This window comes from Mesorhizobium sp. M0243, from assembly GCF_040321775.1.
Taxonomy (GTDB): Bacteria; Pseudomonadota; Alphaproteobacteria; order Rhizobiales; family Rhizobiaceae; genus Mesorhizobium.
Map to the genome: position 1 here is coordinate 53909 of NZ_JAMYSF010000024.1, position 48161 is coordinate 102069.

At 63.5% G+C, this 48161-nt stretch carries 45 protein-coding genes and 2 pseudogenes (1 of these 47 cut by a window edge); 27 read left to right on the forward strand and 20 right to left on the reverse strand.

What is annotated here, in order from left to right:
- Nucleotides 1–1343, forward strand: the 3' portion of a protein-coding gene (locus NKJ11_RS25665; RefSeq protein ID WP_352794581.1) for an ADP-ribosylglycohydrolase family protein. Its footprint begins 325 nt before the window's first position; only the last 1343 of its 1668 coding nucleotides appear in the window; its start codon lies off the left edge, out of view; its stop codon occupies nt 1341–1343.
- Nucleotides 1344–1405: 62 nt separating this feature from the next.
- Nucleotides 1406–1975, forward strand: coding sequence for a hypothetical protein (locus NKJ11_RS25670; RefSeq protein WP_352794582.1), 570 nt, complete (start codon nt 1406–1408; stop codon nt 1973–1975).
- A gap of 294 nt (nt 1976–2269) precedes the next feature.
- On the opposite strand, the gene NKJ11_RS25675 is transcribed toward NKJ11_RS25670, so the two are convergent.
- From NKJ11_RS25675 to NKJ11_RS25715, 9 genes and pseudogenes are all read right to left on the reverse strand, one after another.
- Nucleotides 2270–3910 (reverse strand): ABC transporter substrate-binding protein, encoded by a 1641-nt coding sequence (locus tag NKJ11_RS25675; protein ID WP_352794584.1) that lies wholly within the window; start codon nt 3908–3910, stop codon nt 2270–2272.
- A gap of 481 nt (nt 3911–4391) precedes the next feature.
- A pseudogene (locus tag NKJ11_RS25680) lies at nt 4392–5339 on the reverse strand (alpha/beta hydrolase fold domain-containing protein).
- Nucleotides 5340–5350: 11 nt separating this feature from the next.
- Nucleotides 5351–6031, reverse strand: coding sequence for an isochorismatase family protein (locus NKJ11_RS25685; RefSeq protein WP_352794585.1), 681 nt, complete (start codon nt 6029–6031; stop codon nt 5351–5353).
- A 259-nt stretch (nt 6032–6290) separates the two neighbouring features.
- On the reverse strand, nt 6291–7595 hold the full coding sequence (locus NKJ11_RS25690; RefSeq protein WP_352794586.1) for a M24 family metallopeptidase: 1305 nt from the start codon (nt 7593–7595) through the stop codon (nt 6291–6293).
- A gap of 315 nt (nt 7596–7910) precedes the next feature.
- Entirely contained in the window at nt 7911–8882 is a 972-nt protein-coding gene (locus NKJ11_RS25695) for a GlxA family transcriptional regulator (RefSeq protein ID WP_128305626.1), read from the reverse strand.
- 296 nt (nt 8883–9178) lie between these two features.
- Nucleotides 9179–10375, reverse strand: a complete 1197-nt coding sequence (locus NKJ11_RS25700) for a trans-sulfuration enzyme family protein (RefSeq protein WP_023813443.1) — start codon at nt 10373–10375, stop codon at nt 9179–9181.
- Nucleotides 10372–11793: a pyridoxal-phosphate dependent enzyme gene (locus NKJ11_RS25705; RefSeq protein ID WP_352794587.1), complete on the reverse strand. Its 1422-nt coding sequence runs from the start codon at nt 11791–11793 to the stop codon at nt 10372–10374. The genes NKJ11_RS25700 and NKJ11_RS25705 overlap by 4 nt, the downstream gene beginning before the upstream one ends.
- Nucleotides 11794–12154: 361 nt before the next feature.
- Nucleotides 12155–13489, reverse strand: coding sequence for an FAD/NAD(P)-binding protein (locus NKJ11_RS25710; RefSeq protein ID WP_352442390.1), 1335 nt, complete (start codon nt 13487–13489; stop codon nt 12155–12157).
- A 31-nt stretch (nt 13490–13520) separates the two neighbouring features.
- Entirely contained in the window at nt 13521–14024 is a 504-nt protein-coding gene (locus NKJ11_RS25715) for an RrF2 family transcriptional regulator (RefSeq protein ID WP_352442344.1), read from the reverse strand.
- Between the two features lie 909 nt (nt 14025–14933).
- Here NKJ11_RS25715 and tauA point away from each other — a divergent pair.
- From tauA to NKJ11_RS25760, 9 genes and pseudogenes are all read left to right on the forward strand, one after another.
- The gene (gene tauA / locus NKJ11_RS25720; RefSeq protein ID WP_352442345.1) at nt 14934–15947 is read left to right on the forward strand and encodes a taurine ABC transporter substrate-binding protein; all 1014 of its coding nucleotides are present in this window, start codon (nt 14934–14936) and stop codon (nt 15945–15947) included.
- Between the two features lie 125 nt (nt 15948–16072).
- On the forward strand, nt 16073–16864 hold the full coding sequence (locus NKJ11_RS25725; RefSeq protein WP_352442346.1) for a taurine ABC transporter ATP-binding protein: 792 nt from the start codon (nt 16073–16075) through the stop codon (nt 16862–16864).
- Nucleotides 16861–17721 carry an ABC transporter permease subunit gene (locus tag NKJ11_RS25730; RefSeq protein WP_352442347.1) on the forward strand — a complete coding sequence of 287 codons (861 nt, stop codon included), beginning with the start codon at nt 16861–16863 and terminating at the stop codon, nt 17719–17721. The genes NKJ11_RS25725 and NKJ11_RS25730 overlap by 4 nt, the downstream gene beginning before the upstream one ends.
- A 29-nt stretch (nt 17722–17750) precedes the next feature.
- Nucleotides 17751–17936, forward strand: a complete 186-nt coding sequence (locus NKJ11_RS25735; RefSeq protein ID WP_031213663.1) for a hypothetical protein — start codon at nt 17751–17753, stop codon at nt 17934–17936.
- Nucleotides 17937–18119: 183 nt separating this feature from the next.
- Nucleotides 18120–18404 (forward strand): annotated as a pseudogene (locus NKJ11_RS25740) (GIY-YIG nuclease family protein); the annotation flags it as partial.
- A 260-nt stretch (nt 18405–18664) separates the two neighbouring features.
- A complete protein-coding gene (locus NKJ11_RS25745) occupies nt 18665–19636 on the forward strand; it encodes a sulfonate ABC transporter substrate-binding protein (RefSeq protein WP_352628808.1) in 972 nt (323 codons plus the stop codon).
- A gap of 91 nt (nt 19637–19727) precedes the next feature.
- On the forward strand, nt 19728–20891 hold the full coding sequence (ssuD, locus tag NKJ11_RS25750; protein WP_352794608.1) for an FMNH2-dependent alkanesulfonate monooxygenase: 1164 nt from the start codon (nt 19728–19730) through the stop codon (nt 20889–20891).
- The gene (locus tag NKJ11_RS25755; RefSeq protein WP_352794589.1) at nt 20888–21664 is read left to right on the forward strand and encodes an ABC transporter permease subunit; all 777 of its coding nucleotides are present in this window, start codon (nt 20888–20890) and stop codon (nt 21662–21664) included. Before ssuD ends, NKJ11_RS25755 begins: the two co-directional genes overlap by 4 nt.
- A gap of 10 nt (nt 21665–21674) precedes the next feature.
- Nucleotides 21675–22466 carry an ATP-binding cassette domain-containing protein gene (locus tag NKJ11_RS25760; protein WP_352772405.1) on the forward strand — a complete coding sequence of 264 codons (792 nt, stop codon included), beginning with the start codon at nt 21675–21677 and terminating at the stop codon, nt 22464–22466.
- Between the two features lie 206 nt (nt 22467–22672).
- On the opposite strand, the gene NKJ11_RS25765 is transcribed toward NKJ11_RS25760, so the two are convergent.
- Nucleotides 22673–22849 carry a hypothetical protein gene (locus tag NKJ11_RS25765; RefSeq protein ID WP_352772407.1) on the reverse strand — a complete coding sequence of 59 codons (177 nt, stop codon included), beginning with the start codon at nt 22847–22849 and terminating at the stop codon, nt 22673–22675.
- A gap of 309 nt (nt 22850–23158) precedes the next feature.
- Here NKJ11_RS25765 and NKJ11_RS25770 point away from each other — a divergent pair, with 309 nt between their 5' ends.
- The 4 genes from NKJ11_RS25770 to NKJ11_RS25785 all read left to right on the forward strand — a co-directional run bounded on the left by NKJ11_RS25770 (nt 23159) and on the right by NKJ11_RS25785 (nt 26281).
- A complete protein-coding gene (locus tag NKJ11_RS25770) occupies nt 23159–23518 on the forward strand; it encodes a septal ring lytic transglycosylase RlpA family protein (RefSeq protein WP_127297693.1) in 360 nt (119 codons plus the stop codon).
- Between the two features lie 233 nt (nt 23519–23751).
- Nucleotides 23752–25029 (forward strand): polyhydroxyalkanoate depolymerase, encoded by a 1278-nt coding sequence (locus NKJ11_RS25775; protein ID WP_128305614.1) that lies wholly within the window; start codon nt 23752–23754, stop codon nt 25027–25029.
- A gap of 235 nt (nt 25030–25264) precedes the next feature.
- Nucleotides 25265–25882, forward strand: a complete 618-nt coding sequence (locus NKJ11_RS25780; RefSeq protein WP_128305613.1) for a transglutaminase-like cysteine peptidase — start codon at nt 25265–25267, stop codon at nt 25880–25882.
- A gap of 162 nt (nt 25883–26044) precedes the next feature.
- Entirely contained in the window at nt 26045–26281 is a 237-nt protein-coding gene (locus tag NKJ11_RS25785) for a hypothetical protein (protein ID WP_352794591.1), read from the forward strand.
- A gap of 85 nt (nt 26282–26366) precedes the next feature.
- Here the strand turns inward: NKJ11_RS25785 and NKJ11_RS25790 are convergent, their stop codons facing one another.
- The 4 genes from NKJ11_RS25790 to NKJ11_RS25805 are packed head-to-tail and all read right to left on the reverse strand — an operon-like array spanning nt 26367 to nt 29136.
- The gene (locus tag NKJ11_RS25790) at nt 26367–26735 is read right to left on the reverse strand and encodes a helix-turn-helix domain-containing protein (protein WP_352612580.1); all 369 of its coding nucleotides are present in this window, start codon (nt 26733–26735) and stop codon (nt 26367–26369) included.
- Between the two features lie 25 nt (nt 26736–26760).
- Nucleotides 26761–27288, reverse strand: coding sequence for a Smr/MutS family protein (locus NKJ11_RS25795; RefSeq protein WP_023813424.1), 528 nt, complete (start codon nt 27286–27288; stop codon nt 26761–26763).
- Nucleotides 27285–28403, reverse strand: a complete 1119-nt coding sequence (gene mltA / locus NKJ11_RS25800) for a murein transglycosylase A (protein ID WP_023813423.1) — start codon at nt 28401–28403, stop codon at nt 27285–27287. The genes NKJ11_RS25795 and mltA overlap by 4 nt, the downstream gene beginning before the upstream one ends.
- Before the next feature lie 25 nt (nt 28404–28428).
- Nucleotides 28429–29136, reverse strand: a complete 708-nt coding sequence (locus NKJ11_RS25805; RefSeq protein ID WP_352794593.1) for a Tim44/TimA family putative adaptor protein — start codon at nt 29134–29136, stop codon at nt 28429–28431.
- A gap of 217 nt (nt 29137–29353) precedes the next feature.
- On the opposite strand from NKJ11_RS25805, the gene NKJ11_RS25810 reads away from it, so the two are divergent.
- The 3 genes from NKJ11_RS25810 to NKJ11_RS25820 all read left to right on the forward strand — a co-directional run bounded on the left by NKJ11_RS25810 (nt 29354) and on the right by NKJ11_RS25820 (nt 31015).
- Nucleotides 29354–29854, forward strand: a complete 501-nt coding sequence (locus NKJ11_RS25810) for an FxsA family protein (protein ID WP_352612576.1) — start codon at nt 29354–29356, stop codon at nt 29852–29854.
- A gap of 129 nt (nt 29855–29983) precedes the next feature.
- The gene (secB, locus tag NKJ11_RS25815; protein ID WP_023813420.1) at nt 29984–30481 is read left to right on the forward strand and encodes a protein-export chaperone SecB; all 498 of its coding nucleotides are present in this window, start codon (nt 29984–29986) and stop codon (nt 30479–30481) included.
- A 246-nt stretch (nt 30482–30727) separates the two neighbouring features.
- Nucleotides 30728–31015, forward strand: coding sequence for a GIY-YIG nuclease family protein (locus NKJ11_RS25820; protein ID WP_023813419.1), 288 nt, complete (start codon nt 30728–30730; stop codon nt 31013–31015).
- A 164-nt stretch (nt 31016–31179) separates the two neighbouring features.
- Here the strand turns inward: NKJ11_RS25820 and dnaQ are convergent, their stop codons facing one another.
- From dnaQ to NKJ11_RS25845, 5 genes are all read right to left on the reverse strand, one after another.
- On the reverse strand, nt 31180–31884 hold the full coding sequence (gene dnaQ / locus NKJ11_RS25825) for a DNA polymerase III subunit epsilon (protein ID WP_023813418.1): 705 nt from the start codon (nt 31882–31884) through the stop codon (nt 31180–31182).
- 298 nt (nt 31885–32182) lie between these two features.
- Complete coding sequence (coaE, locus tag NKJ11_RS25830) at nt 32183–32782, reverse strand: dephospho-CoA kinase (RefSeq protein WP_352678005.1); 600 nt, start codon at nt 32780–32782, stop codon at nt 32183–32185.
- Complete coding sequence (locus NKJ11_RS25835; RefSeq protein ID WP_352794594.1) at nt 32779–33621, reverse strand: shikimate dehydrogenase; 843 nt, start codon at nt 33619–33621, stop codon at nt 32779–32781. Before NKJ11_RS25835 ends, coaE begins: the two co-directional genes overlap by 4 nt.
- Nucleotides 33614–34213 (reverse strand): Maf-like protein, encoded by a 600-nt coding sequence (locus NKJ11_RS25840; RefSeq protein WP_352794596.1) that lies wholly within the window; start codon nt 34211–34213, stop codon nt 33614–33616. Before NKJ11_RS25840 ends, NKJ11_RS25835 begins: the two co-directional genes overlap by 8 nt.
- A gap of 168 nt (nt 34214–34381) precedes the next feature.
- Nucleotides 34382–35296, reverse strand: coding sequence for a pyruvate, water dikinase regulatory protein (locus NKJ11_RS25845; protein WP_502905817.1), 915 nt, complete (start codon nt 35294–35296; stop codon nt 34382–34384).
- Nucleotides 35297–35607: 311 nt separating this feature from the next.
- Between NKJ11_RS25845 and hemE the strand changes: the two genes are divergently transcribed.
- The 4 genes from hemE to yddG all read left to right on the forward strand — a co-directional run bounded on the left by hemE (nt 35608) and on the right by yddG (nt 39756).
- Nucleotides 35608–36639 (forward strand): uroporphyrinogen decarboxylase, encoded by a 1032-nt coding sequence (gene hemE / locus NKJ11_RS25850; RefSeq protein WP_352628795.1) that lies wholly within the window; start codon nt 35608–35610, stop codon nt 36637–36639.
- The gene (gene hemJ, locus NKJ11_RS25855; RefSeq protein WP_352794598.1) at nt 36639–37175 is read left to right on the forward strand and encodes a protoporphyrinogen oxidase HemJ; all 537 of its coding nucleotides are present in this window, start codon (nt 36639–36641) and stop codon (nt 37173–37175) included. Before hemE ends, hemJ begins: the two co-directional genes overlap by 1 nt.
- A 228-nt stretch (nt 37176–37403) precedes the next feature.
- Nucleotides 37404–38669 (forward strand): transcription termination factor Rho, encoded by a 1266-nt coding sequence (gene rho / locus NKJ11_RS25860; protein ID WP_013528732.1) that lies wholly within the window; start codon nt 37404–37406, stop codon nt 38667–38669.
- Between the two features lie 172 nt (nt 38670–38841).
- Entirely contained in the window at nt 38842–39756 is a 915-nt protein-coding gene (yddG, locus tag NKJ11_RS25865; protein ID WP_352794600.1) for an aromatic amino acid exporter YddG, read from the forward strand.
- Here the strand turns inward: yddG and NKJ11_RS25870 are convergent, their stop codons facing one another.
- Nucleotides 39757–41775, reverse strand: a complete 2019-nt coding sequence (locus NKJ11_RS25870) for a thioredoxin domain-containing protein (protein WP_352794602.1) — start codon at nt 41773–41775, stop codon at nt 39757–39759.
- 62 nt (nt 41776–41837) lie between these two features.
- On the opposite strand from NKJ11_RS25870, the gene mnmE reads away from it, so the two are divergent.
- The 5 genes from mnmE to NKJ11_RS25895 all read left to right on the forward strand — a co-directional run bounded on the left by mnmE (nt 41838) and on the right by NKJ11_RS25895 (nt 47919).
- A complete protein-coding gene (mnmE, locus tag NKJ11_RS25875) occupies nt 41838–43169 on the forward strand; it encodes a tRNA uridine-5-carboxymethylaminomethyl(34) synthesis GTPase MnmE (RefSeq protein WP_352794603.1) in 1332 nt (443 codons plus the stop codon).
- A 424-nt stretch (nt 43170–43593) separates the two neighbouring features.
- Nucleotides 43594–45474 carry a tRNA uridine-5-carboxymethylaminomethyl(34) synthesis enzyme MnmG gene (gene mnmG / locus NKJ11_RS25880; protein ID WP_352794604.1) on the forward strand — a complete coding sequence of 627 codons (1881 nt, stop codon included), beginning with the start codon at nt 43594–43596 and terminating at the stop codon, nt 45472–45474.
- Nucleotides 45471–46103, forward strand: a complete 633-nt coding sequence (gene rsmG, locus NKJ11_RS25885) for a 16S rRNA (guanine(527)-N(7))-methyltransferase RsmG (protein ID WP_352794606.1) — start codon at nt 45471–45473, stop codon at nt 46101–46103. The genes mnmG and rsmG overlap by 4 nt, the downstream gene beginning before the upstream one ends.
- Nucleotides 46104–46158: 55 nt before the next feature.
- Nucleotides 46159–46959, forward strand: a complete 801-nt coding sequence (locus NKJ11_RS25890; protein ID WP_127415161.1) for a ParA family protein — start codon at nt 46159–46161, stop codon at nt 46957–46959.
- Between the two features lie 69 nt (nt 46960–47028).
- Nucleotides 47029–47919, forward strand: coding sequence for a ParB/RepB/Spo0J family partition protein (locus tag NKJ11_RS25895; protein ID WP_023813405.1), 891 nt, complete (start codon nt 47029–47031; stop codon nt 47917–47919).
- Nucleotides 47920–48161 lie beyond the last annotated feature (242 nt).

A 48161-nucleotide genomic window follows, 5' to 3' on the forward strand; every position in this document is an offset into this window, starting at 1 on the left:
GTAGGGGAACGAAGGCCGCCGCACAAAACCTATCAAAGCGCGGGGTAAATTGGTTCTCAAATTTCTTTGAAAAGGGATCGGAGTACGTAACCGCTGGGGGCAATGGTGCTGCGATGCGGGTGCAACCTCACGTCTGGGTTGCCTCGGCAGAACGGCAGATTGAGATGCATACTGCGGTCCTGTCTGACGCACTGATCACTCATGGTCATCCTCATGGTTTTGCCGGTGCTTACCTGCACGCGCTTTTTTTGGCGGATGCAATCAATGGAAATTTGTCGGCGCCTACAAAATTTTATGACTTTGTAGATGCCTTCGCGGACATACCTGATCGTATAGAGGCAAATCGGGAACTGGCTGCATTTTGGCGTCCTGCTTGGGAGCAGGCAACCGGAATCTCCCTTACCAAAGCACTGTCGTCGGTCGCAGCCGAGATTTCAAAAGACCTCGACTCTATCATGCCACTTCTGGAAAGCGGGGATCCGCTCCAGTATGTGGAAATCTTAGAGCGACTCGGATGTCTTAGCGACCGGTACCGTGGGTCCGGTTTGAAGACCGCTGTGGCTGCTTCCGCGCTCGCGCATTTGTACCAAGATGATGTCGAGGGTGCGTTGGTGGCTGCAGCTAATGTGACAGCAAGCGACACAGACACAATTGCCACAATGGCGGGGGCAATAATGGGCGCGTGCACGCGTGCCGAGTTCAGATGGGCAGTGCAAGATCGGGAATATATCGTATCGGAAGCTTCGCGGCTGGCGAAGATTTCGGCAGGAAGTCAACAAGATAGCTTTGCCTATCCGGACTTAGCACGCTGGCAGCCTCCTCAGAACCAAAGCGATGCGATTGGCATTTTCAATGATCGATTGGCACTTGTCGGACTAGGGGAGGTTGGCCCCGTGGGTGAGGAATATGTAACTGACGACTCAGTCTGGCAGTGGATGAGATTGAATTTCGGCCAGACTATTCTCGTAAAACGGCGGACGAAAATCCGAACCTTAGTTGAAGCAAGCTCGATGCCTGCCGGTCGACAGGCTGCCCGCGTTGCGAAAATAGCACCTAACGATGGTTTAACTTCGAGGCGTAACCAGCTCTCTATTGAGAAGCGCAAATCAGCTGACATTTCGCCTAAGGAAGGCCAGTCATCCCATGAGATGTCTCTGTTTAAGAATGGCTCTTTTATTGACAAAATAACAGAGGAGGTAATCGGATCCAATTTCGACGATAACGTGACGGGCAAGATGTTTAACGCTTGCATAGATCATTTCAAATCCATCGAGGCCGCTACCAGCTTTGCCGCCATAATAGCAAAAGCTAAACTTAATTCGAATAGGCGGCGCGCCAAGTAAGACGCACCCCATTGAAAACGCCTCGCCTAGCGCATCCTTCGGACGGCTCAGGGGAACACAGCGTGCGCATCACCGCAGACACCATCGCCGCTGTCGGCCTCGCCATAGGTGGCGCTTTCGGCCTCGCCGGCACCTTCGTGGCCAGCGCTCCGCTGCGCGAAACGCTGTGGACGATCGATGGCGTGGCCCTGGTGGTGGCGACCGCGCTGCTGACGATGAAATACCAGCGGCTGGGCAATGACTGCATAGCTGCCGGGTTCCTGACCTTCCTCGCCGGCGAGAGCCTGCTGCTGGCCGGCAATGCGGCGGGGCTGGAGGCCAGCGTGCCCTCCTATGTCGGCGGCATCTCGCTGTGGGCGGCCGCACTGGTCATGGTCAGCGCACCGAAGACTTTCGCCCTGTGGATGCGACTCACCGCGCTCGTGGCAGCCGTGCTGTTTGTCGTGTCGGCTTGCATGATTCTCTGGGGCGCGCCCTTGCACCTCGCCGCCGCTGCCCGCCGCCGGCTATCCCTTCCTGGTGCTGACTTTTATCGGCTGGATCTGGACGCTGCTGAGGGCGGCGCGGTGAGCCTTTGTCTGCTTCCGTACCAAACGTCCGGCCTAGTTGATCGAGCATCGCCGGAACGGTAAAAAATCCGGGCGGCGGACCCAGGTTCGCCAGTGGCCGGCGCGGGCTCAGGCAACTGCCTCACCGGCATTCGCGCCGGCCATTTCTCAGTCGCATCCTGGTGGCAAGCGATCCAGCGGCTGGCGCCGGGTGTGAGGGTGGAGCGGAAGACCCATCCGCAAGCGAAGCTTGCGCTTTACGAAGCCCCCTCATCCGGCCGCTTCGCGGCCACCTTCTCCCCGAGGGGAGAAGAGGAGGCGCCAGTGCTGGCGGTCTGCTCCCCCCCTCCGGAGGAGAGGAACCCAAGAGCGGATGGCTCAGCTTTCAATCCAAACCTTCTCGAAATGCTGCTCCAGCGCCTGGTGCTGTTCGCAGCCTTCGACGCCCTTGCGGTAGGTCCGGTAGACCGAGCGCCAGTAGGGTTGGATGATGATGCCGGCGTCGCGCAGGTTCTGCTCGATCTTGCCCATGATCTCCTTGCGCGCCCTGGCGTCCGGGGTCGCCAGCGCCTTGTCGAGCAGGGTGTCGAACTCGGGATTGGCGTAGGCGCTTTCGTTCCAGGCGGCGCCCGATTTATACGCCAGCGCCAGCACCTGGACGCCGAGCGGGCGGCCGAGCCATTCGGTGCAGGAGAAGGGGTATTTGCTCCAGTCGTTCCAGAAGGTGGCGGCCGGCAGCACGGTGCGCTTGATCTTCAGGCCGGCCTCGCGCATCTGCGCGCCGATGGCGTCGCCGGTGCTCTTTTGCCATTCGACATCGACGGAAATGAGCTCGAATTCGTGGTCGGCCTTACCGGCCTCGGCGAGCAGCTTCTTCGACTGCTCGACGTCGCGCCTGGCCGGGCCGATATCGGCATATTCGGGGTGCATGGGGCCGACATGGTGGTTGTCGGCGGGCTTGCCGCGGCCGCCGAGGCCGAGCGCCAGCACGGCGGAATTGTCGACGGCGAGCTGGGCGGCGCGGCGCACCTTGACGTCGTCATAGGGCGCGTTGCCGATATTGAAGCGGGCGACGATGGTGGAGCCGGTGGCGATCTCGGAGTTCATCAGCCCCATCTGCTCGGTCTGCGAGACGGCGTCGGAGGCGGTTTCGTGGTCGGTGTCGATCTCGCCGGATTCGAAGGCCGACAGCATGGCGTTGGGGTCGGAGCCGTAATCGACCCATTTGATGCCGTCGAGGTGGAATTCGCCCTTCCACCAAGGCTTATCCCTGCGCTTCACCTCGGCGCCGGTCTCGGCGTCCCAGCTGACCAGCTCGCAGGGGCCGGTGGTGATGGCCAGCGCCTTCATGGGGTCGCCATCGCCCTCATAGGAGCGGTGCATGATCAGCGCCGGATAGTCGGCCATGCCGGCGATCAGCGAGATGTCTGACTTGGGCAGATTGAGCTTGATGGTGAAGTCGTCGACCTTGGCGATGCCGCCGTCGACGACCTTCTTGGTGTCGGCGTTGACCAGCGCGCCCATGCGCGCGGCGACCGAATTGCCGGGCACCGAGGCGTCGCACCAGCGGGTGAGGTTGTGGATGACATCATCGGCGTTGAAGGCATCGCCGTTCGACCAGGAAATGCCCTTGCGCACATGCAGTGTGAGCGTCCTGGCGTCGTCGCTGGCCTCCCAGCTTTCGAGCAGCCAGGGCTCGAAGGAGAAGTCGGTGTTCCAGCGCACCAGATATTCGTTGCAGTGGCGGGCGACATTCGACATCTCCACGCCGTCGAAGGTGCGCGGGTCCTTGAAGCCCTTGACGTTCATGGCGACGCGCAGGACGCCGCCTTTCTTGGGTTCCGCAGCGCGGGCAGGGGTGGGGGCGAGCCCGCCCAGCGCCATCGCGCCGGCGGCGCTGACGCCGAGGCCGGCCATCAGGGCCAGATATTCGCGGCGGTTGATGCCGCCGGTCCTGAAATCGTCGGCGACGGGCTTGGCTTTCGGGTGCAATTTGCGATCGGTCAGCATGAATTTCATCGTCGTTCCCCTGTTGTTGATGCATGCCGCCCAAAAGTGCCCAGCGGTTTTGGGACAACGGCATGCACAGAAAAATCGCCCCGGCCGATCGACAGACGCGGGGGCGGACGCGACCGCCGGGACGCCATTGCCTGAGGGGAATGATAGAGCGAGGTGACGCCGGGAAGTGTTCGGGAATCCGCAGTGATTGTGCGGGGTTCCGCAGGGGCCAAGCGAGGGCCTCCCCTTCGAAAATTGGCGAAGGGTGACGTGACAGCCAATCTCCCCCTTGCGGGGGAGATGTCCGGCAGGACAGAGGGGGGTGTGAAGGATCGCCAACCTTCGATCCCCAGATCATTTAAAATCGGTCTGAGAGCGCGGCTGGACTTAGCTGATTAGCTGAAAGGTCAGCGGGACAGCACCCCCCTCTGTCCTGCCGGACATCTCCCCCGCAAGGGGGGAGATTGGCGCCTCACCGCCGGCGCCTTCCTTCCTCAGCCACTCAATACGGCCACTCGCCCTTACCCAACGCACCAACCGCCGCAACAATCCGCGCAAACGCCTCCGCCGCTGCCGGTACAGTCGTTCGGGCGCGCAGGAAGCTGTGCACCAGCCTCGGCTCCTCGTGCCACCAGGCCTTGCCGCCGGCGGCCACAATGCGGTCGCGGTAGGTCTCGCCATCCGACGACAGCGGGTCGCACTCGGCGGTGACGATCACCGTCGGCGGCAGGCCGGTGAAATCCGTGTCGCGCAGCGGCGAGAAGGTCGGATCGTCAGGTGATTGCCGCCTGGCCGAACGGACGTCGCGGTAGAAGACGACGTCGGCCACTGACAGCAGCGGCGCCTCGGCGTGCTCGACATAGGAGCCGGCGCTCTCGTCGCCGCCTAGTTCGGGATAGATCAGCACCTGGCCGACCGCAGCTCTGATATGGCGGCGCGTCGTCTGCGCCACACCAGCGGCGAGATTGCCGCCGGCGCTTTCGCCACACAGGACCAGCGGCAGGCCTGATGTCGCTGCCGCCCATTCGAAGGCGGCCACCGCATCATCGAAGGCGGCGGGGTGCATGTGCTCCGGTGCCAGCCGGTAATCGACCGACAGCACGTCGAAGCCGGTGCCGGCGCAGAGCTCGGCGCAGATGTCGTCATGGCTTTACAGTCCGCCGAGGATGAAGCCGCCGCCATGATAGTAGACCACCATCGCCCTCGCAGCCGTGCCGGCGAATTGGTAGCGGCGGACCGGAATGTCCCGGCCGGCGGCGGCGATCAGGCCATCGCTGGCCTTGACGCCGGGCGGGCAGCCCTGGTGGAAGGCGCGGCTCATCCGGTCATAGACTTCGCGCTGCTTGTCGATCGGCAGGCCGATGATTTCGGGCGGATACCAGGCGTTGACCGCGTCGATATAGGCCCGGAGCTCTGGGTCGAGGCGGGTTTCGTAGGGGCCCCTGGTCATGCTTACGACGGTCATAGCTCGGCGTAGAGCGCGGCCGCGTTGTCGAAGGAGAAGCGCAGCGGCACCGAGCCTTCGACCTGCCAGGCGGTGACGGTCTCGCCGGCCAGCAGCCGGCAGGCGCTGACGGTGTCGGTGACGGCGCCGCCATAGAGCCGGTTGGCGAGGTTGAGAATGCCGGTCTGGTGCATGGCCGCGCTGCCGCTGCCGCAGGCATCCTTGACCAGCAGCACGCGAAAGCCCTTTGCCACCGCGTCTTTCACCGAGGCGTCGATACAGGCCTCGGTCCAGACGCCTGATACGACCAACCATTCGATGCCGGCGGATTTGATGTCGCGCGCCGCCGGCCCGGTGCGGAAGGCGCTGGCCTCGGCCTTGACCAGCAGCGCCTCGCCCATGGCCGGCGCCACCTCATGGCAGATCTCGGTCAGCGGATCGCTCTTGTCGGAAAAGGCCGACTTGCCGTCCTCACCGACCGGATGAAACGGCCGGTCCTGCTTGTCGAGATCGACGATGTAGGCCCAGTGGTAGAGCGGCACATTGTGCTGCCGCGCCGCCGCCTGCAGGCGCTGGACGTTGGCGAGGATGCCGGCAAAGCCGTCGACCAGGTAGCGCTTGTCCTGCCGGTGCTCTTCCTGCAGGTCGATGAAGATCGCGGCCACCGTGCCGCGCTTGATGGCGATGGGGGTTTTCATGCGGCTTCATTATCCACGGGCGGAGCAGTCCAAGACTCTTGCCTGTGCCGGTGGGACAGCACCCCCCTCTGCCCTGCCGGGCATCTCCCCCGCAAGGGGGGAGATCGGCCGTCGCGAATGCCCTCGCCAATCGTCAGAGTTGCAGGAAAAAGCGCTCCAGGCGACGCTGCCAATCTCCCCCCTTGCGGGGGAGATGTCCGGCAGGACAGAGGGGGGTGCGACGGAATGAGGCGCTTGTTGTGAGCGTTAGTTGCGCGTATCAAACCTGCGTCTCCAGAAACTCATCCTCATAGGGAAAGCGCGACAGAAGCTCCGTGCCGGTGTCGGTGATCAGGATCTCGTCCTCCAGCTTGACGCCCTCGCGGCCACCTTTCTCGCCGATGTAGCTTTCGACGCTCACCACCATGCCTGGCACGATATGGCCGTCGCGGCCATAGGTCTCGTAGTCCATGGAATGCGCGATGAACGGCGTTTCGCCATGCATGCCGACGCCGTGCATGACCGAGGTGTAGCGCTGGTCGACGAAACGGTCGGGGATTTTCCAGGCCTTCTCGGCGATCTCGCGGAACGCCATGCCGGGCCTGACGATCGAAATGTTGTGCTGAACCTGATCGTGCGCCATGCGGTAGAGCGACTTCTGGTAGGGCGTCGGCTTGCCCGGCCCGCAGCGGAAGGTGCGCGAGAAATCCGAATAATAGCCATAGCAGCCGATCGTGTCGGTATCGAGCGCCAGCAACTCGCCGGGGCGGATCTTCCGGCCGCTGGCCTCGTTGAACCAGGGATTGGTGCGCTGGCCGGAGGTGAGCAGCCGGGTCTCGATGAACTCGCCGCCCTGGCGGATGACCTCGCCATACATGATGGCGAACAGGTCGTTTTCGGAAACGCCGGGCTTGATCGCCTCGCGCACCGCATAGACGGCGGCCTCGGCGCCGGCCATCGACACCTGCAGGCATTTGACTTCCTCGGGCGTCTTCACGGCGCGCACCGCCAGGATCTCGCCCTGGCAATCGCGAACCTCGCAGCCGCGCTTTTCCAGCGCCAGCGCCTGCAGATGGCTGCAGCGGTCGAGGCCGAGCTTCATCGAGCCGCCGCCATGCTGCTTCAGAAGCTCGGCGATCTCGTCGGCGAAGGGACCGGCGGTTTCGTCGTCGCGGCCCGACACCGACGACCAGACGAGCTTGGAAGGACGCGCCTCGTCGATCGTGTCGAGCACCATGGAGACATGATAGCTCTGCGGGTATTCGAACAGCACGATCGGCCCAACGGTCGGGATAAAGAAATAGCGGGTCGAGTTGCGCAGGAAATAGCCGAACATGTTGCGCGAGCCGGTGGCGTAGCGCTGGTTATAGGGGTCGAACAACACGACGCCGCCATAGCCGGCCTCACGCATCCAGCCGCGCAGTTTCGCCAGCCGGCCCTTGCGCAGCGCATCGGCATCGATGAAGGACGGCTCGGTGTCCGACAGCCACATACCGCCGGCCGGATCGGCGGCAGCGGGGTGGCGCATGCGGTCCTTGAAGTCCACGTCCTCGGTGCTGTCGGGGTCGAATACGACGATGCTCATGGGGGTACGGCCTTGGCTGGGTTGCGAGGTCGGAGCATGACGCAGGAGGGGCGGAGGGATTGTGCGGAAAACCGCGTTTGTTGTGCGGGATGCCGCGGGCAGATGCGGAACGCTGGCGGGACAGCACCCCCCTCTGGCCTGCCGGCCATCTCCCCCGCAAGGAGGGAGATTGGCAGCTTCGATCCCGCCGCTTTTCTTGCAACATTCGAGATTGGCGAAAGCGGAGGTGCAGTCAATCTCCCCCCTTGCGGGGGAGATGTCCGGCAGGACAGAGGGGGTGTGACGGAACTCGTCGCGGCGCGATTAGCAAGTCCCCTAATGCCTCCTCGCCAATCTCGGCGGATGCCCGTGCTCCTCGCGAAACGCCCGGGCAAAGCTCGACATCGAGGCGAAGCCGCAGGCCAGCGCCACGTCGCGCACGGCGAGCGTCGAATGCGCCAAAAGGTCGGCGGCGCGTTTCAGCCTCAGGCGCCGGTAATAGCCATTGGGCGAGATGGCGAGTTCGGAGCGGAAGGAGCGTTCGAGCTTGTCGGAGGAGACGCCGAGCTTCGCGGTCAGCTCGGCCATGCCGAGCCGCTCCTCGACCGCGTCCTCCATGATGGCGATGGCCGACAGCACCAGTTCGTTCTGAACGCCGGTGCGCAGCCGCAGCGGCATCATCTTGCGGTCGATGCTGGAGCGCAGCTGGCTGTGCACGAACCATTCGGCGACGCCGGCCGCAAGCTCGGCGCCGTAGTCGCGGGTGATGATCTCCAGCATCATGTCGAGGCTGCCGACGCCGCCGGCCGAGGTGAAGCGCTTGCGGTCGATGACATAGAGGTCGCGCCTAAGCTCGATGTTGGGGAAGGCTTCGGTGAAGGCGGCCTGGCTGGTCCAGTGCAAGGTGCAGGCATGGCCGTCGAGCAGGCCAGCGCGGGCGAGGAAGAACGCGGCATCGGCCACCGCGCCGATATGGGCGCCGTTGCGCAGGCTCTTGCGGATCCAGTGTGCTGCGTCCTCGGCGACGAGATGATCGGCATCGCCGCCCGAGCAGACAACGATGCGATCGACCTTCGGCGCATCCTCGGCGTAAAAACCCGGCTGGATAACGACGCCGTTCGACGCCTCGACCGCGCCTTTCGTGCCGCCGACGATGATCCAGCGATAGCATTCTCTTTTCGCCAGGACATTGGCGGCACGCAGCGGCTCGATGACCGAGCTGAACGCCATCATCGGAAAGCCGGGAAACACCAGCACCGCGAAGGTGAGCGGGGTGTCGGTGGGTTTGGGTGGGGCGTGTGTAGCCATGGGGCGCTACACTTCGGGCAGATGGGGTTCGGGGTCAACGGGGCTTGGCTGAACGATGCGCGAAGCGCGGTTTGCCGTTGACCGTTGTCGCGGCGAAGAGATCGGTCCGACGTCGGCGGGACAGCACCCCCCTCTGGCCTGCCGGCCATCTCCCCCGCAAGGAGGGAGATTGGCAGCTTCGATGGCGCCGCTCGTCTTGCAACGTTCGAGATTAGCGAAAGCGGAAGTGACATCTGATCTCCCCACTAGAGGGGGAGATGTCCGGCAGGACAGAGGGGGGTGTGAAGGATCGCTGCCTATCCCCCCAGCGCCTGATCCAGATCCGCGATCAGATCGTCGCCATCCTCGATCCCCGCCGACAATCTTACCAGCGAATCCGATATGCCGATCTCGGCCCGCTTCTCGGCCGGAATGGACCCATGCGTCATCAGCGCCGGATGCTCGATCAGGCTTTCCACCCCGCCGAGGCTTTCGGCGAGCGTGAACAGTTGCGTGCGTTCGAGGAACTTTTTGGTGCCGGCAAGGTCACGGTCGAGCACGGCTGTGATCATGCCGCCGAAGGCGTGCATCTGCTGGACGGCGACGGCGTGCTGCGGGTGGCTGGCGAGGCCGGGATAGATGACGCGGCGGACGTCGCGGCGCGCTTCCAGCCATTGCGCGATCTTGAGGCCATTGGCGGAATGACGCTCCATCCTGAGCGCCAGCGTCTTCAGCCCGCGCAGCGCCAGAAAGCTGTCGAACGGACCCGAAATGGCGCCGATGGCGTTCTGCAGGAATTTCAGCTGGGTGGCGAGCTCCTTGTTGTCGCCGACCACGGCGACGCCGCCGACCATATCGGAATGGCCGTTGAGATATTTCGTCGTCGAATGCACCACGATATCGATGCCGAGCTCCAGCGGCCGCTGAATATAGGGACTGCAAAACGTGTTGTCGGCGACCGTGAGCAACCCCTTGTGCTTGGCGAGTGCCGCAACGCCTTCGAGGTCGACGATGCGCAGCAGCGGGTTGGTTGGCGTCTCGACCCACAGCATTTTCGTCTCGGGCCGGATCGCCGCCTCGACGGCAGCGAGGTCGGTGAAGTCGACGAACGAGACCTGCAGGTTGGCCGAGCGTTTGCGCACCCGCTCCATCAGCCGGAACGAGCCGCCATAAATGTCGTCGGTGGCGACGATGTGGGCGCCGGAATCGAGCAGTTCCAGCACGGTGGCGATCGCCGCCAGGCCGGACGCGAAGGCAAAGGCGGCCGAGCCGCTTTCGAGATCAGCCACGGCGCGCTCGAAGGCAAAGCGCGTCGGGTTCTGGCTGCGGGCATATTCAAAGCCCTTGTGCACGCCGGGAGACTGCTGGGCAAAGGTCGAGGTGGCGTAGATCGGCACCATCACCGCGCCGGTCAGCGGGTCGTGGCTCTGGCCGCCATGGATGGTGCGCGTCGAGAAAGCCAGACGGTTCTTGCCGGCTGAAGATGGGCCGGCTGGCGGAGTATTGCTGGTCATCGTGCGCGCCTCAAATGGTTGATCAGGTCTATGCGGGTTATCAGGCCGACGAACTCTTCGCCGTCGAAGATGATGGCGACCTCGTTGCGGTCGAAGACCGGCAGCAGCGCATCCAGCGTCTGGCTGGCCTGCAGCGTGTGCAGATTGGAGGTCATGGCCGTGCGCACCGGGCCGTTGAAGCGCTCCCAGCGGCCGTCATAGGGGCCGTCGACCTTGGCCAGGATGTCGCTTTCGTCGACGATGCCGACGAGCTTGCCATTGTCGAGCACCGGCAGCTGCGAGACATCGGAACGGCGCATGCGGCCATAGGCGTTGAGCAGGCTTTCGTCCGGGCCGACATAGACGGTGTCGCCGGTGCGGTGCGAGCGCATCACCAGATCGCGCAGATCGCCATGCTGCTCGTGCTCGGCCAGCCCCTGCTCGGCCAGCCAGAAATCGTCGAACACTTTCGACAGATACTTGTTGCCGCTGTCGCAGACGAAGGTGACGACGCGTTTCGGCACCGTCTGCTCGCGGCAATAGCGCAGCGCGGCGGACAAAAGCGTGCCTGAGGACGAACCGGCGAGGATACCTTCCTTCGACAAGAGGTCGCGGACCGCCAGCATGCTCTGCTTGTCGGGGATGGAATAGGCCTTCTTGACCAGCGACAGATCGGCGTTGGGCGGCACGAAATCCTCGCCGATGCCTTCGACCGTCCAGCTGCCGGCCTCTTCCATCTTGCCGGTCTTGATCAGCGGCGCCAGCACCGAGCCGACCGGGTCGGCCAGCACCATTTCGGTCTCCGGCGATACCTTGGCAAAGTAACGGCCAAGCCCGGTCAGCGTACCGCCCGAGCCGACTCCGACGACCACGGCATCGACGTCACCGTCGAGCTGCGAAAAGATCTCCGGGCCGGTGGTGGTTTCATGCGCCAGCGGATTGGCCGGGTTGGCGAACTGGTTGGCATAAAAGGCGCCGGGCGTTTCCGCTGCGATCTTCTCGGCCATGTCCTGGTAATATTCGGCATGGCCCTTGCCGACGTCGGAGCGCGTCATGCGCACTTCGGCGCCGAGCGCGCGCAGATGCTGGATCTTTTCGCGCGACATCTTGTCGGGCACGACCAGCACGATGCGATAGCCCTTTGGGATGCCGACCTGGGCAAGGCCAAGCCCGGTGTTGCCGGCGGTCGCCTCGACGATGGTGCCGCCGCGCCTGAGCCTGCCCTGCTTTTCAGCCGCGGCGATCATCGACAGCGCGATGCGGTCCTTGATCGAGCCGCCGGGGTTCTGGCTTTCGAGCTTGATGAACAGCCGGCACTTGCCGGTGTCGAATTTGGTCAGCTCGACCACCGGCGTCTGGCCGATCAGGTCGAGAACCGACGCATAGGGCGGACGCAGGCGGGACAATTCGTCGGCTGCGGCGATCTCGTGCTCGTTCATATCGATGCTCCATGACCAAGCGACCGCCTCGAGGCAGAGCGGCAGCGTATCCTCTTTTCCAGCCCTTTGCAGTCGGAAAGAAGATAGATCGTGCCAATCAACCGGCCAGATGCGGAATGAAATTCCGGGGTGTGGCTGTGGTCTCAAACAAAACGCTACCGCAGCACTCCGTCACACCCCCCTCTGGCCTGCCGGCCATCTCCCCCGCAAGGGGGGGAGATCGGATGTCGCCGCCGGTTTCGCCAATCTCCAACGCTGAAGAGAACGTGCCAAAAGTGAAGCTGCCAATCTCCCCCCTTGCGGGGGAGATGTCCGGCAGGACAGAGGGGGGTGCTGTCCCGCCGGCATCAAAGGTTCTGCTTCAACCCAACAACTGCTTGCTCAGCCTCGCACACTGCACGCGGATATCGGGAATGGCGTCGATCTCGAAGAAGGTGCCGCGCGTCAGCGGGCCGACGGCGAGGATCTTGGCCGAGACGGTTCCGTCGCCGGCGATGATCTCGCATTTGGCCGATACATCGAGGCCGATGCGCAGCGGATCCGGCCGTGCTAGGCCGCGGTCGACCAGCGAGCGCACGACGCTGTTCGACGAGGTCGAGATGTCCCTGACGATACCAGAGCAATCATAGATGCGGGCGACCTCGAAGGTCTCGAGGCGCTGCGTGTGGCGCGACTGGACCTGGACGGTGAATTCGCCGTTGCGCGCGATGTCGACGACGCGGCCGGCGACCAGGCGGATGCGGCCGGACCGCACGGCTTCGGTGACGCGGGCGTAGACCTCGGGCGCCATGCGATGGCGGTGGATGTCCCACCAGGCCTTGGTGTGCTCGACGAAGCGGCGCTTGGCGGAAGCCGGCCAGTTCTGCCAGATCTTCTGGTTGAACGGCCGCAGGCCGTCGACGACGTCGCGCCAGTCGATGCCGGCCTTCTGGTTTTCCTTGATCAGGTCGCGGAACCAGCCGACGAAATAGGAGAGCTGCGTGCCGAGCGGAATGTCGGCGACGTCGAGCTTGATCGGATTGCCCTTACGATGCGGCGAGGGCAGCAGGCCGCGCCGCGACACAGCTATGATGTCGCCGCGATGGCCGCGCTGCTCGAGCGCCAGGAAGGCATCGACCATGCTGAGGCCGGTGCCCAGCACCATGACGCCGGCGTCGGGGGGAAGTGCTGTGTCGGCTTCCGACCCCATCCTGACGGCATGGCCTTGCGCCGGCTCCTCGTCGTGGCCGGTGGCCAGCACGGCGAGATGCGCAACGACGCTGGTGCCGTTGGCCAGCGCCACTTCGACACCGGATGCGGTGGGCGTGATCGAGAGGCTTTCCTCGCGGATCAGCCGAAGCCGCCCGGTCTGCTTTTCGCGCGCCTGCAGCTCGTCGAGCAATTCGCCGAGGTAACGGGCATAGATGCTGCGCGGCGCATAGAAGGGCGCCTGCTCGGCCGTTGCCAGGCCGCGCTCCTGCAGCCAGCGCCAGAAATTGCCAGGATCGTCGGCATAGGCGCTCATGCCGGCGGCGCTGACATTCAAGACATGCGCCGACAGCAGCGTCGAATAGGCGATGCCCTGGCCGAAATGCGGGCGCCTTTCGATCAGCGTGACGCGCAGGTCGGGATTGGGAGACTTCAGGAGATGCGCGGCCAGCACGACGCCGCTGGCGCCGCCGCCGACAATGATGATGGAGTTGGCGCGCCCGGTCATAGGCATGCCTTCGCTCTGCGCAGCGCCAGTGTCAGGCCTGGACCTTCACCGCGACCGGCAGATCGCCGATGTCCCTCGCAACCGGCAGGTCGTCGATGCGCTTCGCGACCGATAGGTCGTCGAGGACGATGTCGCGCATTTCCGCGAGGCTGCGCTGATCGAGCACCTCGGCGATCGCCTGCCGGACCTCGAGCATCAGATGTCGGACTTGGCATGTCGCCTCGTTGCAATCTTCACAGCGCTGGTACTGGGTGCGGCTGGCGCAGGGGATCGGCGCCAGCGGACCGTCGAGGACGCGCACGACATGGCCGACCTTGATCTCGTCGGCGGGGCGCGCCAGGCGATAGCCGCCATCCTTGCCCTTGCGGCTCTGGACGAAGCCGGCATTGCGCAACTCGCCCAGGATGGCGTCGAGAAATTTCTTCGGGATGTTGTTGCCGGTGGCGATGTCGTTGACGAAGGCAAGCTGCCCGGCCGGCAATTGCGCGAGATGGACGAGCGCCTTGAGGCCGTACTTGCCCTTTTTCGTGAGCATGAGATCAAAATTTCTCTGTCATGCGACGGCGTGGAACCATCGGTTGCAAAACGCCTGGCGTGCGTTGCCGCCGCGTCCAAGCCCGCATGACACATAAATTCTAGTGACATGATGTACAAGCCGAGAACCGTTGATTTTGCTTCGTTTTCAAGCCGCTGTGGCCATTTTAGCCCGACCTTGTGCCCTCGAAAGCACAAAAATGCCCTTTGAGAGCAGTGGGATGGCAAAATGGTCCTCCAGGGCCGGATGTGGTCGGCATCGACTGACGCGACGGCGAAAGCCGATCCATGCCGCGAGCGATCATGGTGATGTGGTGGCCGCTCATCGCCGACTCCAACTCTCTCATGTCGATAAGAATACTATACTTATGCTGGAGCACTGTGGAAGGTGTTTTCGAATCCATGGCTTTTTTGGGTATGGATTTGCCTGACAGGGGCAAGACTAGGAATTCTCGTTCGCGATCGAGGTCATGCCATTCCTTCGAGCGTTGGTGCGTGCAGAACCTTGCCGGACGCTGGCAGGACAGCACCCCCCTCTGCCCTGCCGGGCATCTCCCCCGCAAGGGGGGAGATTGGCAGATCCACCGTAGGTTCAACACCTGCAACGATGGCGATTGGCGAAAGCCGGGATGACAGCGATCTCCCTCCTTGCGGGGGAGATGGCCGGCAGGCCAGAGGGGGTGCTGTCCCGCCGACATCGGAAGACTTCGGACAGTAGCCGAGCCCCCGACGTCACGGCTTGGATCAAGCCAGGAGATCGCTTGCAGCCGCCACATCCGCTTCGCCACCCAGCACCGACAGCTTTTTTCTAACAAGCTCGCCTTGGTTGGAAGGATTTAACTCTACAAGAGCGATAGAATTAGCTGACTATCATAGGGCATTCCGGTTTTTCTCTTTTCAGGAGCCCTTCATGTCCACCATTTCGCGACGCATTGTTCTTCTCTCGTCCGCCGCACTGGCCGGCGCCGCCTTCCTCGGCCCGGCCCTTGCCGACGACCTCAAGATCACCATCGGCTATCAAACGGTAGTCGAGCCTTCGAAAGTGCCGCAGGCCGACGGCGCCTATGAAGAGGCGACGAAGGCCACCATCGACTGGCGCAAATTCGATTCCGGCGCCGATGTCATCGCCGCGGTCGCTTCCGGTTCGGTCGATATCGGCTATGTCGGCTCGAGCCCGCTGGCGGCGGCGGCGAGCCGCGAGCTGCCGATCCAGACCATCTTTATCGTCGGCCTGATCGGCGAATCCGAGGCGCTGGTGGCGCGCAACGGCGCCGGCATCGCTGGGGTCGCCGACCTCGCCGGCAAGAAGGTCGCCGTGCCCTTCGTCTCGACGACGCATTACAGCCTGCTCGCCGCGCTGAAGCACGAGGGCGTCGATCCGAAGTCGGTCGAGATCCTCAATCTGCGGCCACCGGAAATCGCGGCGGCCTTTTCCCGCGGCGATATCGACGCGGCCTATGTCTGGGATCCGGCGCTCGGCCAGATCAAGACGACCGGCAAGGTGGTGGTGGATTCCTCGCAGGTCGCCGCCTGGGGCGCGCCGACCTTCGACGCCTGGATCGTGCGCACCGACTTCGCCGAAAAGAACCCTGAGGCAGTGCGCGACTTCGTCAAGGTGACGGGCACCGCCTATGCCGAGTTCCTCGCCAAGCCCGACGCCTGGTCGGTGTCGTCGCCACAGGCGGCCGCGATCGCCAAGATCACCGGCGCCAAGCTGGAAGAGGTGCCGCAGCTGCTCAAGGGCTATGTCTTCCCGACGCTCGAAGAGCAGGCTTCGGACAAGTTCCTCGGCGGCGGCACGGTCAAGGCGGTGGAAGCAACATCCGCCTTCCTCAAGGAGCAAGGCAAGATCGACGCCGTGCTTCCCGATTATTCCAAATACGTGTCGTCGAAATACGTCACCGAGGCGCTTGCCTCGAACTGAACGCCTGACGCCAAACGAACGCGCGCGGATCTTCTTCCCTGACGCCGCGTGCTGCCTGCCCCGGAACCGCTGACGAGGAGCGGTTTCGGGGCAGTCGGATTTGCTTCAAAATCGGCGAGGTATCCATGCCGCATCTCGTGCTCGACCCCCATCTCGTACTGGACAAGGTCTCGATCCACTATGACGGCCAGGCGGAGCCTGCCGTCGAACGGGTGTCGATCGATGTCGCCAAGGGCGATTTCGTCGTGCTGGTGGGCCGTTCCGGCTGCGGCAAGACCTCGCTGCTCAACGTCGCCGCCGGCCTTGTCGCGCCGGCGCGAGGTACGGCTTCCATCGACGGCAAGCCGATCACCGCGCCGGGCTCGGACCGGGCGGTGGTGTTCCAGAACGATGCTTTGTTCCCATGGCTGACGGCGCGCGAAAACGTTGCCTTCGCGCTCAGGCTGCGCGGTGTCAGGCCAGCCGAGCGGGCCCAGCGCGCCGATGAGTTGCTGGCGCTGGTGAAGCTCACCGACGCCGGCGACAAGCGCATCTGGGAGCTTTCCGGCGGCATGCGGCAGCGCGTCGGCCTGGCCCGGGCGCTCGCCGCCGAACCCGAATTCCTGCTGCTCGACGAACCGCTCGGCGCGCTCGATGCGCTGACGCGCGAACGCATGCAGACGACGCTGCTCGATCTGTGGACGGCAAGCGAGGTCGGCGTGCTGATGGTGACGCATGGCATCGAGGAGGCGCTGGTGCTGGCCACCCGCATCGTCGTGCTGGCGCCCGGTCCGGGCCGCGTGGTGCGGACTTTTGAACCCGGCTTCTCCAGGCGCTACGGATCGGGTGAACCCATCCGCACCATCAAGGCCGATCCGGCTTTTGCGGCGGCGCGCGGCGGGTTGACCGACGCGATCTTCGAAGGAGAAGCGGCATGACCGTTACTTCCTACACGGAGCGACCGGGACACAAGATCGACGAGGCCGACGGCCTGTCGGTGCCATGGTCGCGCCCCAGCCCTAAGCGCAAAGGCGTTTCGGCCCGCGCGGTCAGCGCTGTCACCATCCTGGTGGTGCTGGCGCTGTGGGCGCTGTCGGCCCGCCTGCAACTGGTGTCGCCAGTGTTTCTGCCATCGCCTGCCGCCGTGTGGAACAAGTTCATCACCGTCGCTCGTGACGGCTTCGTCGATGCGACGCTGCTGCAGCATGCCGTCGCCAGCCTGTGGCGGGTATTCGCCGCGCTGGTCGCCGCCATCCTCATCGGCGTGCCGGTTGGGCTCGCCATCGGCATCAGCACGATCGGGCGCGGCATCTTCGATCCGCTGCTGGAATTCCTGCGGCCGATCCCGCCGCTCGCCTACCTGCCGCTGGTCATCATCTGGTTCGGCATCGGCGAACCGTCCAAGATCCTGGTGATCGCCATTGCCATGCTGGCGCCGGTGGCGCTGTCGACCGCGTCCGGCGTTCGCGGCGTCTCGCAGGAGCGCATCAACGCGGCGCGCTCGCTGGGTGCTACCCAGCGCCAAGTGGTCCGCCACGTCATTCTGCCCAGCGCGCTGCCGTCGATCCTGACCGGACTGCGCATCGCGCTCGGCGCCGGCTGGTCGACGCTGGTCGCCGCCGAACTGGTGGCGGCGACACGCGGGCTTGGCTTCATGATCCAGTCGGCCGCCCAGTTCCTCGTCACCGACGTGGTGGTGATGGGCATATTGGTGATCGCGGCCATCGCCTTCGTGCTCGAATTCACCATCCGCAGGATCGAGCGCGTGCTCGTCCCGTGGGCGGGACGCGAATGATCGAAGCCCAGAGGAGCAGGAGAATGACGATGACCCATTCCACCGCCGTGCTGTTCGCCCAAGCCGGTAACTGGCTTCTCGCCTGGACCAGGGAAAGCCAGCCGCTTGAACAGCAACTGAAATCGCCAACGCCGGTCCGCTGGGACGCCGAGCGCGACCGCCTGCCGCCACGCGACGAGAGTTTTTACTGGGCTTGGCAGTATTGGTCGCAGTGAAGGGGGCGGGGCACGACTTGTCTCACGAAGACGGCTTAACTTAAGCTTCGTCATCCTGGGGCGAAGCAAGGAGCGAAGCGACGCGGCGCAGACCCTAGGATCCATGCCGTGACGGTGGTCGTAGAATGCGGCGGATCAGAAATGTCGCTTTGCACGCCAACTCACGCGGGCTACCCTTCAACCATGACCGGCTATGCCTACATGACCGCGAGTCAGAAGCGCGGTACGATCTACATCGGTGTCACCAACGACCTCGGCCGCCGCGTACCCGAGCACAAGTCCGGCCAAGGCTCAGGCTTTACCAGTCGCTACGGCGTGCAACGCCTTGTCTGGTACGAAGAGTATTTCGACATTACCGACGCCATCCAACGTGAGAAATCACTGAAGCGCTGGCCACGACAATGGAAGATCGAACTGATCGAGAGGGCCAATCCGGAGTGGTTCGAGCTCTTTCGTGGAACCGGCTGGTCGGCGCTCGGTTCCTTGCACCGCCGGAGCATAGCATCACCGTCACGGCATGGATCCTAGGGTCTGCGCCGCGTCGCTTCGCTCCTTGCTTCGCCCTAGAATGACGAAAGCTGGGGCTGCCCGCAGAAAACAAATCCGCTCTTCAAGTCCATCTCGCAAAATTATTCCTCTACTAAATTTATAGAACTACCTAGCCTGATCCATCTTCCAACCGGCGAGGCCATTTCCCGGCGCCGATCCGCAGCGAAGGAGAGGGATCAATGTTCAATCTGACCAAGCCTTTCAATCTGACGAGACGTGTTTTCGGCATCGGCCTGCTGGCGGCTACGGTTGTCCTGTCATCCGGCGCCACAGCGCAGGAGCTGAAGCAGCTCAGCATCGGCTATCAGAAGACCGGCCTGCCGGTGATCGCCAGGCAGCAGCAGGTGATCGAAAAGGCACTTGAAGACAAGGGCGTGACGGTCAAATGGGTCGAGTTCACCGCCGGGCCGCCATTGGTCGAGGCGCTCAATGTCGGCGCCATCGATGTCGGCTGGACCGGCGACGCACCGCCGATCTTCGGCCAGTCGGCCGGCGCCAACATCGTCTATGCGGCGGCGCTGCCGTCGAATGGCGACGGCGAGGCGATCTTCGTCAAGCCGGCGTCGCCGATCCAGTCGGTCGCCGACCTCAAGGGCAAGCGCGTCGGTGTCGGCAAGGGCACCAGCGCGCATAATCTGCTTGTCGCCGCACTGGAAAAGGCCGGTATTCCGTTCGACCAGATCACGCCGGTGTATCTCAGCCCGGCGGATGCGGCCGCAGCCTTCGCCAGCGACCAGATCGATGCCTGGAGCGTTTGGGATCCGTTCTTCGCCATCGCCGAAACCCGCTACCAGCCGCGTGTGCTGGCCCGCTCCAGCGAGGTGCTCAAGGTCAACACCTACTTCCTCGCCAACAAGGATTTCGCCAAGGCGCACCCCGAAACCATCGCCACGACGATATCGGCCCTTGGCGAGGCGGCGAAATGGGCCGACCAGAACCGAGACAAGGTGGCCGCGGCGCTGCATGAGGTGACCGGTGTGCCGCTCGACGCGCAGATCATCGCCGCCAACCGCACCAAGTTCGGCATCTTTCCGATCACCGACGAGATCATCGCCGGCCAGCAGGCCACCGCCGACCGCTTCTATAAGCTCGGGCTGATCCCGAAAGCGGTCCGCATCTCCGACGCGGTGTGGACAGCACCCGGCAACTAACTTGTCCCCTGACGGCGCCGGGTGAGAACGCCCGGCGCCCTTTGCGTTTGCACCCATATCTCCAGGAGATCCGCCCGTGACTGTGCCAGACATGACCGCGCCTGCCAGCACCGCACCGCTCGATTTCTTCTGGTTCATCCCGACGCATGGCGACGGTTCTTATCTCGGCTCCGAGGAGCAGCAGCGGCCGCCCGAATTCGGCTACTTCAAGGAGATCGCGCAGGCGGTCGACCGGCTCGGCTTTCCCGGCGTGCTGCTGCCCACGGGTCAGAACTGCGAGGATTCCTGGATCACCGCGACGGGCCTCGCGACGCTGACCGAAAAGCTGAAGTTTCTCGTTGCGCTGCGGCCGGGCGTCACGCTGCCGACTTTCGCCGCACGCCAGACCGCCGCCCTCGACCGCTTGAGCAATGGCCGCCTGCTGCTCAATGTCGTGGTCGGCGGCAACCCGACCGAGCTCGCCGGCGACGGCGTCTTCCTGCCGCATGACGAGCGCTATGCCCAGGCGCATGAGTTCCTGACCATCTGGCGCGGCCTGGTGTCGGGCCAGCGGGTCAATTTCGACGGCAAATATTACCGCGTCGAGAGTGGCCGCCTCGACCTTCTGCCGCACCAGGAGCGGCCGCCGCTCTATTTCGGCGGGTCGTCGGACGCGGGCCAGGACCTCGCCGCCGACCTCGTCGACATGTATCTGACCTGGGGCGAGCCGCCGGCGCAGGTTGCCGAGAAGCTGGCCGCGGCGCGCGCAAAAGCGGCACTGCGCGGCAGAAAACTGCGTTTCGGCATCAGGCTGCATTTCATCGTCCGCGAGACCGAGGACGAAGCCTGGCGCGCCGCCGACCGGCTGATCAGCCATGTCACCGACGCCCAGATCGAAAATGCGCAGGCGCGCTTCCTCAACCAGATGGATTCGGTCGGCCAGCGCCGTATGGCGCAATTGCATGGCGGACGCCGTGACAGGCTGGTCGTCTCGCCCAATCTGTGGGCCGGTGTCGGGCTGGTGCGCGGCGGCGCCGGCACGGCGCTGGTCGGCACGCCGGAACAGATCACCGAGCGCATCCGGGAATACCAGGCGATCGGCATCGATACCATCATCGGCTCGGGCTATCCGCATCTCGAGGAGGCCTACCGCGTCGCCGAGCTTCTGTTTCCAAAGCTCGGGCTCGGCACCAGGCGGCAGCGGGCGCATGAGAACATCGCCAACGAATTCTCGGTCGGCTTCCATGGCGCCAACCGCCTGCAGGCTTCGTCATGAGCTTTTCCACGCGCCTGCGCAGCAATGGCATCGGCTGGCTGCTCCCGGCGCTGGTTATTGCCGGCTGGGAGATTGCCAGCCGCGCGGGCGTCATGCCCGCCAACGTGCTGCCGGCGCCGAGCGCGGTCGCCGAAGCCTTCTGGCGGCTGACGCTGTCAGGCGAACTGATCCGCAACATCGGGGTCTCGACCGCGCGCGCCCTTGCCGGCTTTGCCGTCGGCGGTTCGATCGGCTTTGCGCTTGGCCTTGCCAACGGGCTGTCTACGCTCAGCCGCGGCCTGACCGACACGACGCTGCAGATGATCCGCAACATCCCGCACCTGGCGCTGATCCCGCTGGTCATCCTGTGGTTCGGCATCGACGAGGAAGCCAAACTGTTCCTGGTGGCGCTTGGCGTGTTCTTTCCGATCTACGTCAACACGCTGCTCGGCATCCAGAGCGTCGACCCGCAGCTAGTCGAGATGGGCCGCGTCTACGGCATGGACCGGCGCGCCGTGTTCTTCCGCGTCATCCTGCCCGGCGCGCTGCCGGCGATCTTCGTCGGCCTGCGCTATGCCCTGGGCATCATGTGGCTGACGCTGATCGTCGCCGAAACCATCTCGGCCAGCTCCGGCCTCGGCTACATGGCCATGCAGGCGCGCGAATTCCTGCTGATCGACGTCGTCGTGCTGTCGATCCTGATCTACGCGCTGCTCGGCAAGCTCGCCGACAGCCTCGCCCGCCTGCTCGAGCGGCTGTCGCTCGGCTGGCATCCGGCCTTCCAGAACGGATGAGAGATTGCCCATGACCGCCGCCAGCCTGACCGCAGCCCGTTCCTTCGTCGCCACGCCGGTGCGGCCGATCGGCTCCGTCGAAGGGCAGCGGGCCTTTGCCTTCAGGCAAGCCGGCAAGCGCTTCGGCGACAAGACCGTGCTCGACGGCATCGACCTGGACGTGCCGGCCGGGCAGTTCCTTGCCGTCATCGGCAAGAGCGGCTGCGGCAAGAGCACGCTTTTGCGGCTTCTGGCCGGGCTCGACCGGCCGACATCGGGATCGCTGACATTCGGCGTGGCAGAGGAAGGACACAGCCGCACGCGCTTCATGTTCCAGGAGCCACGGCTCCTGCCCTGGGCCAGCGTGGTGAAAAACGTCGAGGTCGGGCTGACCGGGATTGCTTCCGGCGCGGAGGCAAGGCAACGCGCGCTCGACATTCTCGGCGAGGTCGGGCTTGCCGATCGGGCCGACGAATGGCCTTCGGTGCTGTCCGGAGGTCAGAAGCAGCGCGTGGCGCTGGCCCGCGCGCTGGTCGGCCACCCGCAGATCCTGGCTCTCGACGAGCCGCTCGGCGCACTCGACGCCCTGACCCGCATCGAGATGCAGCAGCTTCTGGAACGCATCTGGATCGCGCAGAAGTTCACGGCCGTGCTGGTCACGCATGATGTCGCCGAAGCGGTCGCGCTGGCCGACCGGGTCGTGGTGATCAGCGAAGGCCGGATCGCGCTTGATCTGGATGTGCCCGCCGAACGGCCACGGCGGCGCGGGTCGGTGGAGCTGGCCCGGCTGGAGGGCAAGATACTGGATCGGCTGTTCGGGTAGGCTGTCGGGGGCGGCGGCGCAATTGGTGAGCGGCTTCCCCCACTCCGTCGCTGCTCCGCAGCGCCACGCTCTCCCCACTCCCGTGGGGGCGAGGAAAGGGGCCTGGGTCGGCAAGCTCGCGCCTTTCCTCTCCCCCGTCGATCGGGGGAGAGGTGGCGAGCGAAGCTCGACGGAGTGGGGGTCGACCTTTCTTCGAAGCTCACCCCCTACCGGTTCGCCCAGACCAATCCCGCCAGCCCGACCAGCATGGTGACGACACCGATATAGAGCCATTGCGACTGGCCGGTCATGAAGCTGCCGCCGACCACGCCGATGCCTTGCAGCGACCACAGCGCGCCGACGGCAAGCACAATCAACGCCAGCAGATTTTTCGTCAGCCTCACTGCAGGATCTCCCTTTTGAAGTCGATTGGTTGCAGCATCGGGGCCGCGATAAAAGAGCCGAAGGAAGTGGCCCGTCGGTGCCGGACTCTACTTGGATATTAATGTTCGATCTTGTCAAACGGATGCCTGGCAGCAGGACAAAGATCATCATTGATTGATCATCGCGCGGCGGAAAATCCCTGACAGACTGTTACTCAGCGACTCCAAACGTGTGCCATTGCCACGGAACCGCCAGATGACTGCCGCATTTCGCGCCTTATTTGGCACCTAACGGCTGGGGTCTGTCAAAAACGGAGCCATCCCCCAAATATGAAGAACCCAAAACAGACCGCGCTTGTCGCGGTAACGATCGCTGCTGGCCTGATGGTCGGCGCTTCTTCGGCGACCGCGGCCAGCCAGTGCGGTCGCGCCTCGTGGTATGCCCTGCACTCCAAGACCGCATCGGGCGAGCGCATGAACCCTTCGGCGCTGACCGCTGCGCATCGCACCTTGCCTTTCGGCACCAAGCTCCGAGTGACCAACAAGAACAACGGCCGCAGCGTCGTCGTGCGCATCAACGATCGCGGTCCGTTCATCAAGGGGCGCGTGCTCGACCTGTCGAAAGGTGCGGCCGGCCAGCTCGGCTTCATCGGCTCCGGCCACACGTCCGTGTGCATGGCGCGCGTCTAGAGCTTCCTGTGTCCGGCAAGAGGGCCGGACACATTGCCTACACATTTCGCAGTCGCACACTGAGCCGGCTCGCATCGTTCGGCCCCGATTTCCACGGTCTTGAACCAAAGAAGCATTGGTCACGCCGCGTGACGTATTGCATCGCAGCAATTAGTTGTTAACTTCCCCGCGAGACATCTAGGGCTCGGCGCGGCTCGCCGTCCCTTCGGTCGCAGGCAGCAGCGGGGTTCTCGATGTTCTACCAGCTCTATGAGATGAACCACGCCGCCCTGCAGCCGGCGCGCCTCTATGCCGACGCGGTGCGGATGTTTTACTCCAATCCGCTCAATCCGTTTTCCCACACGCAATGGGGCCGTTCGATCGCGGCGACGGCCGAACTGTTCGAGCGCACCACGCGCCGCTACGGCAAGCCGGCCTTCGGCCTGACCAAGACCGTGGTCGACTGGAAGAGCGTCGAGGTCACTGAAAAGACCGTCTGGTCGAAGCCGTTCTGCAATCTCGTCCGCTTCGAGCGCACGGTCCCCGCCGGACGCAAGCCCGATCCGAAGCTTCTGATCGTGGCGCCGATGTCGGGCCACTATGCGACGCTGCTGCGCGGCACGGTCGAAGCCATGCTACCCTATGCCGACGTGCACATCACCGACTGGGTCGATGCCCGCATGGTGCCGCTTGCCGACGGCCAATTCGATCTCGACGACTACATCGACTATGTCATCGACATGCTGCACACGCTGGGGCCGGACACGCATGTGATGGCGGTGTGCCAGCCTTCCGTGCCGGTGCTGGCCGCCGTGGCGCTGATGGAAACCAAGGGCGACCCCTTCGTGCCCTCGACCATGACCTTGATGGGCGGCCCGATCGACACCCGCAGCAACCCGACCGCGGTCAATCTGCTGGCGCAGGAAAAGGGCATCGACTGGTTCCGCGACAATGTCGTGATGCAGGCGCCCTGGCCGGTGCCGGGCTTCGGCCGCGAGGTCTATCCAGGCTTCCTGCAGCTGTCCGGCTTCATGAGCATGAACCTCGACCGCCACATCATCGCTCACAAGGACTTCTTCATGCATCTGGTGAAGCATGATGGCGACAATGCCGAGAAGCACCGGGATTTCTACGACGAGTATCTTGCCGTCATGGACCTGACGGCGGAATTCTACCTGCAGACCGTCGACACGGTCTTCGTGCGCCAGGCCTTGCCCAAGGGCGAGATGACGCATCGCGGCACCAGGATTGATCCGTCGGCGATCCGCAACGTCGCGCTGTTCACGGTCGAAGGCGAAAACGACGACATATCGGGCCTTGGCCAGACCAAGGCGGCGCATGATCTGTGCCCCAACATCCCGGCAGACAGGCATGCCCACTACATGCAGCCGGCGGTTGGCCATTACGGCGTGTTCAACGGTTCGCGCTTCCGTTCCGAAATCGTGCCGCGCATCGTCGACTTCATCACCAGCTATGGCCGCCAGGAGCGTGTCGCGGTGAAACCGAAGCTGGTCCGCGCCGCCAAGAGATAATGCAAGGCCGCCCAAAATTGCGGGGTTTTGGGAAGATGACCTGCATAAACCAAGCTTAACGGCGATAAACCGTGAAATTGGACGGTAAAAGCCGGCTGGCTGGCCGATTCTGTTGCACAAGTGCCGCTGTCCAGCCCCTCGGGTAACCATGCCGACAATCCGACCGTCGTCGTAATTGACACGGACTGTAAATCCCCCTTAACCTTTCGTTAATAACAAAGGGTGAGCGGGGACAATGATTTCCTCATCGATGGCGCGACGGCTGCGCGTGTATGTGGCGGCCGGGCTGGCAATGACGGCGGGCTGGGTGGCACCGGCTTTGGCGGGTGGAGCGATGGCGACCGGGGGGCTCACCTCGCAGCCGATCGGCCACTATGATTTCTGCAAGCTGCATCCGGGCGAGTGCTCGATCCGCCCGACCAATCTGGCGCCGGCTCCGATGAGCGACGGGCTGATGCGCAAGCTTCTCAATGTCACCGCCAGGGTCAACGCCGCCGTCAAGCCGATGAGCGACATGGATATCTACGGCAAGGACGAGGTCTGGGCCTATCCCGACAAGGGCGTCGGCGATTGCGAGGACTATGTGCTGGAAAAGCGGCGCCAGCTTTCGCGCATGAGCATCTCGCTTGCCGATCTTCTGATCACCGTCGTGCGCAAGCCCGACGGCGAGGGTCACGCCGTGCTGACGGTGCGCACCGACGAGGGCGACTATGTGCTCGACAATCTGACCGACAAGGTCAAACCATGGGACGCGACCGGTTACCGCTTCCTCAAGCGGCAGGCGATCGACAACACCGGCCGCTGGGTCTCGATCCGCGGTGGCCAGCAGGTTCTGGTCGGCGCGGTGCAGTAGCTTCTGCACGAACAGGGCGGCATCGGCGATCCTTGGCGCCAGCGTCTCGCTCGTGGCCCGACGCCGCGCGCATCCTCTAATAATCTCGCATTTCTCCGTGAACCATTTCGCTCCGGCCTGCGACACACAGCCGTGAACCGAAACCAACCATGGAGACTTCAGATGACTGCTTTTCTGCGAAACACCCTTCTTGCCGCTCTCGCGGTGTCGAGCATGGCCGGATCCTCCATGGCCGATCAGACCACCAGCTGTGCCAAAACCAACCTCAACGACCTCTGGGCCGGCCGCTGTTGCGGTGATGCCGGGGCGTCGGACTGCCTGGGTGGCGGAAACAATGGCCATGGCGGCAATGGCGATCACGGCCGGGGCGGAAATGGCGGCACGGCCGGCAAGAAGTGATCTCACCACTGTGCCCGCTGGCGCTCCGCCGGCGGGCAGTTTCCTTCTGAAGCAGGCGAACTTGCATCACGCTCGGATCGTCGGACTACGGCCGCTGGTTTAACGCCGCGCGGATCGATGCGGTAATGCGGCGAAGCTCGGCTTCGTCGAGTTTTTCGATGTTTTCCGCCAGCAGATTGGCAAGCTCGGTGGCGGCGGGGGAAAGACCCGACGTGTCGAGTTTTACACGCGGATGCGAGGCCTCGGCCAGCCGCGCCAGTTCCTCGGCATCGTCCCAGATGATGTTGAAATAGCCGATGATCTTCTGGATCAGCGTCCAGGTCGGGGCACCGCGCCTGCCATGTTCGAGCGCCGACAGATAGGCGGCGCTGACGCCGATCGCCGCCGCCATGTCCTTCTGGCGGACACCGCGTTCGCTCCTAAGCGTCCGCAGCTTCTCTCCGAACGGGGTCATGTCCCCACCCTCATGATAGAGCTCCTCACAGGCGCGCCCGCCGCAGGCGGATATAGAGCGCACCCGAACCGCCATGATTGCGGGCGGCATGGTCGTGGCTGGAGACCAGCGGCCGGAAGGCGGGCGTCGACAGCCAGGCCGGTACCGCGCGCCGCAACACGCCATCGCCGCCGGAGGACGAGCCCTTGCCGGTGATGACCAGGACATAGCGGACGCCGCCGGCATGCGCCCGGTGCAGGAATGAAAACAGCAGCGAATAGGCCTCGTCCTGGGTCAGGCCGTGCAGATCGACGCGGCCCTCGATCGGCAGCCGGCCCTTCGACAGCTTGTCCAAGGTCGGTTCGTCGAGCGCATGCGCGACATGCTGCGTCTTTGGTTTGGCTGCCCCGGGATTGGCCATGGGCTGAACCGGTTGCGGCTGACTTGGCCTGACCTCGGCAGGGATTTCAGGGATGTCGACGGCAAATTTGCCCTTCAGCGGCTTGGCCGTGCGCGCCACCAGGTTCCACAGAACCCGGTCGTCCTCGCTGAGCTTGTCCGGGCGCCGGGTCATCGGACCGCACCTGCAACGAGCGCGCGCGGGATCAGCGCATAAAAATCCGCGGCATTGCGGACCACGCCGGCGATCTCGCCCGCGGCATCGCCCGAACCGGCGAACAGGTCGCCCCGCGCGGACCCGGTGATGGCCGAGCCGGTGTCCTGCGCGATCATCAGCCGGCGGAACGGTTCTGCGTCGAAAGCAGTCAGCGTCGGTGCGTCGATGTAAAAAGGCGTGCCGAATGTATGCAGCAAGCGGTCGACGGCGATCGAGCGGCCCGGCGTCAGCGGCACCTTGGCGGCGGCGATCGGGCCAAGGGCCGCGTCCTCGACATCGGCCTCGCGGAAGAAGATGTAAGAGCGGTTCTGCCGCAGGATCTCGTCGACGCGGCCCGGATGCGCCTTGAACCAGGCGCGGATCGACTGCATCGTCACCTTCTCCAGCGGGATCTCGCCAAGCTCGCTCAAGATCTTGCCGGATCCGGTGAAGCGCTGGCCGGATTTGGCGGCATAGGTGACGCGGACAAGCCGGCCGTCGGTCATGGCGAGGCGTGCGGCACCTTGCACGTGAATGAAGAAGGCATCGACCTTGTCGGCCAGCCAGGCGATTTCCAGACCCTTGCCGTCGAGCGCGCCACGCTCGATCTCGCCACGGTCGGGATACTCGACCGGCCCGCTCGGCGTCTGGCGCGCGAAAGCGAGGTAGGGATCCAGGCCGGGCGGCCGGTTGCTCTCGTCGATATCGACGAGATCGGCCGGGCGCGACAGCAACGGCACCGAAAACCGATCCGTGCGCACCGGTGACGCCTCGACCTGCGGCTCATAGAAACCAGTGACGAGCCCGGCGCCGGCATGTTCGGCGGGGATAAGCGCCGGGACGAAATGGCGCTCGAAGAAGGCGCGGGCTTCCCCGCGGGTCGGCGACTGATTCGCCGGCGAAACGGTCCGGGCCTTGGCGTAGGCATCGGCAAAGGCGTCGAAGTCGATGCCGAGCGCACCACTGCGATAGGGTTTGGTCAGGACATGGAAGGCCGAGCGGCGAAAGGCGGCGAAAGCCGCCGAATGGTCGTCATCTCCCCAGCCGGGCAGGTCGCCGAAGGCTTTCTCGACAAAAAGAGGCGATAGCGACACCGGAGCCTCGCCGCGTGTTTCCGAACTAGTCTTCTTCCTCGGTGGCGACGAGCTTCCAGTTCGGGTCGCGCGAGCGCGTGTCGCGGGCGAAGGTCCAGACATCCTTGACCTCTGCGACGGTTTCCGGGTCGCCGTCGATGACCGCGCCGGCCTTGTCGCGGGTCGCCGAAATCAGCTCGCTGATGATGCGCAGCGTGACATGCGCCTCGCCGCCCTTCATCTCGGCCGAGACGATGTCGGCCTTGTCGATGCCGACGAAGGAGGACTGGATCTTTTCCGCCTTGGCCTCGCGCTCACCGATGGCGGCGACAAAGCCGTCATAGACCTCGCGCGACAACAGGTTCTTCAGCGTTTTGCGATCGCCGTCGGCATAGGCCATGACGATCATCTCGTAAGCCAGCTTGGCGCCGTCGACGAAACCCTTCGGCTCGAAGGACGGATCATTGTCCTTGATCGTGCGCAGGCCCTTGTTGAGGTCGGTATCGGGCTTGGCGAATGCGTCGATCGCGGCATAGGTGTCGGGAGCCGGCTCGCCTGGCGGGCGCTTGCGCGGCAGCGAGACGACATTTTCTGATTTCTGGGCGGCATCCTTGTCGCCGGTGCGAGCCGCCGAATAGGGATCGAAGGGCGGCCGTTCGCTGCCGGTGCGGCGGCCCAGCACATTGCGCAGCTGGAAAAAGATGACCACCGCCGCAATCAGGAAGAAAATCGTGCCGAAGTCGAAGAATCCCATATCTTCCGCCAATCAATCCCTGCCCTGTGGCCGGACCGTCAGGCCCAATGGCCACGGTCGCATAGCGTTCAACATTCAAAGCATATAGAACGCAAGGCGCAATCATTCAAATCAAAGGCAGGCATACCTATCTAACAGCCTCAGTGCCAGCGGCGATTGCTAGCTGGCGGCCAAAACAATCAAAACGATCATAGCGATCGAAAAAGGCTGGCAAGACTTGCGCATTTCGCTGCTTCCCTTCTTTCTCCTCGCGCTTCCGCTGCTGGAAATCGCCGGTTTCGTCATCGTCGGCCGTGAGGTCGGCGCGCTGGCAACGGTCGGCCTCGTGCTGGCCTCGAGCATCGCCGGCGTGCTTTTGCTCCGGTACCAGGGCTTTGGTGTCATGGCTCGCATCCGCACCGAGATGGCCGCCGGCCAGAACCCAAGCCGCCACCTTGCGCACGGTGCCATGATCGTGGTTGCGGCGGTCCTCCTGATCATCCCCGGCTTCATATCAGACATCATCGGCCTGCTTCTGTTCCTGCCGCCGTTGCGCGACTTTGCCTGGAACCGGTTCAAGGGCCGTATTGTCGTCGCCACCGATTTCTCGACCGGCGGTTTTCGCAGCCGCCAGCGCGACAGGGTCATCGACCTCGAAGACGGCGACTATTCGCGCGAGGACGATCTGAAGCGCGGCCCGGATCACAACTCGCCGTGGCGCCGCCTGAAGGACGATTAGGGCGCCGTCCCATCTATATCCGCAGCCGAGAAGCAAGGCGGCAAACCTTGTCTTGTCATCCCCGCCATGGTAGCGAACGCCCGATTTCAATTCGGTCAGCGACGCTGCCCAGGCAAGAGGACAAGGCTTATGGCCAGCAAGGATGACGCGCCGGTCGGCGCAGCCAACGGAAACGGCAATGCGGCGCAGCCGTCGCTCAACGTTCTGGCGCAATATGTGAAGGACCTGTCGTTCGAAAGCCCCGGCGCGCCGAATTCGCTGCGCGGCCGCGACAAGGCGCCGGGCATCGCCATCAACGTCAACGTCAACGCCAACCCGCTCTCCGACAAGCAGTTCGACGTCAATCTGACGCTGAACGCCAAGGCGTCCTTCGACCAGGAAGTGCTGTTCAATGTCGAGCTGGTCTATGGCGGCGTGTTCGCCATCGCAGGCTTTCCGCAGGAGCACATGCTGCCGATCCTGTTCATCGAATGCCCGCGCCTTTTGTTCCCGTTCGCCCGGCAGATCATCGCCGAGGCAACCCGCAATGGCGGCTTCCCGCCGCTGATGCTCGACCCGATCGACTTCGCCCAGATGTTCCAGCAGAAGCTGGCCGAGGACGAGGCGTCCAAGGTCAAGGTGAGCTGAGGCCTGCTGTCATCGTTGTTGTTTCTGAGAACCCGGCCTTGTGCCGGGTTTTCTGTTTGGAACGCTGGCGGGGCAGCGCCCCTTCGAGGTTGGCTGAAGGCCCCTCGCGTCTTCGTCATCCTAGGGCGGAGCAAGGAGCGTAGCGACGCAACGCAGACCCTAGAATCCATGCCGTGACATTCGCCTTAGAATGCAACGGATCAGAATGGCGCTTGTCCCCGCGCCTGTGCTCGCTACGCTAAAACCATGACCGGTTATGTCTACATGACTGCGAGCCAGAAAGGTGGCACCCTCTATATCGGTGTCACCAACGACCTCGGTCGCCGCATGCCGGAGCACAAGTCGGGCCAAGGCTCTAATTTCACCAGCCGCTACGGTGTTCAGCGGTTGGTCTGGTACGAGGAGTTTTTCGACATCACCGATGCGATCCAACGTGAGAAGTCCCTGAAGCGCTGGCCGCGCCAATGGAAGATCGAATTGATCGAAAAGGCCAATCCAGAGTGGTTCGAGCTGTTTCGCGGGACGGGGTGGTAACGCTCGGTTTCTTGCACCGCCGGAACATATCATCACCGTCACGGCATGGATCCTAGGGTCTGCGCCGCGTCATTCGCTCCTTGCTTCGCCCTAGGATGACGAAGTTATCGGGTCCGCTGCCAATCTTGAGGGTCGGCCCTTCCAGCCTTGCCGCCATCGCTTCTCTAACTGCCAGCAGCAACCTTCAGCCACAACGCCTTCTCACCCAACGTCCCGACCATGCCGGCGTGCGCGGCGCGTTCGGCTTCGGTGAGGCGGGGCCGCAGGGGTGCCGGGCGCTGGCTGATGATGATCTCGATCTGGCGGACATTTTCGCCTTGCGCCGGCGCGGTGGCGCTGTCGAGGATAAGGGCCGCCTGCTTGCCGCCGATCAGCTCGATATAGACCTCGGCCAGCAATTCGGAATCGAGCAGGGCGCCGTGCTTGGTGCGCCTGGTGTTGTCGATGCCGTAACGCCGGCAGAGCGCATCGAGCGAATTGGGGCCCATCGGGTGCTTGCGGCGCGCCAGCGCCAGCGTGTCGACGACGAGGCCGTTGTCGATGACGGGGTGGCCCAGCCGGCCGAATTCAACGTTCAGGAAGCCGATGTCGAAGGTTGCGTTGTGGGCGACCAGCTTGGCGCCGTCGGTGAAGTCCAGCCATTCCTGCACAATCTCGGCAAAGGTCGGCTTGCCCGCGAGGTCCGCCGCGCTGATGCCGTGCACCGCCTGTGCCTCGGCATGGATCGCGCGCCCTTGCGGGTTGATGTAGTGGTGGAAGGTCTTTCCGGTCGGGAAGCGGTTGACCAGCTCGACGCCGCCCAGCTCGATCACGCGGTCGTCGCGCGAATCGAGGCCGGTGGTTTCCGTGTCGAAGATGATCTCACGCATCGAATCAGTCGCTCCAAAGGAGCAGAATCATGAGACCGGAACAAAATGGCAATGGGAAACGAGCTGATCAGGGCAATCACTACAGGTTTGCGCTGCCCCTCATCGCACTGCCGGGCACTTCTCCCCCTATAGTGACGGGGAGAAGGACGCCTTCGCAAAGGATTTCGCCAATCTCCTGCGTTTGCAAGAGAGTAGCCGAGGTCGCGGCCAGCTCCTTCTCCACGTCACTACACGGGGAGAAGATGATGCCGGCAGGCAGATGAGGGGCGGCGCTGACGTTAACAGACGGCAGCCAGTGTCAATGGCCCGGCTCGCCGACCCCGATCAGTTCCGCAATGATCGCATTTACCTGAGTCCGCGCGGCGTCCAGCCCCTGGCCGGTGTCGACCACGAAATCGGCCTGACGACGCTTTTCCGTATCCGGCACCTGCTTGGCCAGGATCGACGCCAGTTTTTCCTCGGTCATGCCTGGCCGCGCCAGCACACGCTCGCGCTGGGTCTCGGCCGATGCGGTGACGACGACGACCTTGTCGACGCGGTTGCGGCCGCCGGTTTCGAACAGCAGGGGAATATCGAGGACGGCGATCGGCGCGCCTGATCTACGATGCCTGGCCAGAAAGGCATCGGCATCAGCGCGAACCAGCGGATGGATGATCGCCTCGAGCCGCTTCAGCGCGGCGGCGTCGCCGAGCACACGCGCGCCAAGCTTTGTCCGGTCGACCGCCCCGGCAGATGTGGTGCCGGGAAAGGCGGCCTCGACCAGGGGGGCTGCCTTGCCGGCATAGAGGCGATGCACCGTCTCGTCGGAATCATGGACCGGCACGCCGGCGTCAGTGAACATCTTTGCCGTCGTCGACTTGCCCATGCCGATCGAGCCGGTGAGGCCGAGCACGATCATGGCTTCGGCACCAGATCGGCGACGATCAGCGCCCGGAGTTCGGCCGTCACCCGCGGCCTGATGCCGAACCAGCGCTCGAAGCCGGGCACGGCCTGATGCAGCAGCATGCCGAGACCGTCGACCGTCTTCAGGCCCCTGGCGCGCGCCGCCGCAAGCAGGGGCGTCTCCAGCGGTACATAGACGATGTCGGTGACGATGGCGTGGTCCGGCAGCCGGGCGGGATCGGCCGACAGGCCTTCATTGCCATGCATGCCGAGCGCAGTGGTGTTGACCAGCAGGCCGGCATCGCCGAGCAGTTCATCCGTAGCCGCCATGCCATGCGCCGACACGCCGGCGCCGAAGCGATCGCGCAATTCCTGCACTCGGGCCACAGTGCGGTTGACGATGCGGATGTCGGTCACGCCGCGCTCCTTCAGCGCATGGATGACCGCGCGCGACGCACCGCCGGCGCCAAGCACGACCGCCGGACCCTTGCCCGCCCAGCCCGGCGCATGATCGTCGAGATTGGCGGCAAAGCCGTGCGCGTCGGTGTTGCCGCCCCACAAGACGCCGTCCTCGAACCACAGCGTGTTGACGGCGCCGATCTCTTCAGCGGCCTGGTCGCGGCGCTCGGACAGCGCGAAGGCCGCCTCCTTGTGCGGGATGGTGACGTTGCCGCCGCGATAATTGTTTGCCGGCAGCGTCTTCACGAACTCGGCAAAGTCTTGCGGCGCGACATCGATGGCCTGGTAGCTGCCGTCGATGCCATGTTTGGCCAGCCAGTAGCCATGGATCTTCGGCGAGCGCGAATGCTTGACCGGATGGCCGGTGACGAAGGCCTTCTTTGACACCTCAGCCATCGATCGCTCCCAGCGTGCGCAGTTCGGCCAGCAGCGGCAACAGCGGCAAGCCGACAATCGTGAAATGGTCGCCTTCGATTTTCTCGAACAATTGAATGCCTTCGCCTTCTACCTGGTAGGCGCCGACGCTGGGCAGCGCCTTGGCGCCGACGCGGGCGAGATGGCGGCCGATGAAGGCTGGGTCGAGCTTGCGCATGGTCATCGAGGCGATGCCGACATGCCGCCACAAGACCTTGCCGTCGCGGACCAGAACAGCGGCGCTGTTGAGCTGATGGGTCTTGCCCGACAGCGCCAAGAGATGACGGCGTGCGCCTTCCATGTCGGCCGGCTTGTGGAACACCTCGTCGCCAAGGGACAGGGTCTGATCGCAGCCCAGCACCAGAACGCCCGGCCTGCGCTCGCTGACGTCGGTGGCCTTGGCCTCGGCCAGCACCAGGGCGACGTCCTCGGGCGAGACGCCGCTATCCTGCAAAGGCCCCTCGAGCGCGCGCTCGTCGACATCGGCCGGAACCGCCTCGACATCGACGCCGGCATTGACCAGCATCGCCTTGCGGAACGGGCTGCCTGAAGCGAGGATGATTTTCTCGGTCATGATTTTTCGCCTGGTTTTCTGGCACCGACTAGGGTGTTGAGATTCAGGTCAGGCCGAGTCGAAAATGGTGGCTTCCGAGAACCGGAGCGGAGCGTACTTAAAGTACGTGAGCACCGGAAGCGCAGGAAGCCGCCATTTGCAGGCCGGCATCACCTGAATATCGACGCCCTAGCGCGTCTTCCCCCGCAGGGCAACGATGGCCGCCGCCGTTTCCTCTATCGAGCGGCGGCTGACGTCGATCATCGGCCAGCCGTGGCGCGTGCAGATCTTGCGGGCATAGGCAAGCTCTTCGCTGATCGCCGCGCGGTCGATATAGTCCGATGCCTCATACGAGCTGCTGTTGCCGAGGATGCGGTTTTGCCGGACGTGCGAGATGCGCTCGGCGGTGGCGATCAGCCCGACGATCAGCGGCTTGCTGGCGGCAACCAGGCTTTCCGGCACCGGCACGCCGAGGACGATCGGGATGTTGGCGGTCTTGATGCCGCGGTTGGCGAGATAGATGCTGGTCGGCGTCTTCGACGTGCGAGAAATGCCGATCAGCACCACATCGGCATCGTCCATGTTGAGCGGCAACTGGCCGTCATCATGGTCCATGGTGAAATTGAGCGCATCGATGCGGCGGAAATATTCGGCGTCGAGAACATGCTGGGCGCCGACGCGGCGGCCGGCCGGGGTGCCGAGATAGGACTGGAACACGGTCAGCACCGGCTCCAGCACCGATACACAGGGCAGGCCCATGGCCGCGCAGCGCTCGTCGATGCCGCGCGCCAGCTTCTGGTCGACGACCGTATAGAGGATGATGCCCGGCTCCTCCTCGATGTCCTCGAACACCTTTGCCACCTGCTTTTCGGTGCGGATCAGCGGATAGATATGCTCGATGGCGCGCGCGTCCTTGTACTGCGCCGAGGCCGCCCGGCCGGCGGCGAGCAGCGTTTCGCCGGTCGCGTCGGAAATCAGGTGCAGGTGGAAGAAGCTCTGGGGTTTGTTCACAGGGGTCACCTGGGGCTGTGGGCTTCTATGGATAAAGCGGGATGAAAAGACGGGCCTGTCGGAGGCGACTGTATCAGATGGCAGTTTGTCCACAATTCGATGCGCTGTCAGCTTCGTCGGGCGACTGGGGACAAGTTTGGGGACGGCGTTTTTCGACTACGGTCCGTCCACAGGACCTGCCTTTCATCGCTGTGCCTAACACTTTGACTCGATTGATCGATTCGGAGCTATCCCCAGAACCCTACATCTGGGAAAAAGAAGCACGCGACAATATGTTGGCTGGTGTTTTCCGGGGCAAAGCGGGACAGGTGACAACCACCAGAACCAACAGACTCTTAGAATCAGAAGAATCTTAGATATAAGAATCTTTGATTATAGAAGAGGCTGGGAGAAGCGAGCGCCCGATGCCCCAGAACCGGATCATGCTGGATGTCCTGAAGGGCAAGGCCCATTTTCCGCCTCCGCTCTGGATGATGCGTCAGGCCGGGCGCTATCTGCCGGAGTATCGGGAGACACGCAGGCGAGCAGGCTCGTTCCTGGACCTCTGCTACGATCCTGACCTTGCGGTCGAAGTGACCTTGCAGCCGATCGAGCGTTTTGGTTTCGATGCCTCGATCCTGTTTTCCGATATCCTTGTCGTTCCGCATGCGCTTGGCCGTGACGTGCGCTTCGAAGAGGGCAGAGGGCCGCTGCTGACGCCGATCACCGCGCCGGAGATTTTGGCTCTGGAAGGCAAGGTGTTTCACGTGAATCTCGAACCGGTCTACGAGACGGTTCGCCGGTTGCGGGCCAAACTGCCCGAAGAGACAACCCTGATAGGCTTCTGCGGCGCGCCGTGGACGGTGGCGACCTACATGATCGCCGGCCATGGCACACCCGACCAGGCGCCGGCGCGGCTTTTTGCCTATCGCGAGCCGGTGGCGTTTCAACGACTGCTGAAGGTGCTTGCCGAACATTCGGCCGCCTATCTCATCCGCCAGATCGAGGCGGGTGCGGATGTGGTGCAGATTTTCGATTCCTGGTCCGGCGTGCTGGACGATGAAACTTTCGACCTGTTCTGCGTTCAGCCAATGGCCGAGATCGTTGGCCGGGTGCGGGCGGTTCATCCCGATGTTCCGATCATCGGTTTTCCCAAGGGCGCCGGTTCGCGCTACCGGACCTATCGGCAAAAGACCGGCGTAACGGCGCTGGGGATCGACTGGACGGTGCCCTTGGTCGCGGCGAAGGAATTGCAGCGCTCAGGTGCGGTTCAGGGCAATCTCGATCCCTTGCGGCTCGTGGCCGGCGGCAAGGCGCTGTCGGATGGTGTCGAGGCGATCCTGAAGGCGCTGGGAGACGGGCCGCTGATCTTCAATCTCGGTCACGGCATCACGCCGGAGACGCCGATCGCTCATGTCGAGGCGATGGTGAAACAGGTGCGGAGCGCGACACGCTGATGGCTGAGATGAAAAACACGAACAGCACCGGCCGGGCGATGATGCGCATGACGATCGGTATCGCCGTGCTGGTCGTTTTCACCGCGCTTTTGTATTTCGCCGCACCCGACAGTTTCTATCCCTGGGCCAAGGCGATCCATATCCTCGCCGTCATCTCATGGATGGCGGGCATGCTCTATCTGCCGCGGCTGCTGGTCTATCACGCCGATGCCGAGAAGGGCTCGGTGCAGTCAGAAACCTTCAAGGTGATGGAGCGGCGCCTGCTGCGCGGCATCATCAACCCGGCGATGATCGTCACCTGGGTATTCGGCCTGTGGCTCGCCTGGAAGGGTTTTGGTTTCCAGGGCGGCTGGCTTCACGCCAAGATCGGAGCGGTGCTTTTGCTGTCGGCCATGCATGGCTATCTCTCGGGCGCGGTGCGCAAATTCGCCGAGGACCGCAATGAAAAACCGGCCAGGCACTGGCGGATGGTCAACGAGATCCCCACATTGCTGATGATCGCAATCGTCATCCTGGTGGTCGTCAAGCCGTTCTGATGCATGCCGCTCAAGAACGCCCAGGAGACAACGACAGGCAGTGATGTTTTAAGCCTTCATAGGTCACGCAAAACGCAGCTTGCTCTTTCACCCGACCGACGATAAAAGACGGGTCTTCCTTCCCGTCATGCGCCGCCCCTCGTTGTTTTCGGCCGCGCCCGGCATTTGTCGCATCCCGCCGATATTTTCCCAAAGCCTACCCAGACTCCATCTATTCAAGGTCCGTCTATGCAAGAAATGAAACTCGCCGAGTTCAAGAACAAGAAACCGCCAGAGCTGATCGCTTATGCCGAATCGCTCGAGGTCGAAAACGCCAGCGTCATGCGCAAGCAGGAACTGATGTTTGCGATCCTGAAGAAGCTGGCCGCCCAGGAGATCGAGATCATCGGTGATGGCGTGGTCGAGGTGCTGCAGGACGGTTTCGGCTTCCTGCGCTCCGCCAACGCCAACTATCTGCCAGGTCCCGACGACATCTATATTTCGCCGTCGCAGATCCGGCGCTTTTCGCTGAAGACCGGCGATACGGTCGAAGGGCCGATCCGCAGCCCGAAAGAGGGCGAGCGCTATTTCGCGCTGCTCAAGGTCAACACCATCAATTTCGACGATCCCGAGAAGATCCGTCACAAGATCCACTTCGACAATCTGACGCCGCTCTATCCGACCAAGCGGCTGAAGATGGAAATCGAGAATGTGACCACCAAGGACATCTCGGCCCGCGTGATCGACCTAGTCGCGCCGATCGGCAAGGGACAGCGCGCTTTGATCAACGCGCAGCCGCGTACCGGCAAGACGGTTCTGATGCAGAACATCGCCCACTCGATCACCGCCAACCATCCGGAATGCTATCTGATCGTGCTTCTGATCGACGAGCGGCCGGAAGAAGTGACCGACATGCAGCGCTCAGTGAAGGGCGAGGTGATCTCCTCGACCTTCGACGAGCCGGCGGTGCGCCACGTGCAGGTCGCCGAAATGGTCATCGAGAAGGCCAAGCGCCTGGTCGAACATGGCCGCGATGTCGTCATCCTGCTCGATTCGATCACTCGTCTCGGCCGCGCCTACAACACCGTCGTGCCGTCATCCGGCAAGGTGCTGACCGGCGGTGTCGACGCCAACGCGCTGCAGCGGCCGAAGCGCTTCTTCGGCGCTGCCCGCAACATCGAGGAAGGCGGCTCGCTGACCATCATCGCTACCGCGCTGATCGATACCGGCAGCCGCATGGACGAAGTCATCTTCGAAGAGTTCAAGGGCACCGGCAACTGCGAAATCCAGCTCGACCGCAAAGTGGCCGACAAGCGCATCTATCCGGCCATGGACATCTTGAAGTCCGGCACCCGCAAGGAAGACTTGCTGGTTTCCAAGCAGGATCTGCAGAAGATCTTCGTGCTGCGCCGCATCCTGGCGCCGATGGGAACCACCGACGCGATCGAGTTCCTGATCGACAAGCTCAAGCAGACCAAGACCAATGCGGATTTCTTCGATTCGATGAACACGTAAAGGTCAGGCCGAAATCTTCCGGCTTATGTATTGAAGCCCCATTCCGGAAGACCGGGATGGGGTTTTTCGTTGTCCGGCGGCAGGTCGCTTTCCCGATATCGGGCGGCTGTATGTGGCGGCAGACGATTTCGCGTTCATGCAAAGCTCGTGTCTGCAAACTGGAAGCAGCGACGTGAAGAAGACAATCCCGACCCTGATCGGCTTTTCGGCCATCCTGACCTGGTCTTTCCTGGCGCTGCTTTCGACCGCCGCTGGCCCGATCCCGCCGTTTCAGCTGGCAGCCATGACCTTCCTGCTCGGAGGGCTGGTCGGCGCTGGCAGCTGGATCTTCCGCCCAGGCGCGATCCGGTCGCTGCGGCAGCCATGGCCGGTCTGGGCGATCGGCACGGCGGGACTGTGCATCTACCACTGCGCCTATTTCTTTGCGATCCAGTCGGCGCCGCCGGTCGAGGTCAGCCTGATCGCCTATCTCTGGCCATTGCTGATCGTCGTCTTTGCAGCCTTCCTGCCCGGTGAAAGGCTCCGGGTTCATCACATCGTCGGCGTCGTTCTAGGGCTTGCCGGCGCCATCGTGGTGATCACCAAGGGCGGCAATGTCGGCCTGGCCAATGGGGTGATGAAGGGCCATGTCATCGCGCTCTTCTGCGCCTTCATCTGGGCTGGCTATTCCGTCCTGTCACGCCGCTTCGGCCAGGTGCCGACCGATGTCGTGGCCGGTTATTGCTTCATCACGGCGGCGGTCGCTTTCTCGCTGCACCTGATGCTTGAGACCACGGTCTGGCCGCAGACGCCGACGCAGTGGACGGCTATCGTCATTCTGGGCACGATTCCTCTGGGAGCCGGCTTCTACGCCTGGGATTTTGGCTGCAAGCACGGTGACATCATGATCCTTGGCGCCCTGTCCTACGCCGCACCGCTGTTTTCGGTCATCGTGCTGCTGCTGGCAGGCTTTGGCGTCTTCCACTGGTCGGTGGCGCTCGCCTGCGTGCTGATCACCATTGGCGCGGTGGTTGCTGCCAGGGATTTGCTGTTCAAGCCCCGGCAAGCTGCGACCGAGGCGCTGCCCGATCCCGCGCACGGCGCCTGATCATTCTCGGCGCAAAAGGCGCTCCAGCTCTTCCGGATCCGTCATCGGGGAAAGGCAAACCTGACCAGTGCAGAACCACGCGCTTAAGCGGTTGGTCGGCGGCAGGATTCCGGCGGGCAGCAAGGCTCGATTCGCTCCCGTACCGATCGGCACGAGGATGTCGACGCGGCGTGGATCCGGATTTCGATTCGCAACCGGAACGAGCTTTGGATCGTTGAGCGCATCAACGATGACCAGTTTGAGCGGCTCGATCGCCAGCGCGCAGGCGTTGACGATGCCGGCCTGGCCATAGGCTTGGTTTGCGGCACGGCCGGCGGCATGTTCGGCGACCTCCCAGGCTTTCTCGTGCAGCTCGAGATCGCCGGTGACGGACGCGAGCCGGACCAGTGCTTCGATGATTTGGCCGGTGGCGGACGGAATGGCCTCGTCGACATCGCCGCGGATGCGGATCGGCACGTCGGTGCTGTCCGAGGCAGTCAGGTAATAACCTGCCTTTTCGGTATCGGCGTGCCAATGGTCGAGCTGCTCGACAAACTGGCCGGCCTGGTCGACATAGCTCCAATCCCCAGTGGCCTCGAACAGCGAGATGGCTGCGTTGGTCATGGCGGCATAGTCGCTGGACAAAGCAGGAAACAGTTTTCTGGCGCCGAGCATCGAATGCGGCAAGCGGTCGCCGCGGCTGGCAGAGCAGATATGGGCGAAGGCTTTTGCCGCAGCGTCGATCCAGTGAGGCCGCGCCAGCGACCGACCGGCCTCAGCAAAGGCTGCGATCATCTGGCCGTTCCAGTCGGTGAGGATCTTTGCGTCAAGGCCGGGCCTGACCCGCTCTTCCCGGACTGCAAGGAGTTTCCCCTTGAGCGGGCTGACCTCTTCGCGATCGATCACATATTGCGATTGCTGGGCCCTCGTCTGGTGGACAACCGGCTTGCCTTCCCAACCATGCGGGCTGGAGAGCGTGAAGTGATTGACAAACAAGGCGGAATCGTCGCCAAGTGCGGCCTCGATCTCGTCTTGGCTCCAGGTGTAGAACAGCCCTTCCTCGCCGTCGCTGTCGGCGTCGAGACTGGCGGCAAAGGCGCCGCCGTCGACGCGCATTTCGCGCAGCAGCCAGTCGATCGTCTCTTCGATTCGGACCCGGAACAACTCGTTGCCGCTTGCGGCATAGGCCCAGTTGCAGAAGCGGATCAGCTGGGCATTGTCGTAAAGCATCTTTTCGAAATGCGGCACCAGCCATTCGGCGTCGGTCGAGTAACGGCTGAGCCCGCCGCCGATATGGTCGTAGATGCCGCCGCTGACCATCTGTTCGAGGCTGTTGAGAACGTCGTCGCGATGGCTGGCGTTGCCGTCGCGCAGCCAGGACAGCCACAGCGTTTGCATGAACGGCGCATTGGGGAATTTCGGCGCGCCGCTTAGGCCGCCGAGATCGCGGTCGACCATGCCGTCTATGCCCTTGGCCAATTCCGCCAGCGTGTCGCGGTCGACCACGGTTCTGGCATGCGAGCCGGCGAGCCGCGCCTCGACATGTGTGGCCAGGCCGTCGGCGCTCTGGTTGAGGCTCGCCCGCTTCTCGCGCCAGGCCTTGTCCACCGCCTCCATCACCTGGATGAAACCGGGGCGGCCATAGCGTGGCTCGCGCGGAAAATAGGTGCCGCCCCAGAACGGCTTGCCGTCCGGCGTCAGGAACATGGTCAGCGGCCAGCCGCCTTGCTCGCCCATGGCGGAGAGTGCAGCCATATAGATCTGGTCGATGTCGGGACGCTCCTCGCGGTCGACCTTGATATTGACGAACAGACGGTTCATGACGGCGGCGACACCATCGTTCTCGAAGCTTTCATGCGCCATGACGTGGCACCAGTGGCAGGCGGCATAGCCGACCGAGAGCAGGATCGGCCTGTCCAGCGCCTTCGCCTCCTCGAGCGAAGCCGGCGACCAGGCGCGCCAGTGCACGGGATTGCCGCTGTGCTGCTGCAGATAGGGGCTTGCTTCTTCAGCGAGCAGGTTTTGCGCGGGCAACGTCACGATGGGCAAACTCGGATGGGTCGGATAGGCGTAAAGCTAGGGCGGTTCGGTAGAGCGGGCAAATGGTTTCAGGCGGTTCCATCGTAGCGCTGTCGAGCGGCCGGCTCCCGGCCGGCGTCGCCGTCATCCGTATTTCCGGCCCACAGACTCGATTCGTAGTCGAAACGATTGCCGGCGGCATGGTTAAGGACCGCTCGGCGGTTCTGCGCAGATTCAGGGCACCCGACGGAACCGTGCTCGACACCGGCCTGGTCGTTTTCTTTCCCGGTCCGGCCAGTTTCACCGGCGAGGACGTCGCGGAATTCCACGTCCATGGCGGTCGTGCCGTGGTGGCAAAAATGATGGAGACGATCGCAGGCCTTGACGGCGTTAGACACGCGGAACCAGGTGAATTCACGCGCCGCGCCTTTCTCAACGGCAAGGTCGACCTTGTCGAGACCGAGGCACTGGCGGATCTCGTCAACGCCGAGACCGAGGCGCAGCGGCGTTTTGCCGTTCAAAATGCCGAAGGCGTTCAGAGCGACCTCTATCTCGGCTGGCGTCGCAGGCTAATCCATGCCCGCGCCATGATCGAGGCGGAAATCGATTTCGCCGATGAGGACGATGTCCCCGGTTCCGTTTCGGATACGGTCTGGTCCGATGTCAGGACGATGATCGGCGAGATCGATCGCCACATCGCCGGGTTTCGCGCCGCCGAGATCATTCGCGACGGCTTCGAGGTCGTGATCCTTGGCGCGCCCAACGCCGGTAAGTCGAGTCTGTTCAATGCCCTGGCTCGGCGGGATGCCGCTATAGTAACGGATGAACCCGGCACGACGCGGGATCTGCTTGAAGTGACACTTGATCTCCAGGGGCTGCGGGTCCGGCTTACCGATACGGCCGGGCTACGCGATGCGCCGGGCAAGGTCGAGGCGATCGGCATCGAGAAGGCGAGGGCCAAGGCGCATGGCGCCGATCTCTTGCTGTTGCTCAGGGATGTCGCCGATCCCAGGGAGATCGGTTCGCTACCGACCGAAGCGCCGATCTTGCGTGTCGGCACCAAGCTCGATCTGCTGGAGGACCGCGCGGCGAGCGGCGCGACGGAAGACTACGACCTTGTCATTTCGGTAAAAAACGGGACGGGCGTGGAGAGACTGCTGGCGGAAATCGGCCGGCGAGCTGCGGAAGCAGCCGGCAGCGTCGGTGATGTCTTGCCATCGCGCCTGCGCCACGTCGAATTGCTTGGCGCAGCGAATGGGCACCTGCTTCGCGCGACCGACGGCCAGACTGTCGGGCAGGAATTGCGCGCCGAAGAGTTGCGGCTTTCCGCGGATCGCCTGGGCCGGATCGTCGGCGCCATCGATGTCGAGGACATGCTGGACGTCATCTTTTCGCAGTTCTGCATAGGGAAATGACTCACGTGAAACAGTGGTCCTCGAACAGGAGTTGCTTTCTGGCGTAGAGGCTTGATGGCGCTTGCGGATTGCATGCGTTGGCAACTGGCGGAAACGCTTAACGTCTCGTCATCCTCGGGTCTTCGCCGCGTCACTTCGCTCCTTGCTCCGCCCGTGGATGACGAGGGCGTGGCGGCCTCGGCGGTCACGAATGTCTAGATGGTGGCCACAGCAATGATGAAACTCGGCTGCCGTCCTCGAATCCACTGAACCCGCGCAGCATCATTCGCGCGAGTCACGCGAAACATCTGCCCGATGACTCACGTGAAACACGCGTGAGGGCACGTCCAAGGCTGTTTCACGTGAAACTCCCTGCGGAGTTTTCTTGACAGCACCGCCCTACGGGGACATGTGTCCCTCATTCATTGAGTCTGGGAAGTTTGTGATGACCAATCACTATGATGTGGTTGTGGTGGGCGGCGGCCACGCGGGTTGCGAGGCGGCCAGTGCTGCCGCACGCGCCGGTGCCAGAACCGCTTTGGTGACGCTGCGCTTTGACACGATCGGGGTCATGTCGTGCAATCCGGCGATCGGCGGGCTCGGCAAGGGCCACCTGGTGCGCGAGATCGATGCCATGGATGGCCTGATGGGGCGCGTGGCGGATGCGGCTGGCATCCAGTTCCGCCTGCTCAACCGCCGCAAGGGTCCCGCCGTGCGCGGGCCGCGCACGCAGGCCGACCGAAAGCTCTATCGCCTCGCCATGCAGGAAGCGATTCGGCAGCAGAACGATCTCGACGTGGTCGAAGGCGAGGTTCTGGACTTCGAAATCGCCGATGGGCGGATCACGGCCGTTCTCCTGGCCGATGGAAGGCGGCTTGCCTGTGGCGCTGTCGTCCTGACGACCGGGACTTTTCTGCGCGGGCTTATCTATATCGGCGAGAGGAAGATTATTGCCGGCCGCATGAACGAGCAGGCCAGTCTTGGTCTGTCGGCAACGATGGACCGCGCCGGCTTCAAGCTCGGTCGGCTGAAGACCGGCACGCCGCCACGGCTCGACGGCCGGACCATCGACTGGGCGTCGCTGGAAAGCCAGGCGGCGGATGAGAATCCTGTGCCGTTCTCGCTGATGACCGACCGCATCACCACGCCGCAGATCGAGTGCGGCATCACCCGCACGACGACGGCCACGCATGAGTTGATCCGCGTCAATCTTGGCCGGTCGGCCATGTATTCCGGCTCGATTGCGGGCGTTGGGCCGCGTTATTGCCCGTCGATCGAGGACAAGATCGTCAAGTTCGGCGATAGGGACGGGCACCAGATCTTTCTGGAGCCGGAAGGGCTGGACGACGATACCATTTATCCCAATGGTATTTCGACCTCGCTGCCCGAAGACGTACAGCTCGATATATTGAAAACCATTCCGGGGCTGGAGCGCGCAACCATGCTGCAGCCCGGCTATGCCATCGAGTATGATCACGTCGATCCGCGCGAACTGCATCAGACGCTGGAGACGAAGCGCATCAGGGGTCTTTTCCTCGCCGGGCAGATCAACGGCACGACCGGCTATGAGGAAGCAGCCGGGCAAGGCTTGCTCGCAGGCCTCAATGCGGCGCGGCGGGCGGCGGGGAGCGAGCAGATCGTGCTCAGCCGCACCGAAGCCTATATTGGGGTGATGGTCGACGACCTGACCAGCCGCGGCATCAGCGAACCCTACCGGATGTTCACCTCTCGGGCCGAATTCCGGCTGTCGCTGCGTGCCGACAATGCGGATGAACGACTGACGCCTCTGGCTGCAAAGCTGGGCATCGCTTCGGCACAGCGCATGCAACGCTACGGGCAGGTCATGCAAAGCCTGGATGAGGCGCGGGACTTGGCGAAGTCGCTCGCCCTGACGCCGAACGAGGCGGCGCGACACGGGCTGGACATCAACCGGGATGGCGTGCGCCGGTCCGGCTATGAATTGCTGTCCTATCCTGACGTCGATGTCGCCTGGCTGGTCGGCGTCGATCCGCGCTTTGCGGCGATCGACGGCAAGACGGCGGAGCGCCTCGAGACGGAAGCGAAGTATTCTGTCTATCTCGACCGCCAGAAGACTGACGTGGCGCAAATCCGGCATGAGGAGAGCCGGCTTATCCCCGAGACGGTCGATTTCGCCGGAGTGCCGGGTCTGTCGAACGAGCTGAAGCAGAAGATGCAGGCGCGGCGGCCGCGCTCCATCGCTGATGCCCAGCGCATGGAAGGCATGACGCCGGCGGCGCTGGCGATCATCGTCGCGCATGTCCGTCACGCGGAAAGCACCCAGCGCCCACAAAAGGAAGTTGCGTGAGTTCTATTTCCCTAGAGAGCCTGCAGGACGCGGCAGGCCCGGTTTCACGTGAAACATTCGATCGGCTGGTGGCCTTCGAGCAGATGTTCCAGAAATGGAATCGCAGCATCAATCTCGTGGCGCAATCCACGTCGGGCGATGTCTGGCAGCGCCATATATTGGACAGCGCGCAGTTGGCGCGAATCGAGCCTCGGGCGACGCGCTGGGTCGATCTCGGTTCGGGCGGCGGATTTCCCGGCCTTGTCATGGCTTTCCTGCTTGCCGAGCGCGACGGCGCCAGCATCGACCTGGTTGAAAGCAATCGCAAAAAGGCGTCCTTCCTGCAGACCGTCGTCGGGCAGTTCAGGCTGCCGGCGCGAGTCGTGGCGCGCCGCATCGATGACAGCCATGCGCTTGTTTCGACACCGCAAGTTGTCACGGCGCGGGCTTTGGCCTCGCTTTCGACCTTGCTGGACCTGTCGGCGCCATGGCTGACGTCAGGCGCGCGCGGCCTGTTCCACAAAGGCCGGGATTACCGCGCCGAAGTGGAAGAAAGCGTTCACCGATGGTCCTTCGATCTGGTAGAACATCCAAGTGTGACCGACCCGCATGGGGTCATCCTTGAACTGTCCAACCTGCGACCTGTCTGATCCGCGACGTGTCAGACGCTTTGGCGATCCCAAAATGAACTTCTGGCATAGACCCATGATGAAGAATGGCCCCCGAATCATCACCGTAGCCAACCAGAAGGGCGGTGTCGGCAAGACAACGACCGCCATCAATCTGGCGACCGCGCTGGCCGCGATCGGCGAAAAGGTGCTGATCGTCGATCTCGATCCGCAGGGCAATGCCAGCACCGGTCTCGGCATCGACCGCAAGGACCGCACGGTGTCCTCCTATGACGTGCTGACCGGCGAACTGGAACTGGAGGCCGCGGCCATCCCCACGGCGGTGCCCGGCCTGTCGATCGTGCCGTCGACGCTTGATCTGCTCGGCATTGAAATGGAGATCGCCTCGGCGCCCGACCGCGTGCTCAAGCTGCGAAATGCGCTGCGCGCCGCGACCGCCCGCGGCGCGCCGTTCGGCTATGTGCTGATCGACTGCCCACCATCGCTCAACCTTTTGACTTTGAATTCAATGGCCGCGGCCGATTCTGTTCTTGTGCCGCTGCAATGCGAGTTTTTCGCGCTCGAAGGTCTCAGCCAGTTGCTGGAGACTGTCGAGCAGGTGCGCCGCTCGATCAATCCGGATCTCACCATCCAGGGCATCGTGCTGACCATGTATGACGGCCGCAACAATCTCGCCAACCAGGTGGTGCAGGATGTGCGGGCGCATATGGGCGACAAGGTCTACGAGACCGTCATTCCGCGCAATGTGCGGGTGTCCGAGGCGCCGTCCTACGGCAAGCCGGCGATCCTCTATGATTTGAAGTGCTCCGGCAGCCAGGCCTATCTGCAACTGGCGTCGGAAGTGATCCGCCGCGAGCGCAAGTTGCGCGCCGCTTGATTAGGCCGGATGCATAGCTAAGACCCGATTCGATACCGAAACGATTTGGAATAGCCAACTGGAATAAAGATGAGCGAAGACCTTTCAAGAAAGAGACTGGGGCGTGGACTGGCTGCGCTGATCGGAGAGATCGATCGTCCGGCAGTCCCCGAAAAGCCTGGCATGAGCGCCGACGGCAAGGTGCCGATCGAGTTCCTGACCCCCAACCCGAAAAATCCGCGCCGGCATTTCGGCGATGCCGAGCTGACCGACCTTGCCCAGTCGATCCGCGAACACGGCGTCGTCCAGCCGGTGGTGGCGCGGCCTTCGCCGACGCAGGCCGGCCGCTACGAGATCATTGCCGGCGAACGGCGCTGGCGCGCGGCGCAGCGCGCCGGGCTGTCCGAGATTCCGGTCATCATCCGCGAGGTCAACGACCGCACCGCGCTCGAACTGGCGATCATCGAGAACGTCCAGCGCACCGATCTCAATGCGGTCGAGGAGGCGCTTGGTTATCAGCAGCTGATCGACGAGCACGGCTACACCCAGGCCGATCTCGGCCAGGTGATCGGCAAGAGCCGCAGCCATGTCGCCAACACGCTCAGGCTCTTGAAGCTGCCCGACGTGATCCGCGACATGCTGGTCGACGGCGCGCTGTCGGCGGGTCATGCCCGCACGCTGGTGACGGCGGAAGATCCGGCCGGCCTTGCCAAGCGCATCGTCGAAGAGGGCCTTTCGGTGCGCCAGGCCGAAGCGCTGGCGCAGATGCCGGCCGGCACCAGCAGCGCCAGGGAAGCCAAGCCGGCGCCAAGTCCTGACGAAAAGGACGCCGACACGCTGGCGCTGGAAAAACTGTTGACCGACACGATCGGCATGATCGTGTCGGTGGATCACAAGGGCAGAGGCGGCGTGCTGCGGGTTTCGTACCGGTCGCTGGAACAGCTTGATGAGCTGTGCCGCAGGCTGAAGCAGGATCGGTAATTAGCCGGCAAATTAACTCCTGGCTTAAGGTCCAGCTGAGCTGGTTGGCACGGGCTTGAGAGCATAAAGGGCTGGCGGTAGTCGGCCCTTCTCTTTGCGGCGCCTGTGTTTGGCGAACGCGGCGAAGCTGCCAATCTCCCCCTCGTGGGCAGGGCTATCGCATATGGATTCTTGCGAAGAAGAACCCCCACCCTAACCCTCCCCACAAGGGGGAGGGAACGCTGCCGCGTGCCTTTAATTCT

Excerpts from the sequence above, each read along its gene's own strand:
- NKJ11_RS25675 (WP_352794584.1), bottom strand. The coding sequence starts at position 3,910 with ATGAAATTCATGCTGACCGATCGCAAATTGCACCCGAAAGCCAAGCCC.
- NKJ11_RS25685 (WP_352794585.1), bottom strand. The coding sequence starts at position 6,031 with ATGAAAACCCCCATCGCCATCAAGCGCGGCACGGTGGCCGCGATCTTC.
- NKJ11_RS25690 (WP_352794586.1), bottom strand. The coding sequence starts at position 7,595 with ATGAGCATCGTCGTATTCGACCCCGACAGCACCGAGGACGTGGACTTC.
- NKJ11_RS25695 (WP_128305626.1), bottom strand. The coding sequence starts at position 8,882 with ATGGCTACACACGCCCCACCCAAACCCACCGACACCCCGCTCACCTTC.
- NKJ11_RS25700 (WP_023813443.1), bottom strand. The coding sequence starts at position 10,375 with ATGACCAGCAATACTCCGCCAGCCGGCCCATCTTCAGCCGGCAAGAAC.
- NKJ11_RS25705 (WP_352794587.1), bottom strand. The coding sequence starts at position 11,793 with ATGAACGAGCACGAGATCGCCGCAGCCGACGAATTGTCCCGCCTGCGT.
- NKJ11_RS25710 (WP_352442390.1), bottom strand. The coding sequence starts at position 13,489 with ATGACCGGGCGCGCCAACTCCATCATCATTGTCGGCGGCGGCGCCAGC.
- NKJ11_RS25715 (WP_352442344.1), bottom strand. The coding sequence starts at position 14,024 with ATGCTCACGAAAAAGGGCAAGTACGGCCTCAAGGCGCTCGTCCATCTC.
- tauA (WP_352442345.1), top strand. The coding sequence starts at position 14,934 with ATGTCCACCATTTCGCGACGCATTGTTCTTCTCTCGTCCGCCGCACTG.
- NKJ11_RS25725 (WP_352442346.1), top strand. The coding sequence starts at position 16,073 with ATGCCGCATCTCGTGCTCGACCCCCATCTCGTACTGGACAAGGTCTCG.
- NKJ11_RS25730 (WP_352442347.1), top strand. The coding sequence starts at position 16,861 with ATGACCGTTACTTCCTACACGGAGCGACCGGGACACAAGATCGACGAG.
- NKJ11_RS25735 (WP_031213663.1), top strand. The coding sequence starts at position 17,751 with ATGACCCATTCCACCGCCGTGCTGTTCGCCCAAGCCGGTAACTGGCTT.
- NKJ11_RS25745 (WP_352628808.1), top strand. The coding sequence starts at position 18,665 with ATGTTCAATCTGACCAAGCCTTTCAATCTGACGAGACGTGTTTTCGGC.
- ssuD (WP_352794608.1), top strand. The coding sequence starts at position 19,728 with ATGACCGCGCCTGCCAGCACCGCACCGCTCGATTTCTTCTGGTTCATC.
- NKJ11_RS25755 (WP_352794589.1), top strand. The coding sequence starts at position 20,888 with ATGAGCTTTTCCACGCGCCTGCGCAGCAATGGCATCGGCTGGCTGCTC.
- NKJ11_RS25760 (WP_352772405.1), top strand. The coding sequence starts at position 21,675 with ATGACCGCCGCCAGCCTGACCGCAGCCCGTTCCTTCGTCGCCACGCCG.
- NKJ11_RS25770 (WP_127297693.1), top strand. The coding sequence starts at position 23,159 with ATGAAGAACCCAAAACAGACCGCGCTTGTCGCGGTAACGATCGCTGCT.
- NKJ11_RS25775 (WP_128305614.1), top strand. The coding sequence starts at position 23,752 with ATGTTCTACCAGCTCTATGAGATGAACCACGCCGCCCTGCAGCCGGCG.
- NKJ11_RS25780 (WP_128305613.1), top strand. The coding sequence starts at position 25,265 with ATGATTTCCTCATCGATGGCGCGACGGCTGCGCGTGTATGTGGCGGCC.
- NKJ11_RS25785 (WP_352794591.1), top strand. The coding sequence starts at position 26,045 with ATGACTGCTTTTCTGCGAAACACCCTTCTTGCCGCTCTCGCGGTGTCG.
- NKJ11_RS25790 (WP_352612580.1), bottom strand. The coding sequence starts at position 26,735 with ATGACCCCGTTCGGAGAGAAGCTGCGGACGCTTAGGAGCGAACGCGGT.
- NKJ11_RS25795 (WP_023813424.1), bottom strand. The coding sequence starts at position 27,288 with ATGACCCGGCGCCCGGACAAGCTCAGCGAGGACGACCGGGTTCTGTGG.
- NKJ11_RS25805 (WP_352794593.1), bottom strand. The coding sequence starts at position 29,136 with ATGGGATTCTTCGACTTCGGCACGATTTTCTTCCTGATTGCGGCGGTG.
- secB (WP_023813420.1), top strand. The coding sequence starts at position 29,984 with ATGGCCAGCAAGGATGACGCGCCGGTCGGCGCAGCCAACGGAAACGGC.
- NKJ11_RS25820 (WP_023813419.1), top strand. The coding sequence starts at position 30,728 with ATGACCGGTTATGTCTACATGACTGCGAGCCAGAAAGGTGGCACCCTC.
- dnaQ (WP_023813418.1), bottom strand. The coding sequence starts at position 31,884 with ATGCGTGAGATCATCTTCGACACGGAAACCACCGGCCTCGATTCGCGC.
- coaE (WP_352678005.1), bottom strand. The coding sequence starts at position 32,782 with ATGATCGTGCTCGGCCTCACCGGCTCGATCGGCATGGGCAAGTCGACG.
- NKJ11_RS25835 (WP_352794594.1), bottom strand. The coding sequence starts at position 33,621 with ATGGCTGAGGTGTCAAAGAAGGCCTTCGTCACCGGCCATCCGGTCAAG.
- NKJ11_RS25840 (WP_352794596.1), bottom strand. The coding sequence starts at position 34,213 with ATGACCGAGAAAATCATCCTCGCTTCAGGCAGCCCGTTCCGCAAGGCG.
- hemE (WP_352628795.1), top strand. The coding sequence starts at position 35,608 with ATGCCCCAGAACCGGATCATGCTGGATGTCCTGAAGGGCAAGGCCCAT.
- hemJ (WP_352794598.1), top strand. The coding sequence starts at position 36,639 with ATGGCTGAGATGAAAAACACGAACAGCACCGGCCGGGCGATGATGCGC.
- rho (WP_013528732.1), top strand. The coding sequence starts at position 37,404 with ATGCAAGAAATGAAACTCGCCGAGTTCAAGAACAAGAAACCGCCAGAG.
- mnmE (WP_352794603.1), top strand. The coding sequence starts at position 41,838 with ATGGTTTCAGGCGGTTCCATCGTAGCGCTGTCGAGCGGCCGGCTCCCG.
- mnmG (WP_352794604.1), top strand. The coding sequence starts at position 43,594 with ATGACCAATCACTATGATGTGGTTGTGGTGGGCGGCGGCCACGCGGGT.
- NKJ11_RS25890 (WP_127415161.1), top strand. The coding sequence starts at position 46,159 with ATGATGAAGAATGGCCCCCGAATCATCACCGTAGCCAACCAGAAGGGC.
- NKJ11_RS25895 (WP_023813405.1), top strand. The coding sequence starts at position 47,029 with ATGAGCGAAGACCTTTCAAGAAAGAGACTGGGGCGTGGACTGGCTGCG.